This is a genomic window from Mycobacterium kyorinense (assembly GCF_002101735.1).
Lineage (GTDB): Bacteria > Actinomycetota > Actinomycetes > Mycobacteriales > Mycobacteriaceae > Mycobacterium > Mycobacterium kyorinense.
The window spans coordinates 1-56562 of sequence record NZ_LQPE01000057.1; the positions used below are offsets into that span (position 1 = coordinate 1).

General features: G+C 65.4%; 58 protein-coding genes (1 of these 58 only partly in view). 28 read left to right on the forward strand and 30 right to left on the reverse strand.

Annotated features, from left to right (window positions below):
• Positions 1-441 (reverse strand): DUF222 domain-containing protein (locus AWC14_RS08300; protein WP_142281623.1); only part of this gene is annotated, 441 nt, incomplete at its 3' end.
• A 149-nt stretch (positions 442-590) separates the two neighbouring features.
• Between AWC14_RS08300 and AWC14_RS08305 the strand changes: the two genes are divergently transcribed.
• The 7 genes from AWC14_RS08305 (at position 591) to AWC14_RS08335 (ending at position 5319) form a co-directional block, all read left to right on the forward strand.
• Positions 591-911, forward strand: coding sequence for a PE domain-containing protein (locus AWC14_RS08305; RefSeq protein WP_052425686.1), 321 nt, complete (start codon positions 591-593; stop codon positions 909-911).
• Between the two features lie 42 nt (positions 912-953).
• Positions 954-2696 (forward strand): alpha/beta hydrolase, encoded by a 1743-nt coding sequence (locus AWC14_RS08310; RefSeq protein WP_249026321.1) that lies wholly within the window; start codon positions 954-956, stop codon positions 2694-2696.
• Between the two features lie 94 nt (positions 2697-2790).
• Positions 2791-3231 carry a hypothetical protein gene (locus AWC14_RS08315; RefSeq protein ID WP_052425552.1) on the forward strand — a complete coding sequence of 147 codons (441 nt, stop codon included), beginning with the start codon at positions 2791-2793 and terminating at the stop codon, positions 3229-3231.
• A gap of 227 nt (positions 3232-3458) precedes the next feature.
• Complete coding sequence (locus AWC14_RS08320; RefSeq protein ID WP_235215867.1) at positions 3459-3965, forward strand: hypothetical protein; 507 nt, start codon at positions 3459-3461, stop codon at positions 3963-3965.
• 173 nt (positions 3966-4138) lie between these two features.
• The gene (locus AWC14_RS08325; RefSeq protein ID WP_052425551.1) at positions 4139-4396 is read left to right on the forward strand and encodes a hypothetical protein; all 258 of its coding nucleotides are present in this window, start codon (positions 4139-4141) and stop codon (positions 4394-4396) included.
• A 90-nt stretch (positions 4397-4486) separates the two neighbouring features.
• Positions 4487-4957 carry an LppA family lipoprotein gene (locus AWC14_RS08330; protein ID WP_052425550.1) on the forward strand — a complete coding sequence of 157 codons (471 nt, stop codon included), beginning with the start codon at positions 4487-4489 and terminating at the stop codon, positions 4955-4957.
• Entirely contained in the window at positions 4954-5319 is a 366-nt protein-coding gene (locus tag AWC14_RS08335) for a DUF6264 family protein (RefSeq protein WP_045377123.1), read from the forward strand. Before AWC14_RS08330 ends, AWC14_RS08335 begins: the two co-directional genes overlap by 4 nt.
• 107 nt (positions 5320-5426) lie before the next feature.
• Here the strand turns inward: AWC14_RS08335 and AWC14_RS08340 are convergent, their stop codons facing one another.
• The 13 genes from AWC14_RS08340 to AWC14_RS08395 form a co-directional block, all read right to left on the reverse strand.
• The gene (locus tag AWC14_RS08340) at positions 5427-6272 is read right to left on the reverse strand and encodes an SDR family oxidoreductase (protein WP_081968085.1); all 846 of its coding nucleotides are present in this window, start codon (positions 6270-6272) and stop codon (positions 5427-5429) included.
• Entirely contained in the window at positions 6272-6559 is a 288-nt protein-coding gene (locus tag AWC14_RS08345; RefSeq protein WP_045377117.1) for a DUF1330 domain-containing protein, read from the reverse strand. The genes AWC14_RS08340 and AWC14_RS08345 overlap by 1 nt, the downstream gene beginning before the upstream one ends.
• Positions 6560-6580: 21 nt before the next feature.
• On the reverse strand, positions 6581-6769 hold the full coding sequence (locus AWC14_RS08350) for a ferredoxin (protein ID WP_045377114.1): 189 nt from the start codon (positions 6767-6769) through the stop codon (positions 6581-6583).
• Positions 6766-8049 (reverse strand): cytochrome P450, encoded by a 1284-nt coding sequence (locus tag AWC14_RS08355; RefSeq protein ID WP_045377111.1) that lies wholly within the window; start codon positions 8047-8049, stop codon positions 6766-6768. The genes AWC14_RS08350 and AWC14_RS08355 overlap by 4 nt, the downstream gene beginning before the upstream one ends.
• Before the next feature lie 110 nt (positions 8050-8159).
• Positions 8160-8666 (reverse strand): hypothetical protein, encoded by a 507-nt coding sequence (locus AWC14_RS08360; protein ID WP_045377108.1) that lies wholly within the window; start codon positions 8664-8666, stop codon positions 8160-8162.
• Entirely contained in the window at positions 8663-9268 is a 606-nt protein-coding gene (locus tag AWC14_RS08365; RefSeq protein WP_045377105.1) for a TetR/AcrR family transcriptional regulator, read from the reverse strand. The genes AWC14_RS08360 and AWC14_RS08365 overlap by 4 nt, the downstream gene beginning before the upstream one ends.
• Positions 9269-9361: 93 nt before the next feature.
• Positions 9362-10510 (reverse strand): acyl-CoA dehydrogenase family protein, encoded by a 1149-nt coding sequence (locus AWC14_RS08370; RefSeq protein WP_045377102.1) that lies wholly within the window; start codon positions 10508-10510, stop codon positions 9362-9364.
• Between the two features lie 3 nt (positions 10511-10513).
• Positions 10514-11659 carry a thiolase family protein gene (locus AWC14_RS08375; protein WP_045377099.1) on the reverse strand — a complete coding sequence of 382 codons (1146 nt, stop codon included), beginning with the start codon at positions 11657-11659 and terminating at the stop codon, positions 10514-10516.
• The gene (locus AWC14_RS08380; RefSeq protein WP_045377137.1) at positions 11652-12455 is read right to left on the reverse strand and encodes an enoyl-CoA hydratase/isomerase family protein; all 804 of its coding nucleotides are present in this window, start codon (positions 12453-12455) and stop codon (positions 11652-11654) included. The genes AWC14_RS08375 and AWC14_RS08380 overlap by 8 nt, the downstream gene beginning before the upstream one ends.
• On the reverse strand, positions 12448-13644 hold the full coding sequence (locus AWC14_RS28090) for a CaiB/BaiF CoA transferase family protein (protein WP_045377096.1): 1197 nt from the start codon (positions 13642-13644) through the stop codon (positions 12448-12450). Before AWC14_RS28090 ends, AWC14_RS08380 begins: the two co-directional genes overlap by 8 nt.
• On the reverse strand, positions 13645-14403 hold the full coding sequence (locus AWC14_RS28095; protein WP_045377093.1) for an SDR family NAD(P)-dependent oxidoreductase: 759 nt from the start codon (positions 14401-14403) through the stop codon (positions 13645-13647). It abuts the gene before it with no gap.
• Positions 14403-15569, reverse strand: coding sequence for an acyl-CoA dehydrogenase family protein (locus tag AWC14_RS08390; protein WP_045377090.1), 1167 nt, complete (start codon positions 15567-15569; stop codon positions 14403-14405). Before AWC14_RS08390 ends, AWC14_RS28095 begins: the two co-directional genes overlap by 1 nt.
• Before the next feature lie 90 nt (positions 15570-15659).
• Positions 15660-16955 carry an amidohydrolase family protein gene (locus AWC14_RS08395; RefSeq protein WP_045377086.1) on the reverse strand — a complete coding sequence of 432 codons (1296 nt, stop codon included), beginning with the start codon at positions 16953-16955 and terminating at the stop codon, positions 15660-15662.
• 233 nt (positions 16956-17188) lie between these two features.
• Between AWC14_RS08395 and AWC14_RS08400 the strand changes: the two genes are divergently transcribed.
• Genes AWC14_RS08400 through AWC14_RS08430 form a run of 7 tightly spaced genes read left to right on the forward strand, consistent with a single transcriptional unit; the run spans position 17189 to position 22825 of the window.
• Positions 17189-17716 (forward strand): carboxymuconolactone decarboxylase family protein, encoded by a 528-nt coding sequence (locus tag AWC14_RS08400; RefSeq protein WP_045377135.1) that lies wholly within the window; start codon positions 17189-17191, stop codon positions 17714-17716.
• A 21-nt stretch (positions 17717-17737) separates the two neighbouring features.
• Complete coding sequence (locus tag AWC14_RS08405) at positions 17738-19015, forward strand: aromatic ring-hydroxylating oxygenase subunit alpha (protein ID WP_045377084.1); 1278 nt, start codon at positions 17738-17740, stop codon at positions 19013-19015.
• Positions 18999-19334 carry a hypothetical protein gene (locus AWC14_RS08410; RefSeq protein WP_045377081.1) on the forward strand — a complete coding sequence of 112 codons (336 nt, stop codon included), beginning with the start codon at positions 18999-19001 and terminating at the stop codon, positions 19332-19334. Before AWC14_RS08405 ends, AWC14_RS08410 begins: the two co-directional genes overlap by 17 nt.
• 3 nt (positions 19335-19337) lie before the next feature.
• Positions 19338-20552 carry a metal-dependent hydrolase family protein gene (locus AWC14_RS08415; RefSeq protein ID WP_045377078.1) on the forward strand — a complete coding sequence of 405 codons (1215 nt, stop codon included), beginning with the start codon at positions 19338-19340 and terminating at the stop codon, positions 20550-20552.
• Entirely contained in the window at positions 20536-20955 is a 420-nt protein-coding gene (locus AWC14_RS08420) for a nuclear transport factor 2 family protein (RefSeq protein WP_045377075.1), read from the forward strand. Before AWC14_RS08415 ends, AWC14_RS08420 begins: the two co-directional genes overlap by 17 nt.
• The gene (locus tag AWC14_RS08425; RefSeq protein WP_045377072.1) at positions 20952-22040 is read left to right on the forward strand and encodes an acyl-CoA dehydrogenase family protein; all 1089 of its coding nucleotides are present in this window, start codon (positions 20952-20954) and stop codon (positions 22038-22040) included. Before AWC14_RS08420 ends, AWC14_RS08425 begins: the two co-directional genes overlap by 4 nt.
• Before the next feature lie 50 nt (positions 22041-22090).
• Positions 22091-22825 (forward strand): acyl-CoA dehydrogenase family protein, encoded by a 735-nt coding sequence (locus AWC14_RS08430; protein ID WP_081968087.1) that lies wholly within the window; start codon positions 22091-22093, stop codon positions 22823-22825.
• 53 nt (positions 22826-22878) lie between these two features.
• Here the strand turns inward: AWC14_RS08430 and AWC14_RS08435 are convergent, their stop codons facing one another.
• Positions 22879-24051: an acyl-CoA dehydrogenase family protein gene (locus AWC14_RS08435; RefSeq protein ID WP_045377067.1), complete on the reverse strand. Its 1173-nt coding sequence runs from the start codon at positions 24049-24051 to the stop codon at positions 22879-22881.
• A 195-nt stretch (positions 24052-24246) separates the two neighbouring features.
• Here AWC14_RS08435 and AWC14_RS08440 point away from each other — a divergent pair, with 195 nt between their 5' ends.
• From AWC14_RS08440 to AWC14_RS08455, 4 genes are all read left to right on the forward strand, one after another.
• Positions 24247-24903, forward strand: coding sequence for a TetR/AcrR family transcriptional regulator (locus AWC14_RS08440; RefSeq protein WP_045377065.1), 657 nt, complete (start codon positions 24247-24249; stop codon positions 24901-24903).
• Positions 24904-25232: 329 nt separating this feature from the next.
• Positions 25233-26435, forward strand: a complete 1203-nt coding sequence (locus AWC14_RS08445) for a cytochrome P450 (protein WP_045377063.1) — start codon at positions 25233-25235, stop codon at positions 26433-26435.
• 44 nt (positions 26436-26479) lie between these two features.
• Positions 26480-27316: a mycofactocin-coupled SDR family oxidoreductase gene (locus tag AWC14_RS08450; RefSeq protein WP_045377061.1), complete on the forward strand. Its 837-nt coding sequence runs from the start codon at positions 26480-26482 to the stop codon at positions 27314-27316.
• Positions 27317-27330: 14 nt separating this feature from the next.
• Complete coding sequence (locus AWC14_RS08455) at positions 27331-28155, forward strand: SDR family NAD(P)-dependent oxidoreductase (RefSeq protein ID WP_045377058.1); 825 nt, start codon at positions 27331-27333, stop codon at positions 28153-28155.
• Here AWC14_RS08455 and AWC14_RS08460 read toward each other — a convergent pair whose 3' ends face one another.
• The 11 genes from AWC14_RS08460 to AWC14_RS08510 all read right to left on the reverse strand — a co-directional run bounded on the left by AWC14_RS08460 (position 28156) and on the right by AWC14_RS08510 (position 39714).
• A complete protein-coding gene (locus tag AWC14_RS08460; protein WP_045377055.1) occupies positions 28156-28956 on the reverse strand; it encodes an SDR family NAD(P)-dependent oxidoreductase in 801 nt (266 codons plus the stop codon).
• 5 nt (positions 28957-28961) lie between these two features.
• Positions 28962-29813 carry an LLM class F420-dependent oxidoreductase gene (locus AWC14_RS08465; protein ID WP_085241157.1) on the reverse strand — a complete coding sequence of 284 codons (852 nt, stop codon included), beginning with the start codon at positions 29811-29813 and terminating at the stop codon, positions 28962-28964.
• Positions 29810-32230: a CaiB/BaiF CoA-transferase family protein gene (locus AWC14_RS08470; protein WP_057003175.1), complete on the reverse strand. Its 2421-nt coding sequence runs from the start codon at positions 32228-32230 to the stop codon at positions 29810-29812. The genes AWC14_RS08465 and AWC14_RS08470 overlap by 4 nt, the downstream gene beginning before the upstream one ends.
• A 2-nt stretch (positions 32231-32232) precedes the next feature.
• Entirely contained in the window at positions 32233-33183 is a 951-nt protein-coding gene (locus AWC14_RS08475) for an enoyl-CoA hydratase/isomerase family protein (RefSeq protein ID WP_045377049.1), read from the reverse strand.
• Positions 33176-34306 (reverse strand): M24 family metallopeptidase, encoded by a 1131-nt coding sequence (locus tag AWC14_RS08480; RefSeq protein WP_045377046.1) that lies wholly within the window; start codon positions 34304-34306, stop codon positions 33176-33178. The genes AWC14_RS08475 and AWC14_RS08480 overlap by 8 nt, the downstream gene beginning before the upstream one ends.
• Positions 34296-35465 carry a M24 family metallopeptidase gene (locus tag AWC14_RS08485; protein ID WP_142281624.1) on the reverse strand — a complete coding sequence of 390 codons (1170 nt, stop codon included), beginning with the start codon at positions 35463-35465 and terminating at the stop codon, positions 34296-34298. The genes AWC14_RS08480 and AWC14_RS08485 overlap by 11 nt, the downstream gene beginning before the upstream one ends.
• 75 nt (positions 35466-35540) lie before the next feature.
• Positions 35541-36602: an amidohydrolase family protein gene (locus tag AWC14_RS08490; protein ID WP_235215868.1), complete on the reverse strand. Its 1062-nt coding sequence runs from the start codon at positions 36600-36602 to the stop codon at positions 35541-35543.
• Between the two features lie 147 nt (positions 36603-36749).
• Positions 36750-37991, reverse strand: coding sequence for a cytochrome P450 (locus AWC14_RS08495; RefSeq protein WP_045377037.1), 1242 nt, complete (start codon positions 37989-37991; stop codon positions 36750-36752).
• Between the two features lie 3 nt (positions 37992-37994).
• A complete protein-coding gene (locus AWC14_RS08500) occupies positions 37995-38189 on the reverse strand; it encodes a ferredoxin (protein WP_057003176.1) in 195 nt (64 codons plus the stop codon).
• The gene (locus AWC14_RS08505; protein WP_045377034.1) at positions 38186-38881 is read right to left on the reverse strand and encodes a TetR/AcrR family transcriptional regulator; all 696 of its coding nucleotides are present in this window, start codon (positions 38879-38881) and stop codon (positions 38186-38188) included. The genes AWC14_RS08500 and AWC14_RS08505 overlap by 4 nt, the downstream gene beginning before the upstream one ends.
• Before the next feature lie 17 nt (positions 38882-38898).
• On the reverse strand, positions 38899-39714 hold the full coding sequence (locus AWC14_RS08510) for an SDR family oxidoreductase (protein WP_045377032.1): 816 nt from the start codon (positions 39712-39714) through the stop codon (positions 38899-38901).
• A gap of 266 nt (positions 39715-39980) precedes the next feature.
• Between AWC14_RS08510 and pstS (AWC14_RS08515) the strand changes: the two genes are divergently transcribed.
• From pstS (AWC14_RS08515) to pstA (AWC14_RS08525), 3 genes are read left to right on the forward strand one after another with little or no spacing between them, the layout of a single operon-like run.
• Positions 39981-41105 carry a phosphate ABC transporter substrate-binding protein PstS gene (gene pstS / locus AWC14_RS08515; RefSeq protein WP_045377029.1) on the forward strand — a complete coding sequence of 375 codons (1125 nt, stop codon included), beginning with the start codon at positions 39981-39983 and terminating at the stop codon, positions 41103-41105.
• A gap of 10 nt (positions 41106-41115) precedes the next feature.
• Positions 41116-42099, forward strand: a complete 984-nt coding sequence (gene pstC / locus AWC14_RS08520) for a phosphate ABC transporter permease subunit PstC (protein WP_081968083.1) — start codon at positions 41116-41118, stop codon at positions 42097-42099.
• Positions 42100-42106: 7 nt separating this feature from the next.
• Positions 42107-43015: a phosphate ABC transporter permease PstA gene (pstA, locus tag AWC14_RS08525; RefSeq protein WP_045377023.1), complete on the forward strand. Its 909-nt coding sequence runs from the start codon at positions 42107-42109 to the stop codon at positions 43013-43015.
• 109 nt (positions 43016-43124) lie between these two features.
• On the opposite strand, the gene oxc is transcribed toward pstA (AWC14_RS08525), so the two are convergent.
• Positions 43125-44852, reverse strand: a complete 1728-nt coding sequence (gene oxc / locus AWC14_RS08530) for an oxalyl-CoA decarboxylase (protein WP_045377133.1) — start codon at positions 44850-44852, stop codon at positions 43125-43127.
• A gap of 130 nt (positions 44853-44982) precedes the next feature.
• Between oxc and AWC14_RS08535 the strand changes: the two genes are divergently transcribed.
• Complete coding sequence (locus tag AWC14_RS08535; RefSeq protein WP_045377020.1) at positions 44983-46542, forward strand: FadD7 family fatty acid--CoA ligase; 1560 nt, start codon at positions 44983-44985, stop codon at positions 46540-46542.
• A 31-nt stretch (positions 46543-46573) separates the two neighbouring features.
• Here AWC14_RS08535 and AWC14_RS08540 read toward each other — a convergent pair whose 3' ends face one another.
• The gene (locus tag AWC14_RS08540; RefSeq protein ID WP_045377017.1) at positions 46574-48541 is read right to left on the reverse strand and encodes a serine/threonine-protein kinase PknD; all 1968 of its coding nucleotides are present in this window, start codon (positions 48539-48541) and stop codon (positions 46574-46576) included.
• 21 nt (positions 48542-48562) lie between these two features.
• The gene (pstS, locus tag AWC14_RS08545) at positions 48563-49597 is read right to left on the reverse strand and encodes a phosphate ABC transporter substrate-binding protein PstS (protein WP_428838956.1); all 1035 of its coding nucleotides are present in this window, start codon (positions 49595-49597) and stop codon (positions 48563-48565) included.
• Positions 49598-50061: 464 nt separating this feature from the next.
• On the opposite strand from pstS (AWC14_RS08545), the gene pstS (AWC14_RS08550) reads away from it, so the two are divergent.
• Positions 50062-51171 carry a phosphate ABC transporter substrate-binding protein PstS gene (pstS, locus tag AWC14_RS08550; RefSeq protein ID WP_045377011.1) on the forward strand — a complete coding sequence of 370 codons (1110 nt, stop codon included), beginning with the start codon at positions 50062-50064 and terminating at the stop codon, positions 51169-51171.
• 17 nt (positions 51172-51188) lie between these two features.
• On the opposite strand, the gene pstS (AWC14_RS08555) is transcribed toward pstS (AWC14_RS08550), so the two are convergent.
• Positions 51189-52292, reverse strand: coding sequence for a phosphate ABC transporter substrate-binding protein PstS (gene pstS, locus AWC14_RS08555; protein ID WP_045377008.1), 1104 nt, complete (start codon positions 52290-52292; stop codon positions 51189-51191).
• Between the two features lie 188 nt (positions 52293-52480).
• On the opposite strand from pstS (AWC14_RS08555), the gene pstB reads away from it, so the two are divergent.
• From pstB to AWC14_RS08580, 5 genes are all read left to right on the forward strand, one after another.
• Positions 52481-53332, forward strand: a complete 852-nt coding sequence (gene pstB / locus AWC14_RS08560) for a phosphate ABC transporter ATP-binding protein PstB (RefSeq protein ID WP_045377005.1) — start codon at positions 52481-52483, stop codon at positions 53330-53332.
• Positions 53333-53346: 14 nt separating this feature from the next.
• A complete protein-coding gene (gene pstS / locus AWC14_RS08565) occupies positions 53347-54465 on the forward strand; it encodes a phosphate ABC transporter substrate-binding protein PstS (protein ID WP_045377003.1) in 1119 nt (372 codons plus the stop codon).
• Between the two features lie 58 nt (positions 54466-54523).
• Positions 54524-55540, forward strand: a complete 1017-nt coding sequence (gene pstC / locus AWC14_RS08570; RefSeq protein WP_057003177.1) for a phosphate ABC transporter permease subunit PstC — start codon at positions 54524-54526, stop codon at positions 55538-55540.
• 2 nt (positions 55541-55542) lie between these two features.
• The gene (gene pstA, locus AWC14_RS08575) at positions 55543-56451 is read left to right on the forward strand and encodes a phosphate ABC transporter permease PstA (protein WP_045377000.1); all 909 of its coding nucleotides are present in this window, start codon (positions 55543-55545) and stop codon (positions 56449-56451) included.
• A 66-nt stretch (positions 56452-56517) separates the two neighbouring features.
• A protein-coding gene (locus AWC14_RS08580) for a TetR/AcrR family transcriptional regulator (RefSeq protein WP_045377131.1) crosses the window boundary here: on the forward strand, positions 56518-56562 show its 5' end (the start). Its footprint extends 639 nt past the window's final position; the window shows 45 of its 684 coding nt (coding positions 1-45); the start codon lies at positions 56518-56520; its stop codon lies off the right edge, out of view.

Here is a 56562-nt window from a genome sequence, read left to right on the forward strand (position 1 = left end):
GGGTCGAGGATCTGGGTCGGGTCGCGGTTCGAGCTTGACCGCGGTGCGCAACTGATTGACCGTGGCCACCGCCGCCAACGCCGCGTAATGCTCATCGGAGCCCTGCCCGGCGCGCGCGGCGATCACCCCGACCTGATCGAGCGACAACCGCCCCTCGGCCATCCCCGCGGCGCAGCGCGGAAACTCCTCGAGCCGGCGCGCCACCGTGGCGATCGTGTGCGCAGTGCCCGACGAGGCGCCGAGTTTCCAGGCCATCAACGCCGCCAGTGACCGCACCCCGGTCATCCCCCATAGCTCGTCGCGCTCCATCTCGGCCGCGATCTGCACAAGGCGCGCATCGATCGCGTTGCGCTGACCGGCCAACTCCGCCAACTCCTCAAACAACACCTCCAGCCGCTCAACAGGCTTAAGCGCCACCGCAGACGCCGCGATCGACGACATAACCGCATCATCGCAGCCAGGTCCGACAACTTTTCGGTCAACGATCCGAGCCAGGTAAGAGAGCGTCCCACCTTGGGTTTGCCGACAATTGGCGCGTCGGAGGTGGCTGACGGTTGGGTATATTTGCCACACGAGGTATGCGAGGCAGGGTGCTGGTGGCGGTGCTGAGCTTGCGGGTCAAGACTGGGGCTCTTTCCGGCGTGGGGCAAGAGTTGCTGAGTGCTGCCAGCGCGATCCCCGACGCACCGCAGCCAGTGTCTCCCGCTGGTGGCGATCCGCTGTCGACGGCCATCGCGGCCCACGTGACTAACACGGTCGCTCCGCTGGTTGCGGATCGCCCGGCGGCCAAGGACGAAGCGAGCAGCTACGCGCAGGCTTTGGGCGCGGCCGCTCGTGCCTATGTCGGCACAGATGAGCCGCTGGGCGAGGAAATTGACTGCCAGATATCCGGCGTGCCCGCCTCGGGCTAGCCGATGGGCATCGACCGGCCCGGTGGCCCTTACGGCGCGGAAATGACCGCGCCGCCAGCCTGGCCCGAGGCCGACGAAACCACCCTGTTGGATACCGCCGACGCGTTCGAGGCCGACCGGAAGGCCGTCGACGAGCAGCTGTGGGTATTCCAGCGGGGCCGCACGAGGCTCTTTGAGGACGAGGTGTGGTCGGGTCAGGCCGCCAACGCCGCGAACGCCAAACACCAGCAGCAGATCAGCACGCTGCAAGCCCACGTGAACGGGTCGGCCGCGGCGGCCAAGCTGTATCGCGATTCGGCTGGCGTGGTGACCAGCACCAAGCAGCAGATCATCGAAAACGTTGAGAAGACCCAACAGCTGATCGAGAAAATCGCGAACGATCCGCAGGCAACACCCGAGCAAAAGGATTACTTCATCAAAGGCCTAGTCAGAGAGACGCACGCCGAAAACGTTCAACTGGTGCAAGCCGGCGCAACCAAGCTGAGCAAGCCGCCGGCAACTCCGCTGACCGTGCGCCCGGCCTCCAACGGACGTGAAGTTCCGCTCGCCCCGCCGCCCCAAGACACCGCCCCGCAGATCCCAAAAGCTGGCACCGACCCGAACGAAGTCAAACGCTGGTGGGACTCGCTGAGCCAACCGCAGAAAGATCAACTGCTGCGCGAGCATCCGGATATGTTGGGCAACCTCGACGGTATCTACGTTGCCGACCGCAGCACGGCCAATACGACCGTCATGCAGCAGGATCTGGACCGGGTTACTCACGCCGCGTCGGATCACCATGTCTCGATCGATGAGGTGACCGCCCATCCGCAAAATTACGGCCTCAGCCCGGCAGATGTCACCCGTTACACCAACGCGGTGCAAGTCAAGAAGGGGCTGGAGTACAACAGTGCGAAGACCCATGCTCCGACTTTCCTTCAGGTGTACGAACCTGACAAGTTCAACGGTCAGGGTCGCGCGGCGATCGCAATCGGGAACCCGGACACCGCAGCCAACACGGCCGTGGTGGTGCCCGGCACCAGTCACAGCGTCACCGAAGGCTGGCTTTCCAGCAATGACGCGGCGAATCTGTACAACGAGACCTGGGCCGCTAACCATGGCAAGGCCACCTCGGTTGTGGCGTGGATGGGCTACAACGCTCCCGACAGCCTTGGCGATCCCCAAGTGGGGCAGACCGGGCTCGCGCATCAAGGCGGTGCCTTGTTGGCGTCTGATGTCAACGCGCTCAATGTCACTCACCAGGGTGCCTCCGATGTCACGGTGATCGGGCACTCATACGGCTCAACGACGGTGGCCGACGCCGCGGCCGGTTACGGGATGCACGCCAACGACGTGGTTCTGATCGGATGCCCGGGAACCGACATGGCCCATAGCGCGGCCGACTTTCATCTAGCGCAAGGGGGCCACGTCTATGTCGGCTCCGCCTCGACCGACCCGATCACCCAGCTGGGCGGCATACCACAGGTGCACGCGCCGGGCACCGATGTCACCGTCGCCCTCGGTGCCGACCCCGCCGTCGACGGCTTCGGGTCCACCCGATTCAAAGCCGAGGTCCCCGGACTGACCTTCAACGACCACAGCCACTACTACGATCCCGGCAGCGAATCCCTGTACAGCATGGCCGACATCGCATCCGGCCACGGCGACGCATTAGAGCGTCACGGCATGACCGCCCCACACCGCGACACCGCCCTGGGTCAAATCCTCGAGGCTTCCGGCATTCCCGGCGCCAGCGACCCCGAACTGTACCGCCCGGGCACGTCCGGGCACTACCACCACCGATAGCAAGAGGTGCAACTTGCATACGCGAACAAAAAGCGGTCAGCTGCTCAGTACAGTCATAGTCGTTGCCGCAGTCGTAACGTCAGGATGCGGAGTCATGAACAATTTGCAAGCCGCCAGCGTGACGAATCCGATGACACCCGAGCAGTCCAAAGCTCAAGTCGTTGACGCCGCACGGGAAATAGTCCACGCCCTCGGTCTGCACGTCGTCAAAGCGTTCTTCTCGCACTCGTCGTGCAACGACGACGGCGACCGCCCTTTCCGCGGAGAAGTGAACATCGCCTACCCGCCAGCACCGAGCTTCGAAGCGTCAGAAGCCGAGATCGCCAAGATGGTGCAACGGCTCCAAAGTCTCGGCTGGACAGGCGACCCGGACTTCCATAGCCATGGCAGCGTGCTTAAGAAGAACAACGTGGTCGTCACGTTCTATCCGGGAACCGGTAGCCAGGACTCAGGCATCGATGTGCTCGGCGAGTGCCGAGATGTGACCACCCCGAAACAGGCCCAGGGGTCGACCGAAGAAATCAAGCTCGGCTAAAGCCGCGCTCGATCAAATTCGCGAGTCAGCCTGGGTGCGGACAATTGTCTCCGTGGAAGCGACACTTCGCCGCACCACAATGCCCCACTATGGCGTCTCACCGCCCGCGACACCGTCCCTGGTCAGGTCGAGGCTTTCGGCGCTCCGGAAACAGCGACTCGGAACTACACCCTCCAGGCACGAGGGAGCACCATCGCGTTAGTGGGAGGGTCGATTGGGACGAGCACATGCGTGACAAACTGCAGATGATAGTGGTAGTCATAGTCGCCGCCATAGTTTCAGGATGTGGCGCAATCAATTTCCAAGCCACCAACGTGCCGAATCCGATGACACCCGAGCAGTCCAAGGCACAGGTTGTAAACGCCGCCCAAGACATCGTCCATACCCTCCACCTGGACGTTACCCACGCGTATTTCTCGCGCTCCTCGTGCAATGACCAAGGCGAAGCACCGTTTCGGGGAGTGATCGACATCTACTACCCGCGTCCCGCCGACCTCGACGAAGCGGACGCTAAGCAAGCCAAGCTGGCGCAGGACCTGCGAAGCGATGGCTGGAGCGGCGACGCCGACTTCCACACCCACGGGACAGCATTAAAGAAAAATAATGTCGAGGCTGTGCTCTGGCCAGCCAACGAAGATGTCCCGCAAGGGCATATCGAACTTAACGGGGAATGTCGTGATGTGACGACCACGAAAGACACTCGCGGCGATTCGGAGGACATCAAGTTCAACTGAGGCGAAATGACCCCGCGCCGCAGGTGCGACTTCTGTCCTCCTACTTGCCGTTGCTGCCTTCTGAGGGCTGGGCGCAAATGCCCAGAACTATCGCGCCGGCGCGCGACGCGACACCCCATCGGCAGCAGGAGGCTCGACCGTGACACAGAAGGCGGTACGGCCACCTGCTGATAATGGCCGTAGTCGCTATCGTCGCCGTCATTTCAGGATGCGGGGTGATGGATAAATTGCAAGCCGCCAGCGTGACGAATCCGATAACGCCCGAGCAGTCCAGGGCTCAAGCCGTCGATGCCGCAAGCGAAATCGTCCACGCCCTCGAGCTACACCTCGTTAAAGCGGTCTTCTGGTACTCGTCCTGCGACGATGACGCCACCAGCGGCTACAACATCACCGCGGTCATCGCCGGACTCACTCCAATACCCGGAAATTGAACGCACCAGATGAAGAATTGCCTCCAGCACGGCCGCAGCAGACTTCTATCGACGACGATCGTCGTTGTCGCACTAGTATCAGGATGTCACATGAAAGAACCTTATAAGCCAACGGATCCCCGCGAAGCTACCAAAGCGGCAGCGACACTTAACACGCTGCCATCATTGGAAGCCACGCAAATACAACTCAAAACAACCATCGAACAGATCGCCACTGCAGCCACCGCAATTGTCCCCACCCTGGCGTGGCACTGGCTCGATGAGCCAAGCCGCGGGGGTTGTTCCCCCCCCTACGAGCAGTCTGACGGTGAACTGGTCCTCATGCCGAAATATGTGTCCGACACACCCATTCCCGAAGAGAATTGGAAACCGGTGTTTGAGATCGCGCGCGATGCTGCCGCCAAACTCGGCGCCACTACTATCGAAGTCTTTCGCGACGCCCCTGGCAATCACGATGTCGAATTCTTCAACGAGACCGGCACAAACATACGACTAGGATCGCAGAAGGCCGCGCTGATTTCGGGTAGCACCGGCTGCCGACTACCTCGCGAAAAGAAGTGACGCGTCCGCACCCTACGCAGGCTCCGCGAAAAACCGCTCGGGCCATCGACACCCTTCTCACCGTGGTGCTTATCCTCGTTCAAGGCGGCATCGGGGCGCTGACGTTCGTAAGCCTCATCGTTTTGCCGATGTCCATCGACGAGTGCGGTTACCAACCCTGCGGCGACGAGCAATGGATCACGAGGGCATGGTGGGCAGGAATAATCTCCGGCGTCGTCGGCATCTCCTTCGCCATCGGCGGCATGGTTCTCCTTGCCCGACGCAAGGTCTCGTTTTGGATGCCGCTACTTGGCTGCATTGCGCAGGTGTCCTTAATCGCAACCGCCTGGTTCATGGCAAGCAAAGCTGGCCCCATCACCTGAAACCGATGTCACACCATCGGCCTTACGGTGCCCACAGTGGCCACGTCGACGGCACGCATCGGCATACCGACGAAGAACCACCACCATTCTCATTGTGGCTCAACCGGTTACGACTTGCGCCCCACGGTCAGCTTGTCCCGCAAGGTCATCGAGGCCACCGTGCCACCGTCGCACAAGATGTCGGTACCGGTGAGGTAGCCGGCTTTGTCGCTCGCGCAGAACGCCAGCAGTTCCGCGATCTCCTCGGCCTTCCCGAATCGCTTCAACGCGGCGTACCGAATCATCGCGCCGGCCCCGCTTTGCTCTTCGAGCCGGCCCATCGCGGTGTCGATGGAGCCCGGCGAGACCGAGAGGATGCGTGCGCCGCGGCTACCGAATCGGGCGGCCTGCGACGTGCAATACCAACGCACGAAGCTCTTGCTGATGCTGTATGCCATGCCCGGGCGCGCCCTCTCCGGAACCAGGCCGCAGACCGCCATCATCTTCTTCATGAAGGCGTGCTCGTCGCGCAATGCGGAGCCGAATCGCTTTGTCGGAACGAACGATTCAGGGAGCATATGTGCAGCCATGGAGGCGACGTTGACAATCGCAGAGCCCTCACCGAGGACCTTGAAGAAACTCTCGTTGACGTTCACCGTACCCACCGCATTGATCCGCATGATCATCTCGGCGCCGCCCATGCTCGGGCTCACGCCGGCGGTGTGAATTACGGATGCGACGGTTCCCAGCGCGCTCGACGTCTCGACAAGTTCCGCGACGGACTCCCGGTCGGTGATGTCGCAGAGCACCGCCGTACACGCGATGCCCGCTTCCTTTAGCTCGGCCGCCGCGGCATCCAGCCGATCACGGTCGACGTCGCTGATGATGACGGAATACTCGCGGCCGACGATCTTCGCGGTCGCCAGCCCCATGCCGCCAGCCCCGCCGGTGATAACCGAAACCCGCTGACTCATCACGCAAAGCCGGAGAGGATCACCGCGTTGCAGTCGGCGGCCGCCTGCCGCAGCTTGGCCGCTTTCTGATAGCCCTCGGACTCATACCAGGCGCGAGCGGCATCGACCGACTCGAATTCCAGCACGACGGTCTGGTCCCCGTGCCAACTGCCTTCGAGAACTGTAGGGGCGGTATCGACCGCGAGGATGTTGACTCCGGCCATCGCTCCTCCGGCGGCCTTTGCGTAGGCCTTCATCCCCTCCGGATCTCTGATGGCCTCGGTGAGGATGACATATCCCTTTGGCACTGGGTCTCCTTGTGTTAGAGGCTAATTCGCCTCGATGGCCTGCTCGGGGCAATCCTTGACGGCGTCTCGGACCGCGTCCTCGAACTCGGCCGGAACCTCGGACACGGTGACGACCGAATAGCCGTCCTCGTTGATTTCGAATACCGACGGGCAGATGGTGGTGCAGATCCCGTGCCCGCGACAGCGCTCCTCGTCGACTCTGGCTTTCACCTACCACCCTCCAGGTCGAATTCCAGGTGCAGTTCGGTCAGGCCGCGCAGGATATACGTCGGCACATACTGATAACGCCGGTCGCCGGCCGGCCCGTGCTTGCTCTCCGAAATCCTGATGTCGGTCGTGCGGTCGAGCAACCGCTCGATCGCCACCCGCGTCTCCGCTCGGGCCAGCGGCGCGCCGGGGCAGCTGTGGATCCCCCGGCCGAACGCGATGTGCTGGCGCGCATTCTTGCGGGCCGGGTCGAAGGTGTCGGGGTTTTCAAACCGGCGCGGGTCACGATTGGCGGCCCCATTGACCACCATCACCGTTGTGCCGGCGGGGATTTCGACCCCACCCACGCTGGTCGGCACCCGGGACAGCCGAAAGTCGCCCTTGACCGGGCTTTCGATGCGCAATGCCTCCTCGATGAAGTTCGGGATCAGGCTGCGGTCGCCTCGCAGCCGCTCCTGAATGTCGGGGCGCTCACCGATGACTTGCAGTGCGGCACCGAGCAGCCGCACGGTGGTCTCTTGGCCCGCTGAGAACACGTTGGTCGCGACGCGGGCCACGTCGGTCACGTCCGGAACCGAGCCGTCGGGGAACGTCGCGTTCGCCAGCCCGGTCAGCACGTCGTCGCGGGGTGCGCGGCGCCGGTCGGAAATGTAGTCCGAGAACGTGCCGTACAGGAACTCAAGCGGACTGTGCGACAACGACTTTTCGCCGGTGCTGCCCACCCCGCCGCCAGCGTTGCGGTGAATTCCCTTGACGAACGCGTCGCGGTCCTCTTCTGGCACACCGAGCAGGTCGGCGATCACCAGCAGCGTGAACGGGCCCGCGAACCCCTTGATGAATTCGCCCTGCCCCGGCGCGAGGAAATCGTCAAGTACCCGGTCGGCAAGCACCCACATCGCGTCTTCGTTTTCCTTGAGACGCTTGGGTGTAATCAATCGCATCAGCAGCGCACGGTGATTGGTGTGCACCGGTGGGTCGAGCGTGGGCAGCTGGTCGCTGAACGGCAGTTCGTCGCGATGCTGCTCGATCAGCTCGGTCACGTCATCGCCCTCGAGCGGCACCGGGAAGCCCGGGAACGGACCTGTGACCGAGATGCACGACGAGAACGTCTCGGCGTTGTTGGCGACCTCGACGGCCTCCTCCCAACCGGTCACCATCGTCACCCCGTGATGCGGCTCGCGGGTGACCGGGCACTTGCGTCGCAGCGCGTCGAAGTAGGCGTAGGGGTTCTCGAGGAGCCGGTCGTCCCGGAAAAAATCCAACGCGGTCAGATCGTCCGCCATCTGCTGCTCCGTTCGCGCAATCTCGGCTAGTGAGAATGTCCCTCTCAGCTATGAGTATTACATTTCCATAGGGAGCGCTTCGACGTCAACGGAGCAGTGAAGGTACCTCTTTAGCTGGCCGGAATGAGGTCGGCCGCGACGGACGGGGACACCATCGCGCCGCTGCGAAAGGTCTCGGCATCCCCAACCGGGCATGCCGGCAGCCCGGCCGCGGCAAGGGCCTGGGCCTTGAACGCCTGCGCGGCGGCGCTGAGCCGGTGCTGGACGAGCCCGACATTGTCGTTCAGCTCCGGCGGCCAGGTCTCGCCCCACAGGGTTACTTCGGTGACGCCGTGGTCGAGGGCCTGCAGGACGCCCTGGCGAACCCGTGAATCGCATCCGATGAGGTCGGCGGCGGCGGCCAGGGTCTGCGGACGCGGGCGCTGCCCCACCGTCGCCAGCGCGTATTCGAGGTCGACGACCCGCGCGCCGAGGATCTGCAGCGGCCGCTCGTCGGGATGATCGGCGACCAGGACCGTCACGTCCCAGCCGGCCATCGCCCGGTCGAACAGCCAGCCGCCCGCGAACTTCACCACGTCGACGACGTCGGCGGCGACCACGTCGAGCTGGTACCTCACGTCGTCCCCGGCGGTGCCAAGTCCCGGGCCAGCGATTCCGCGTACTCCTTGAACGCTTCGGTCAGTGGTATCGAAGGGTCGAGCAACCATGTGGTCTCCATTCCGGTGATGAAGGCGAGAATCTGCACCGCCTTGACGGTGACGTCGATGTCCATGCGAAATTGGCCGGCCTCCTGACCGCGCCGGATGAGGCCGGTGATGATGCCGACCGCATCCTGATAGCGGGCAAGCAGGCGGTCGTGCAGCGGCGCGTCGGGGTCCATGTTCTCGGCCAGCAGCACGGTGTAGGTGCCGACCAATTCAGGCGAGCGGTGGAAGCGATCCGCGACCGCTGCGATTTCCGAAATCAAGTCGCCGGCCCGGTCCGCGTGGGCGTCGTCGTCGGCGTCGCGGGCGTCGACCACGGCGTGCAGCAGCTGTTCTTTGGACTCGAAATGGTGCAGTAGGCCGGCGGGGCTGACGCCAGCCTCGCCGGCAATCTGCGCCAACGTCGTGTTGCGCCACCCGTTGCGGGTCAGCAGCCGCTGCGCGACCTCGAGAATCCGCTGTTTGCGGTCCTCGCCCTTGGCCAGCAGCGTGTCGTAAGGCCGCGTTTCCGGCACCAGACTCCTTCGTCCAACCAACCTAGTGAACACACAGTAGGTTGGTTGGGGCCGTGTGACAAGGGTCTCAGGCCGCCCATTTTCTGCCGGCGATCACAAACCGAGCGACTTGGCGATGATCACCTTCATCACCTCGCTCGTCCCCGCATAAATGCGGGCCACCCGGGCATCGGTGTACAACCGGGCGATCGGATACTCCATCATGTAGCCGTAGCCGCCGAACAGCTGCAGGCAGCGGTCGACGACCCGGCCCTGCATCTCGGTGCAGAACAGCTTCACCCTGGCCGCATCCGCACCCGACAGCTCGCCGGCGACCAGTTCGGCGACGGCCCGGTCGACCATCGTCTGGGCGGCCTCGATCTCCGCGGACATCGCCGCCAGTTCGAACTTGGTGTTCTGAAACGACGCGACCGGCGTGCCAAAGGCCTTGCGCTCCTTGACATAGTCGATGGTCGCGGCGACGGCCGCCCGGGCTTGGGCCACCGACCCGACGGCGACGGTCATCCGCTCCTGGGGCAGGTTGTGACCCAGGTACCCGAAAGCCTCACCCTCCTCGCCGAGCCGATTCGCCACGGGGACACGGACATCCGTGAACGACAACTCGGCGGTGTCTTGCACCCTGCAGCCCATCTTGTCCAGCGCCCGGCCCTTGACGAAGCCGGGCATGCCGTCCTCGACCACGAGCAGCGTCAGCCCGCGCCGGCGGTTGTCAGGATCGGTCGACGTCCGCGCCACCACGATGACGAGGTCCGCCAGGAGGCCGCCGGTGATGAAGGTCTTGGCGCCGTTCAGCACATAGTGGTCGCCGTCACGCATCGCCGTGGTGCGGATGCCGGCCAGGTCTGAGCCGGTGCCGGGTTCGGTCATCGCGACCGCGGTCAGCAGTGTGCCGGCGGCCAGACCGGGAAACCAGCGCTGCCGTTGCTCGTCGTTGGCGTAGTGCAGGAAGTACGGCAGGATCACCTCGAGTTGCGTGCGGACGGTGCCCGTCGTGACCAGTGCCCGGGCGGCTTCCTCTTGCAGGATGACGTTGTAGCGGTAGTCGTTTAAGCCCGAGCCGCCGTATTCCTCCGGGATGGCCATGCCCAACATGCCCAGCGCGCCGAGCTTTTCGAAGATCTCCCGCGGCATCCGGCCGGCCTTCTCCCAGTCGGCGTAGTGCGGTTCGATCTCTTTCTCGACGAAGTCGCGGGCCAGTTGCCGGAACGCCTCGTGGTCTTCGGTGAACAAGTCTCGGCGCATGCGTCAGGCCACCAGTTCCACCAGGGTGGCGTTGGCGGTGCCGCCGCCCTCACACATGGTCTGCAGTCCGTAACGAATCCCGTTGTCCCGCATGTGATATGCCATCCGGGTCATCAGCACCGCGCCGGACGCGCCGAGCGGGTGGCCCAGCGCGATGGCGCCGCCGAGCGGGTTGAGCCGGTCGGGGTCCGCGCTGGTTTCGGCCAGCCAGGCCAGCGGCACCGGCGCGAACGCCTCGTTGACCTCGAACACGCCGACGGCGTCGATCGAGACGCCCGCCTTCTTCAGTACTTTCTCGGTGGCCGGAATCGGGCCGGTGAGCATCAGCACGGGGTCCGCTCCGGTCACCGCACCGGCCCGATACCGCACCAGCGGAGTCAGTCCGAGCTCGAGCGCCATCGCCGCCGTCGTCACCAGCAGAGCCGCCGCCCCGTCGGAGATCTGGGACGAGTTGCCGGCGTGGATCACTCCGTCCTCGGTGAACGCCGGCTTCAGCCCGGCCAGTTTCTCCACGCTGCTCCCCCGTCGCACACCCTCGTCGTGCTTGACCACCGCGTCCTCGACGAACACCGGGACGATCTGTGCGTCGAACGCGCCGTTGTCCTGGGCAGCGGCGGCCAGTTCGTGCGAGCGCACCGAATACTCGTCGAGTTGGGTGCGGGAAAAGCCCCACTTCTTCGCGATCATCTCCGCCGAGATGCCCTGGTTGAAGGAGAAATCGTGATAGCGCTCAAGGACTTTGGGCCCGTAGGGCATTCCAGTGGCCCGGGCGGCGCCCAGCGGCACCCGGCTCATCACCTCCACCCCGCCGGCCACCACGACGTCCTGCTGGCCCGACATGACCGCCTGTACCGCGAAGTCGAGCGCCTGTTGGCTTGAACCGCACGCCCGGTTGATCGTGGTGCCCGGAATGCTCTCCGGCCAGCCCGCCGCCAGCACCGCGTAGCGACCGATGTTGCTCGACTGGTCCCCGACCTGCGACACACAGCCCCACACCACGTCGTCGACGATCCCGGGATCGATCCCGGTGCGCTCCACCAATTCGCCCAGCACAATCGCCGACAGGTCGGCGGCGTGCATGGTCGACAGCCCGCCGTTGCGTTTGCCGACCGGGGTGCGCACCGCCTCGGCGATGACTACTTCACGCATCTGTCTGCTCCGATCTCGAAACCGCCCACCGACCAGTAAACGACGGCTCCCGCTTCTCGGCGAACGCGGCATAGGCTTCCGCCGCGTCGGCCGTGGCGAAGTTGACGGTCTGCGCGCGAGCCTCGTTGGCCAGCGCGTCGCGCAGCGTCCGGTCGGCGCCCTCGTTGAGCAGTGCCTTGGTTTGCGCCAGCGCGATCGGTGGCCCGGCCACCAGTTTGGCCGCGAGGTCGGTGACGAAGGCGTCGATCTCCTGGCCCGACACCACCCAGGTCACCAAATTCAGAGCCTGCGCCTCGTCGGCGTCGATCGTTTCGGCCAGCAGCGCGAGACGTTTGGCCTGTTGCAGCCCAACAATTTTCGGCAACAACCAGGACCCGCCCAGATCCAGCGACAGGCCACGCCTGGAAAAGATCTGGGAGAACCGCGATTCCGGGGTGGCCACCACGAAGTCGCAACCCAGCGCAAGGTTCCAGCCGGCACCGACGGCAACCCCGGTCACCTTGGCGATCGTCGGCACCGGTAATTCATGCAGGGCCAGAGCTACATCGGTCAGCATCCGCATCTTGTAGGTCGGGTGGGTGTCGTCGAGCGTGGAGATGTCGGCGCCGGAGCAAAACGCCCCGCCGGCTCCGGTGATCACGACCGCGCCCACGCCGCGGTCGTTGCCGGCGGCGGTGAGCGCCTCGGCCAGCGCGATCCACAGGTCTCGGTTGATCGCGTTCTTGCGCTGCGGGCGGTTCAGCGTCAGCGTCCGCACGCCGTTGTTGTCGCTGGACAGGAGTACGGGCTCAGGCATACGCCGGTCCGATGGCGCCTTGCGCACGCAGCGCCGTGATTTCGTGATCGGCGAGGCCGAGTTCGGCGAGCACTGAGCCGGTGTGCTGCCCGAGTCCGGGCACCGCACCCATCGGGGGCTGATAGCCGGCGATGACGGGCGGCGGCAGCAGAGCCGGGATCGGCCCGGCCGGGGTGTCGACCTGACGCCAACGGTCGCGGGCGCTCAACTGTGGGTGCACCAGCACCTCGCTGGGCACGTTGTAGCGCGCGTTGCCAATTCCGGCGGCGTCGGCGGTCTTCTGGACGTGTTCGAGGTCGTGCTCGGCGCACCAGGCGCCGATGGCCTGGTCGAGGATGTCGCGGTGCGCGACGCGGCCGGAGTTGGTGGCAAATCGGTGATCGTCGGCCAGGTCGTGACGCTGCAGGATCTCGCGGGAAAGTCGTTGCCATTCTTGGTCGTTGGTGGTGCCCAGCACGACGGTCTGACCGTCGGCGGTGCGGTACGCGCCGTAGGGGGCCACCGCCGGCGAGCTCATGCCCAGCGGCTGCTGGTCGACACCGGAGTGCTGGGTGTAGGTCAGCGGGTAGCCCATCAGGTCGGTCATGGTGTCGAACAGGCTCACGCTCACCGCACGACCGCCGCTTCGCGAATAGAGCAGCGCGAGAATCGACAACGCCGAATACAGCCCGGTGCTGATGTCGGCCACCGGCGGCCCGGGCTTGGCCGGGGCGCCCGGATGGCCGGTGACGGCGCATGCACCGGATTCGGCTTGGGCCAGCAGGTCGTAGGCGCGTTTGTGCGACAACGGGCCACCGGCGCCGTAGCCGTCGATCTCGACGGCGATCACGTCCGGGTGCCGCGCCGCCATGTCATCCGGCCCGATTCCGAGCCGCGCGGTGGATCCCGGCGCCAGGTTGGACACCAGCACGTCGGCCCGGTCGAGCAGCCGGTGCAGAAGATCCAGCCCGGCTTCGGTTTTCAGGTCGAGGGTGATCGACTCCTTGCCACGGTTGGCCCAGACGAAGTGCGCGGCAAGCCCGTTAACGACGTCGTCGTAATACCGGGCGAAGTCTCCCCCCTTGGGGTTTTCCACCTTGATGACCCGGGCCCCGAAATCAGCGAGCACCCGGGTGCACATCGGGGCCGACACGGCCTGTTCCAGCGCCACCACGGTGACCCCCGCGAGCGGCGCCTGCGGTTCGGGCATCTACATCACCATGCCGCCGTCCACCGGCAGCACCTGACCGGTGATGTAGGACGCCGCATCGGAGGCGAGGAACACGAACGCGCCGGCGACCTCGTCCGGCTCAGCCCAACGCTTCAAGGGAATGCGCTGCATCATGTTGGCCGCGAACTTCTCGTTGGTCCGGATGGTTTCGGTCATCGGCGTCGCGGCCAGCGGCGCGAGCGCGTTGACCAAGATGTTCTTTGTCGCGAACTCGCGCGCAAGGGATTTCGTGAAACCGATGATGCCGGCCTTGGCCGCGGAGTAGTTGACCTGCCCCAGCGTGCCGGTCAATCCGGCCGCCGACGTCACGTTGATGACGCGCCCGGTGCCGTCGGTGGGAATGTGGGGCAGCGCGGCCTGGGTGCAGTTGAACGCACCCATCACGTGGATGTCGAAGAGCAGCCGGAACGACTCTGGTGTGGTCTTCTCGAACATCGCCGGCCGCGTCACGCCCGCGTTGTTGACCAGGATGTGCAGCTTGCCGTCGGCGAGTGCGGCTGCCTGCGCGGCCGCGGCGTCGGCCGACTCGCGATCCGAGACGTCCAGCACGGCGGCCTCGGCGCGTCGTCCGGACGACGAAATGCGTTCTGCCACAGCTGCAGCTGCGTCCTTGTCCACGTCGGTGACCAGCACCGCCGCACCCGCGTCGGCCAAAGCCGCCGCGACCGCAGAACCGATGCCGCCTGCGGCGCCGGTGACCAGCGCCGCGCGGCCGGACAAGTCGAAATACCGGCTCATCAGTAGCTCCTCGGCAGTTTGAGCGTGTGCGATCCCAGGAAGTTCAGGATCATCTCCTGGCTGATCGGCGCGATCTTCATTAGGCGGGCCTCGCGGAAGTAGCGGGCGACGTTGTATTCCTCGGCGTAGCCCATGCCGCCGTGGGTTTGCAGCGCGCGGTCGGCGGCGGTGAACCCGGCGTCGGCGCACAGGTACTTGGCGGTATTGGCTTCGCGCCCACAGGGTTTGCCGTTGTCGTAGAGCCAGGTGGCCTTTCGCAGCATCAGCTCGGCGGCGTCCAACCGGGCCAGCGAGTCGGCCAGCGGGAACTGGATGCCCTGATTCATCCCGATCGGCCGGCCGAACACCTCGCGGTCGGTGGCGTACTTCACCGCCCGGTCCAGCGCGACCCGGCCGATGCCGAGCGCCTCGGCGGCGATCAGCATCCGCTCGGGGTTCAGCCCGTCGAGGATGTACTGAAAACCCTTGCCTTCCTCGCCGACCCGGTCTTCGACCGGCACCTCCAGGTTGTCGATGAACAATTCGTTGGAGGACACGGCGTTGCGGCCCATCTTGCGGATCGGCCGGACGTCGACCCGGCTGCGGTCGAGGTCGGTGAGGAAAAGGGTCATGCCGTCGGTCTTCTTGGTAACCTCGTCGTAGGTCTGGGTGCGGGTCAGCAGCAGGATCTTCTCCGACTCCATCGCCTTGGAGATCCACACTTTGCGGCCGTTGACCACATAGTGATCGCCCTGTCGTTTGGCGAACGTGGTGATGCGCGAAGTATCCAGGCCCGCACCGGGTTCGGTGACGCCGAAGCAGACGTGCAGATCACCGGTGGTCACCCTCGGCAGCGTGCGCGCCTTGAGCTCCTCAGAACCGTGCACCACCACCGGTTGCATCCCGAAGATCGACATGTGGATCGAGCTGGCGGCGTTCATCCCGCCGCCGGACTTGGCGACCTCCTCGGCCAGCAGGGTGGCCTCGGTGATGCCCAGCCCGTGACCGCCGTACTCGGTCGGGATCGTCATCCCCAGCCAGCCGCCGTCGGCGATGGCGCGGTAGAACTCGGTCGGGAACTCGTGCGCCTGGTCGCGCTCCATCCAATAGTGGTCGTCGAACTTCGCCGCCAGCTCTGCGACCGACCTTCGGATCAGCTCCTGATCATCGGTCAGCTCGAAATCCATGCTCTACTCCTTAGCGCGAGCAGACGCAGAATCGCACGATTGCCGCCCGAATGATGCGATTCTGCGTCTGCTCGCCAGCGGGTGCGTGCGTCAGTCGGTGTTGCCGGTCAACGACTTCGCGCTGGCGGCGAACTCCGCGAACGACGAGCCCGACCGCTCCTTGTGGTGGCTCAGCGCCCGGATCGAAACATCGTGTCCCTCAGCGGCTTTACGCAACGCGCCGACCGTCGCCTGTTCACGGGAGATGTGGCTGAACGGGTCGAACGAGTACCAGCGCATCGCGTTCTCGTGCGTCATCTTGTTGATCTCGTCGTCGGGCACGTTGTTGGCGGACAGCACCTCCCACAGCTCCTCGGGCGCACCCGGCCACATCGAGTCGCTGTGCGGGTAGTCGGCCTCCCAGCAGATGTTGTCGACGCCGATCATGTTGCGCAGCGTCACGCCCACCGGGTCGGAGATGAAGCAGGTCAGGAAGTGGTCGCGGAACACTTCGGACGGCAGCTTGCCGCCGAAGTTCTGGTGCGTCCACGTCGAATGCATCTCGTAGGTGCGGTCCACCCGCTCCAGGAAATAAGGAATCCAGCCGGTGCCGCCCTCCGAGAGCGCGATCTTGAGGTCCGGGTACTGCTTGATCGGCTTGGACCACAACAGGTCCGCGGCCGCCTGCACGATGTTCATCGGCTGCAGCGTGATCATCACGTCCATCGGCGCGTCCGGTGCGGTGATCGCCAGCCGGCCCGACGACCCGATGTGCACGTTGAGCACGGTGTTGGTGTCGCACAAGGCTTTCCACAGCGGAGTCCAGTAGTCGTCGTGGAAGCTGGGGTAACCCATCGCCGCGGGGTTCTCGGTGAATGTCAGCGCGTGCACGCCTTTCTTGGACACGCGTCGCACCTCGGCGGCGCACTTCTCGGCGTCCCAGATCACCGGCAGCGCCATCGGGATGAATCGGGCGGGGTACGCCCCGCACCACTCGTCGATGTGCCAGTCGTTGTAGGCCTGCACCAGCGCCAGCGAGAAGTCCTGGTCCTCGGTGGCGAACAGTCGCCCGGCGAAACCCGGGAACGACGGGAAGCAGATCGACCCGAGGATGCCGCCGGCGTTCATGTCCTTGACCCGCTCGTCGACGTTGTAGCAACCGGGCCGGATCTCGTCGAGACCCTGCGGTTCGAGCCCGTACTCCTCCTTGGGACGACCGGCCACCGCATTCAGCGCCACGTTGGGAATCACGGTGTCGCGGAACTGCCAGGTGTCGGAGCCGTCCGGGTTGTGCACCAGCCGCGGGGCGTCGTCGATGTACTTCTTGGGCAGGTGGTTCTTGAACATGTCGGGCGGTTCGACGATGTGGTCGTCGACGCTGATCAGGATCATGTCGTCTTTGTTCATTGGACGGTCCTTTCCCTCACTATGAAAATTAGCTTCTCAGATGGCGAGAATCAACATCTTGCAGCGGGCGGCAGGACGGTGACGCCGCAACGACGCTACCCGTGAGCCGGCCTCCGCCGTCGTCGTTTGCGCAGGTGGCCACCACCTTCTTGCCGGTATTGACCTATCGCCTCGATCGTGGAAATCTATTGGTCAAATATGAGAATATGATTCTCCAAACCGAGGAGGGCCCTATGCGTCTGTCCCCATTGCCGGCGGACGAGTGGGACGACGCTGTCCGGCATGCGGTGGCCGGGATGCTGCCCGAGGAGCGGCGGAATCCGGAGGATGCGGGCAACCTGCTGTCCACCCTGGTGCGCCATCCCGACCTGACCCGCGCGTTCCTGCGGTTCAGCTTCTACCTGCTGTCCGCCTCGACGCTGCCGCCGCGCATCCGCGAGCAGGCGATCCTGCGGGTCGCGCATCGGCGCGGCTGCGCCTACGAGTGGACACACCACGTGAAGCTGGGCAAGAAAGCCGGGCTGTCCGACGCCGACATCGCCGCAATCCAATCCGGCGACCCGGCAGACGATTTCGACCGCGCCGTGGTGGGCGCCGTCGACGAGCTCGACGAAAAATCCAACCTGTCGGATGCGACCTGGGCCACGCTGAGCGAACAGCTCGACGAAAAACAGCGGATGGACCTGGTCTTCACGATCGGCGGCTACACCGCTCTCGCGATGGCCCTGAACACCTTTGGCGTCGAAGTGGAACCAGGCTAGGAAGAACAGAAGGGTAGAACCGTGCCACATTTCACCAAGCCGGCCGCGGGAAGCTGGACGGAGAACTATCCGGAACTGGGCACCGGGCCGGTGGACTACACCGACTCGATCGACCCCGCGTTTTTCGAAGCCGAGCGCGAGGCGGTCTTCAAGCGGACGTGGCTCAATGTCGGCAGGGTGGAACGGCTGCCACGCACCGGCAGTTATTTCACCAAGGAGCTGCCGTCGGCCGGCCCCGGCATGTCGGTGATCGTGGTCAAAACCAAGGACGGGTCCGTCAAGGCCTACCACAACGTCTGCCGCCACCGCGGAAACAAGCTGGTATGGAACGACTTTCCGCACGAGGAGACGTCAGGTACCTGCCGGCAGTTCACCTGCAAGTACCACGCCTGGCGCTACAGCCTCGACGGCGAGCTGACCTTCATCCAGCAGGAGGACGAGTTCTTCAACGTCGACAAGAGCCAATACGGGCTCGTGCCGGTGCGCTGCGAGGTGTGGGAAGGATTCATCTTCATCAACTTCGATGACAACGCGGCGCCGCTGACCGATTATCTCGGGCCGCTGGCCAAGAGCATCGAAGGCTACCCGTTCGGCGAGATGACGGAGACCTACTCCTACCGCGCCGAGGTCGGCAGCAACTGGAAGCTGTTCATCGACGCGTTCGTCGAGTTCTACCACGCGCCGATCCTGCACCAGGGCCAGTACACCAAAGAAGAAGCAGCCAAGATCCAGAAGTTCGGCTACGAGGCGCTCCACTACGAACTGGCCGGCCCGCACAACCTGCAGTCGACGTGGGGCGGGCAGGCACCGCCCCCGGACATGTCCATGGTCAAACCGATGGACCAGGTGTTGCGCAGCGGGTTGTTCGGCCCGTGGGACAAGCCGGAGATCATCGAGAACCTGGAGCTGCCACCGGGTGTCAACGTCAAGAGGGCGCCGCAGTGGGGTATCGACTCGTGGCTGTTCTACCCCAACTTCATGCTGTTGATATGGGAGCCGGGCTGGTTTTTGACCTACCACTACTGGCCGACCGCGGTGGACAAGCACATCTTCGAGTGCACGCTGCATTTCGTTCCGCCGCGCAACGCGCGGGAACGTCTGGCCCAGGAGCTGGCCGCGGTGACATTCAAGGAGTACGCGCTGCAGGACGCCAATACGCTCGAAGCGACCCAGACCATGATCGGCACCCGGGCCGTCAAGGAGTTCCTGCTGTGCGACCAGGAGGTCTTGATTCGCCACCTCCACAAGACGACCGGTGACTACGTGAAGGAGTACCGCAACAATGGCCACCGCAAATAAGCTGCCGTCCGAGTTCGCCGATCTAGAGCCCTATTTGGATTGGGATCTGGCGACCGAACCCGAGCGCTACGCCAAGCGGCTCGCATCGACAATGACCGAGATGCAGGCGTTCTATGACGCCGCGTTTCCCCGCCTCAATGACGTCATCGCGTACTGCGACAAATACCCGCTGGACGAACTGCCTGAGGATGCAAGGACGCTCATGCACATGATGCAGTCGCTGGTCATGGTGTCGTTCCCCATCGAGGCCTGGAAGCAGCCGCGCGTCCCCGACAGCGGCGCCGCATGGGTGGAGCTGATCAAGGAACCGGTGATCTGAGCTGTGTTGACGCTCAAGGCAGCTGGGCTTCTCGACGTCGACGCCGGCGAAATTGTCCGGCCGGGCGTGTTGCGGATCGACGGCGAGCGCATCGTCGGGGTCGGCGGCGCACCGCAAGGTGACGTGATCGACCTCGGCGAGCAGATCCTGCTGCCCGGGCTGATGGACATGGAGGTCAACCTGTTGATGGGCGGCCGCGGGGAAAAGCCCGGACTGTCCCAGGTTCAGGACGACCCGCCGACCCGCGTCTTGCGCGCAGTCGGCAACGCGCGCCGCACGCTGCGGGCCGGGTTCACCACCGTGCGCAACCTCGGGCTGTTCGTGAAAACCGGCGGGTATCTGCTCGACGTCGCCCTCGGCAAGGCGATCGACGCCGGCTGGATCGACGGACCGCGGGTGGTGCCGGCCGGGCATGCGATCACCCCGACCGGCGGGCATCTGGATCCGACGATGTTCGCCGCGTTCGCACCGCATGTGCTGGACCTGACCGTCGAGGAAGGCATCGCCAACGGCATCGACGAGATCCGCCGCGCGGTGCGCTACCAGATCAAGCACGGCGCCCAGCTGATCAAGGTGTGCTGCTCGGGCGGCGTCATGTCGATGACGGGACCGCCTGGTGCCCAACACTATTCCGACGACGAGCTGCGCGCCATCGTCGACGAGGCGCATCGGCGCGGCCTGCGGGTCGCCGCGCACACGCACGGCGCCGACGCGGTCAAGCATGCCGTCGAAGCCGGTATTGACTGCATCGAGCACGGCTTTCTGGTCGACGACGACGCGATCGCGATGATGGTCGAGCACGGCACTTTCCTGGTCACCACAAGACGGCTGGCCGATGCGATGGATGTCGCGCATGCTCCACCCGAGTTGCAGGAGAAGGCCGCCGAGATGTTCCCCCGGGCACGCAAGTCGGTGCTGGCCGCGTACGAGGCCGGCGTCAAGATTGCGGTCGGTACCGACGCTCCGGCAATTCCGCACGGCCGCAACGCCGACGAGCTGGTCACGCTGGTGGAGCTGGGCTTGCCGCCGCTGGCGGTGCTGCGGGCGGCGACGGTCACGGCGGCCGAGCTGATCGACGTCACGGACCGGGGACGGCTGGCCGAGGGACTGCTCGCCGATGTCATCGGCGTGCCGGGAGACCCGTTGTCCGACATCAGCGTTACCCAGAATGTGCAGTTCGTCATGAAAGGCGGCAAGGTGTATGCCAACAAGAACTGACGACCTCGTCGAGATTCAGCAACTGCTCGCCCGCTACGCGGTCACGATCACCAAAGAAGACATCGACGGGCTGGTGCAGGTGTTCACACCCGACGGCACCTACAGCGCCTTCGGCGAAACCTATTCCCTGGACCGGTTTCCCGTGCTGGTCGACGCCGCGCCCAAGGGCTTGTTCCTAACGGCGACGCCGGTGATCGAGTTGGACGGCGACACCGCGACCGGAACTCAGCCGCTGTGCTTCATCGACCATGCTACCCACGACATGCGGATCGGCTACTACAACGACACCTATGTCCGCACGGCCGACGGCTGGCGGCTGAAAACCCGCGCGATGACGTTCATCCGGCGCAGCGGCGCGCACGACTCCGGCCGGCCGCACGCCGTCGGGCGTCCACCTGCATGAAAGTCGAGCAGTTCCGGGCGGATCTGCGGGCCTGGCTTGACGACAACGACCTGACCCCGGGGCCGGATCGCTCCCTGCAAGGCCACATGCGCCAGCTCGCCCGCGTGCACCGGGCGCTGTACGACGCCGACTGGATGCGATACGGCTGGCCCGTCGAGGTGGGCGGACTGGGCGGTCCCGCAATTCTGCGCGCGGTCGTCGGCGAGGAGGTCGTCGGCCGCGGCCTGGCCGAGCCCGGCCCGTACTCGATGCTCGAGGTTCTCGCCCCGACGATGATCGACTACGCGCCAAAAGAACTCGCCGCGGAAATGGTGCCGCGGCTGTTGTCCGGCCGAGAGCAATGGTGTCAGGGCTTCTCCGAACCGGGCTCGGGCAGCGATCTGGCGTCGCTGTCCACCCGCGCGGTGCCCGAGGGAGACGACTGGATTGTCAACGGGCAGAAGGTGTGGACGAGCTTCGCGCAGTACTCGACCCGCTGCATTCTGCTGACCCGGACCGCACCCGGCCATGCCGGCATCACGGCGTTCTTCGTCGACATGGACACTCCGGGCATCACCGTTCGGCCGCTGCGCACCATGCACGGCGTCGACGAGTTCTGCGAAGTGTACTTCGACGACGTGGTGATACCCGGCGACCGGATGCTCGGCCAGCCGGGAGACGGCTGGCGGCTCGCGATGGACCTGCTGCCGTACGAACGTTCCACCTGTTTCTGGCAGCGCATCGCCTACCTGTATGCGCGCTTCGACCGACTGATCGCAGAGGCGACAAACGCCGATGATTCCGCTTTGGGCGCAGCGTTTTTGGCGTTGCACACGCTGCGCTGCCGGTCCCGCGCCACGTTGCACCGGCTTGCCGACGGTGCGCGGCTGGGGCCGGAGACCTCGATCGACAAGGTCTTGCTGGCCGGCGCCGAGCAGCGGCTCTACGACACCGCCCGCGACCTGCTGCCCGGTGTCGTCGAGCTCGACAAGTGCCAGTGGCGCACCGAGTACCTGTATTCCCGCGCGGCGACCATCTACGGCGGCACCGCCGAGATCCAGCGCAACATCATCGCGCGCCGGCTGTTGGATCTGGGCAAGGAGTGAGTGTGGACACCGAATCCTTGCAGCTGCTCGAGGAGGGGTTGCGCAAGACCATGGCCGCGGCGTCGGGCGCAGAGCTCGACGCGGCGTTGAGCGAGCTCGGCTGGCTCGAGATGCTCGACGAAATGCCCGACGCCGCAATCCCATTGGTTTTCCGTTTGCTCGGCGAAACCGGTGCCCACGCCCCGGTGCTCAACGACGTCGTGCTGCGCGCCGCAGGACACGACGAGGGCGCAACCGTGCCACTGCCGTACGCGGGCGGTGCTTGGGTCGTCTGGGAGCGCACCGGGCCGCCGGGTTCGGCGCTCGGCGATGACCTGCCGATACAGCGAGTAACGGACGGCACGCCGGTGCCGCTGGCCGAGGGCCGGCGCGCGCTGGGGTGGTGGCTGGTCGGCGCCGGCCGGGCAATGCTGGCGTTGGCCCGCCAACACGCCTTGGATCGTGTGCAGTTCGGCCGCCCGGTCGCGTCGTTTCAGGCGATCCGGCATCGGCTCGCGGAAACCCTCGTCGCGATCGAAGGTGCCGAAGCGACCTTGGTTGCCGCATCCGATGAGCTGGGTTGTCTACTGGCCAAAGCCGCGGCCGGCCAGGCCGCATTGACCGCCGCCCGGCACTGCCAGCAGGTGCTCGGCGGGATCGGCTTCACCGCCGAGCATGAGCTGCATCGCCACGTGAAGCGCGCCCTGGTGCTCGAGGGATTGCTCGGCAGCGCACGCGAACTCACCAAGGAAGCCGGAGCCATCGTGCGGGCCCAGGGATCTGTGCCGCGACTGGTCCAGCTTTGAGCGATTTCGGCGCGATAATCGTCGCTGAGCGCACACAACCGCGCCGAATTCACCTAGCGCGGCAGGCCCAGGACCCGCTGGGCGATGATGTTGCGCTGGATCTCCGACGTGCCGCCGGCGATGGTGCCGGCGAAGCTGCGGAAGTAGCGGTCGAACCAACTGCCGTAGTGGGCGTCGAGGTTCAGCGGTGCGTACGGACCGGTGACGTCGGGGTGAACCAGTCCGTCGGCACCTGCGGCATTCAGCGCATGCTCGGAAGCAATCTGCACGGCCTCCGATCCCAGCAGTTTGAGCAGCGACAGGCCGGCCACATCCTCCTCGCCGCGGTCGGCGCGGGCAAGCGCCGCGGACCCGAGCAGACTCAGCGCCTCGAAATCCATTGCCAGCGTGGCGTATTTGTCGCGTTGCAGCACGCCCGACGGTCGGAAATCGACGATCAGCTCGCGCAGCCGGTCGGCGTAACTCAGCCACAGCATCGTGCGCTCGTGCCCGAGCGAGCCGTTGGCCACCTGCCACCCGTCGCCCAGAGGCCCGACCAAATTCTCGACGGGCACCCGTGCATCGGTGAAGAAGACCTCGTTGAAATCGACGTCGTCGCGCTCCGACGCCGACGCGAATGGCCGGCGCGTCACGCCGGGAGTATCGGTCGGGATCAGCAATACGCTGATGCCCTTGTGTTTTGGCGCGTCGGGATCAGTGCGCACGAACGTCAGCAGCACGTCGGCATCGTGGGCGCCCGACGTCCAGACCTTCTGCCCGTTGACCACGAAGTGATCTCCGTCCAGCACCGCCCGCGTGCGCAACGAGGCCAGATCCGAGCCCGCGCCGGGTTCGCTCATGCCCAGTGCGGCGGTCATCTCGGCGCGCAGAATCGGCACCGCCCACCGCTGCTTTTGCTCGTCGGTCCCGAACGAGAGCACCGACGCCGCGATGATGCCGATGCCCTGCGGATTGAAGCTCTGGTAAACCCGTCGCCGCGACAGCTCCGCTAAGTGCACGTACTGCTGCAGCACGGTGGCGTTGCGACCGCCGAACTCCGGTGGGTTTCCCGGCAGCAACCAGCCGTGGTCGAACAACAGCCTCTGCCACCGCCGCGCCCACTCCGGAATGTGCGATGTCGAGCGGGGGCGTTCGGCCGCGGATGCCTCGTCGGGCAAATTCTCGTCGAGAAATGCCACGAATTCGGACCGGAACGCTTCGACATCGGCGCCAAACGTCAGCTGCACGGGTACTCCTCTGCGATTGCACCCGCAGTTGCGCATTTCTCTTCCGCGGGCACGGTGAAGAGAATACTATTCTCATGATGAGAAAGTTACAATCTCGGACACGTCGTCCGTGAGGGGGTCTAGACACCAATGGCACGACGTTCTCCGGTACAGTCCAATCATGTTCTCCCCTCACGGCAATCGTCCGGGCCGCCGGTGACAAGCCCGAGCGAAGAGCCTGCCTGGAAGCAGCGCGCGGTCGAGCGGTCGATCAAGACGGCGAAGCTGCGGGCGGCGCAGCGCGTTCAACGGTTTCTGGACGCCGCCCAGGCCATCATCATCGAAAAGGGCAGCACGGACTTTACCGTTCAGGAGGTCGTGGACCGCTCCCGGCAGTCGCTGCGGAGCTTCTACCTGCAGTTCGACGGCAAGCACGAGCTGTTGTTGGCACTGTTCGAAGACGCGCTGAGCCGGTCCGCCGACCAGATCCGCGCGGCGACCGCCAGCCACGCCGACCCGCTCGAGCGGCTCAAGGTGGCCGTGGAGTTGCTGTTCGAGGCGTCGCGCCCCGACCCGACGGCCAAGCGGCCGCTGTTCACCGACTTCGCACCACGGTTGCTGGTTTCCCACCCCGCCGAGGTCAAGGTGGCCCACGCGCCGCTGCTCGCGTTGCTGACCGAGCTGATGGAAGAGGCCGGCGCGGCCGGGCAGCTGCGCGCCGGCATCAATCCCAAGCGCATGGCCGCGATGACCATGCAGACCGTCATGTTCATCGCCCAGTCCAGCGGCGGCACCGACGACGCGACCGTCCACCCCATCACCGCCGACGAGGTGTGGGACTTCTGCTCGCGCGGATTCGTGGGCGAGAAGTAGGTTACCAGCCGCCGAGAATTAGGTTTACACGCGGGGAGTGCCCGCCGGGGCCGCCGCGGCTCGAGATGTGGATACGCACACCGCCGGTCGCCCCCACGCGCTACCAGTGGCGGCCGGGCGCAGGGGAATTCGCCGTCTCGACACCTCCAGAATTGTTCACATATCGCACAATCGTCGCGGTTGGAGAAGCAAATTCTCTGATAATGAGAGCATGAGATGACAGAAACGGATTCGACGTTGACACTTCCCTGTGACGGGTGACAGAGTTCAGGGGCAACAGGGACGCAGATCCCGCGAGAACGTGGTTCCGGTGAGAGGCAGCAACACCCGTGACAGTCAGCGCCACCAGCGAGGCCTATTACGACCCGTACAACCCCGAACTCAACGCCGACCCGTATCCCATGTTTCGACGGCTTCGTGAAGAAACGCCGCTGTACTACAACGAACAGCACGACTTCTACGCGCTGAGCCGGTTCGCCGACGTCGACGACGCACTGGTCGACCACGAGACGTTCAGCTCGGCGCGCGGCGCGATCCTCGAGCTGATCAAGGCCAACATCGAAGTCCCTTCCGGCGTCTTGATTTTCGAGGATCCCCCGGTCCACGACATCCACCGCAAGCTGCTCGCCCGGATGTTCACGCCGCGCAAGATCAACGAGCTGGAAAGCAAGATCCGCGAATACTGTGTGCGCTGTCTGGATCCGTTGATCGGCGCCGACCGGTTCGACTTCGTCGCCGATCTCGGCGCGCAAATGCCGATGCGGGTGATCGGCATGCTGCTGGGCATCCCGGAAACCGACCAGGAAGCCATCCGGGATCGCTCGAACGCCACGATGCGCACCGAAGAAGGCAAGCCGATGGATATCGCGCAGCACGGCTTCGACACCGGTGAGGCCTTCGCCCAGTACATCGACTGGCGCGCCGAGCACCCGTCCGACGACATCATGACCGAGTTGCTCAACGTCGAATTCGAGGACGAGACGGGCACCACCCGCCGGCTGACTCGCGATGAACTGCTGATCTACGTCAACGTGGTGGCCGGCGCGGGCAACGAGACCACCACCCGCCTGATCGGCTGGACGGGCAAGGTGCTGGCCGAGCACCCGGACCAGCGGCGCCAACTGGTCGAGGACATGTCGTTGATTCCGCGGGCCATCGAGGAGTTGCTGCGCTTCGAGCCGCCCGCTCCGCACGTAGCCCGCTACGTCACCCGGGACGTCGAATACTACGGCCAGAGCGTGCCCGCGGGCAGCGTGATGATGATGCTGATCGGCGCCGCGAATCGCGACCACCGCCAGTTCCCGCCCGACGGCGACGTTTTCGATATTCACCGCGAGCTCCGGCAGCACCTGTCGTTCAGCGTCGGCACGCACTACTGCCTCGGATCGGCGCTGGCCCGACTGGAAGGGCGGATCGCATTGGAGGAGGTCTTGAAGCGCTTCCCCGACTGGGACGTCGACCTCAGCGGCGCCAAGCTGTCTCCGACTTCCACGGTGCGGGGCTGGGAATCAATGCCGGCTGTGATCCGCTGAGCCGCGGCAAGTTTGAGACCAACGTCAACGGAAACGAGGTAACAATGGCGGGACGAGTCGAAGGCAAAGTCGCCTTCATCACCGGCGCGGCGCGTGGTCAGGGCCGCAGCCATGCGGTGCGGTTGGCCCAGGAAGGCGCCGACATCATCGCGGTCGACATCTGTAAACAGATCGACAGCGTGCAGATTCCGCTTTCCACACCGGAGGATCTGGCCGAGACCGCCGATCTGGTCAAGGGGCTCAACCGCCGCATCTACACCGCCGAAGTCGACGTGCGGGACTACGACGCGCTGAAGGCTGCGGTCGACGCGGGCGTGGACCAGTTCGGCAGGCTCGACATCATCGTCGCCAACGCGGGCATCGGCAACGGCGGGGCGACACTGGACAAGACCAGCGAACGCGACTGGACCGACATGATCGACGTCAACCTGTCCGGGGTGTGGAAGACCGTGAAAGCCGGTGTGCCGCACATACTTGCGGGCGGGCGCGGCGGCTCGATCATCCTGACCAGCTCCGTCGGCGGGCTGAAGGCCTACCCGCACACCGGACACTACGTCGCCGCCAAACATGGCGTGGTGGGGCTGATGCGGACGTTCGCAGTTGAGCTGGGGCAGCACATGATTCGGGTCAACTCGGTGCACCCCACCAACGTGAACACGCCGTTGTTCCTCAACGAGGGGACGATGAAGCTGTTCCGGCCGGACCTGGAGAACCCCGGCCCCGACGACATGAAGGTCGTTGCGCAGATGATGCACACGCTGCCGATCGGATGGGTGGAACCCGAGGACATCAGCAACGCGGTGCTGTTCCTGGCCTCAGACGAGTCGCGCTACATCACCGGTGTCACCCTTCCGGTCGATGCGGGTAGCTGCCTGAAGTAGCTAAAGTCCCGTCTATGGACGGGTTCGAGGGACGCGGCGCAGTCATCACCGGCGGGGCGAGTGGCATTGGTTTGGCCACTGCCCGCGAGCTGGCCGGCCGCGGTGCCGCAGTAGTGCTCGGAGACATCGAGCAGGGTGCGCTCGACACGGCTGTGAGCGGTCTGCGCGACGAAGGATTCGACGCGCACGGCGTGGTCTGCGATGTCCGCAACCGCGACGACGTCGGCCGGCTCGCCGAGGAAGCGTTCCGATTGCTCGGCGGGGTCCACGTGGTCTTCAACAATGCCGGCGTCGCGGTGGCCGGGCCGATCGCGCAGATGACGCACGACGACTGGCGCTGGGTGATCGACGTCGACCTGTGGGGCGCGATTCACGGCGTCGAGGTCTTCTTGCCCCGGCTCCTCGAGCAAGGCGAGGGCGGCCATCTGCTGTTCACCTCGTCGTTCGCGGGGCTGGTCTCCAATGTCGGGCTCGGGCCGTATTCCGTTGCCAAGTACGGTGTTGTCGCGCTCGCCGAGGCGTTGGCCCGCGAGGTCAAACCGGACGGCATCGGGGTGTCGGTACTGTGCCCGATGCTCGTCGCCACCAACATCGGCAGCTGCGAGCGCAACCGCGGCGCCGACTACGGAATGCCGGCGACGCAACCGGTTTCGGAACCGGTCAGCGTCGGCCAAGACGATGTCCTGGCCGCCGACGACGTCGCTCGGCTGACCGTCGAGGCGATACTCGCCAACCGGCTCTACATCCTGCCGCACGCGGCCTCGCGCGGCCTGATCCGCCGCAGGTTCGAGCGCATCGACCGCACCTTCGACGATCAGGCCGCCGACGGGTGGATTTGATTAGCCAGGCCCGAGCGTCGGCGTGCCCGTGTGCGGATGGCGGTACCAGCCGCCGGCGGCGTGCGTTCCGCCGTCGACGTGGATGGTCTCGCCGGTGATGTAGCTTGCCATGTCGGATGCGAGAAATACTGCCGCACTGGCAATCTCGTCCACATCGCCTGGCCGGCCCAGCGGGACGACGTTGCCGATGTCCAGGCTGATAGCGCCGAGGTTCATCAGCCCCTCGGTTAGCGTGATGTCGGGCGCCAGCGCGTTGACACGAATGCCGTGCGGCGCCAATTCGAATGCCGCGGTCTTGGTGTAGTTGATGACGCCTGCCTTGGCCGCCGCGTACGCGGCGTAACCCGGCGCGGCCCGCACCCCTTCGATCGAGGTCAAGTTGATCATGCTGCCCGGCATGCCCGCGGCGACCAGCTGGCGCGCTACCCGCTGGGTGCACAGCAGCACGTGGCGCAGATTGGCCTTATACAGTGCTTCCCAACCGTTTTCGCTGGTGTCGAGCAGCGGCGACGAGAATGTGCCGCCGGCATTGTTCACCAGGATGCTCACCGGCCCGAGCTCGTCGGTGGTGCGCTGCAGCGCGGCGTCGACCTGCCCGGTGTCGCGAACGTCGGTCACGATACCCAGCGCTCCGATGCTGTCGGCGGCTGCTGCACAGCTGTCGGCGTCGCGCTCCCAGATCGCCACCGATGCGCCGAACGCCGCCAGGCCGGCCGCGATCCCGCGCCCGATGCCCGCTCCCCCGCCGGTCACCACTGCGACCCGGCCAGTCAGCTGTATGTCGGACGGGCTGATCGCCACAGCCGTTAACCCGCCACGGTTTTCACGATGTACCCGTCGGCGAACCTGGCGATGCCGTCGAGCGCTTCACGGGTGCGCTGCCAGGGTGCCACGATGAGCCGGTCGATGCCCGCGTCGGCGGCGCGCTGCACGTCATCGGCTGACGAGATCGGCACCGAGGTGGTGACTTGTGGTCTGCCGCTGCGGCCGTGATCAGCCCACAGCTGCGTGAGCGTGTGCACTGAGCCGGGGATGCGGTCGAGTGTGTGGTTCATCGGCAGCCAGCCATCGCCGAATCGGGCCACCCGGCGCAGCGCCGCCTTGCCGTCGCCACCGATATGCAGCGGCGGTCCACCGTCCTGGACGGGTTTGGGTTCGAACATGACTTCGCCGAAATCGAAGAAACGTCCGTGGTATTCGACGGCCGGTTGGCTCCATAATGCTCGGCACACCTGCAGGGCCTCGTCGACGCGGGCACCGCGAGTGTCGAAGTCAAGCCCGACCGCGTCCCATTCCTCACGCAGCCAGCTCGCCCCGACCCCGAAGTCGAACCGGCCGCCGGACACGATGTCGAGGGTGGCGGCGGCGCGGGCGCTGACGAACGGGTGGCGCAGGCCGATGTTGTAGACGTAGGTGCCCAGCCGAATGGTGCTGGTCTGTGCGGCAAGAAAGGACAGGTAGTTGAGCGCATCGAAGATCGGCGTCTGCGCCGGGATGGGCGGGTGGGTGTCGCCCTCGTGGGGGCTGCCGCTCATCGCGGCGGGCAGCACCAGATGCTCGGGCAGCCACACCGACTCGAACCCCAACTCCTCGGCCCGCCGGGTCAACTCGGGCCACAGCCCGGGATGCGCGCGGGCCAGCGGGATGCCGAACTTCATTGTGCTTTGGCCTTTCTCGCGGCCCCCGGTGCTCCTCCGATGATGCCATCGGCTTCCAGTTCGGCGATCTCGGGGTCGGTCAGCCCGAGTTCGGTGAGCAGCTCATGGTTGTGCTGGCCGAGCAGCGGCGCCGGCTGGCGGTGCAAGCGCTGTGGTCCGCGGGAGAACCGCATCGGCACGGTGCTGTGCGGAACCGCGGGGTTCACCGGGTGCTCGACGTGTTCGAAGAAGCCGCGAAAAGCCAGCTGCGCCAGCTCGGTCTGGCGGTGCGGCTGCATCACTTTCGCCACCGGAACCCCGGCTTCCCACAGACAACGGACGATCTCGTCGCCGCTGCGGCGCTCACACCAGGCGCCCAGGTGCTCGTCGATCAGATCATGTTGCGCTCGACGGCCGGCCGCGGTGGCCAGCGCGGGATCGGTCGCCCAGGCTGGTCTGTCCAGCGCCTCGCACATGGCTGCCCATTGCTCGTCGGTGGCCACCGCGACCGCGATCCAGCTGTCCAGCCGGCCGAATTCGTCGACGTCGGCGGTGCGATACAGATTCTGCGGCGCGGCTGTCGGTCCGCGATTGCCTGCCCGCTCCAACAGCGCCCCGTAGGCCGAGTACTCGATGACCTGCTCAGCGGCGACGTTGACTGCGGCGTCGACCATGGCGGCTTCCACCAAGACGCCTTGGCCGGTGCGGCGCCGGTGTTCGAGTGCGAGCAGCAGCGCATTGAGGGCATGCACCCCGGCGTTTGGGTCGCCGACCGAGTAAGGCTCATACGGGTTGCGGTCGGGATAGCCGGTCAGCCAGCTCAATCCGGATGCGGCTTCGATCACGTAGGCGAACGCGGGATTGTCGCGCCACGGGCCGTCGAGCCCGAACCCCGGCATGCGCAGCAGGATCGCGTCGGACCGCAACTCCTGGACGGTCGCAAAGTCCACCCCGATCTGGTCGAGTACCCGTGGGGTGAAGTTCTCGACGATCACGTCGGACGTTGCGATCAACCGGCGCAACAGATCCCGGCCTGCAGAGGTCTGCAGGTCCAGTGTCACGCCTTTCTTGTTGGTGTTCAGCGCCGAGAAGATCGGCGAGCGTTCCCACCACTGCTCCTCGGTGATCGGGATGCCGGCGATCAGCCGGGTGCCGTCGGGCTTGCCGGTGGACTCCACGTGGATGACGTCGGCGCCGAGCATCGCCAGGTAGTGCGTGCAACACGGACCCGCCCAGAAGGTGGTCATGTCGAGCACGCGCAAACCGGCGAACGGCAAGCGTTCTGCCGTGATTTCGGCGCGGTTGTCGTCGCTGAGCGCACAGGACCGCGCCGAAATCGCGGACCGGTGCTGCGCGGTGTGCTCGCCGAGCCGCGGCGCCGGCTGCGGTGCTCGTAGGAACGTCGGGGTCGTCCGGTAGGGGTGGTCGGGCTGACAGAACCCGTCGCGGGGATTCGTGGTGAACGTGTGCCGGTGCTGGAAGTGGTCGAGCCCGGTGATGTTGGCGCCGTTGGCCACGGGCGCGTTGGGGATCCGGAACGCGGTGGCCAGCTCGCGGATCTCGTCGACGGTGTGGCTCGACACCCATTCATAGATTTCGCCGGCCTTCTCGTTGGCCTGCTCGGTGATCGACAACGGCGAGTCCTCGTCGATCCACTCCTGGTGGCCGGTCATCGCGCACAGGTCGAACCACTGCTGAGCGGTTCCGCACCCGACGTCGACCAGGCCGTCTTTGGCGCGTGCGACCCCGGGGACGGTGAGCTTGCGGGCGTCCCGCCACGGCCGGCCCAGCATCTCGAAGTAGGTGACCGGGTAATAGGTGAGACCCAGGATCGCCGTCTCCAGCATCGACAGGTCGACGAGTTCGCCTGCGCCGCCGTCGATCTGGCGCAGCCGGGCGGTCAGCGTCGCGGCGCTGGCGTAGGCCCCGGCGAAGTACTCCCCGACCTGGCCGCCGACGTACACCGGCGCGCGGTCCGGGGATCCACGTCCAAGCCCGACGATGCCCCCGGACCACGCCTGCAGGGTGAATTCGGTGGCCGGCCGGTCCCGCCATGGGCCGGTCAGCCCGAACGGGGTGATCGCGGTGACGACGAGATGTGGGTGTCTGCGGTGCATCTCGAGAGGCGAGAAGACGTCTGCGAGTGCCGAGCCGCACGACCACACCACGGCGTCCGCCGACGCCAGCAGTCCGTTCACGAAGTCCATGTCGGTCGCTGGGTCGGCGACCACGCTGTGCTTGGAGCACGCCAGGAAGCTGAACAGCGCGCCGTCGGTTTCGGTGGGGGCCCCGGACGCCGACCACCGCCGCAGCGGATCTCCTTGTGGCGATTCGACTTTGACGACGCGGGCGCCGCCGTCGGCCAGTAGTTTGGTGCAGTAGGCGCCGGCGATCCCGCTGGACAGGTCGATGACCGTGTAGCCGTGCAGCGGCGCCACGGCTACTCCTTCTTCTTGCGGCTGGACTTGCTCAACCGGAACTCGGGCGGGAACTTGCTGTCGTTGTCCTTGACCGCGTCGGTGAGCCCGGCGTCGATCGCGTCGTCGAGCATCAGGTCGTCGCCGTCGGAGGTCACGCCGCTGCCCATCGACTCGAAGAAGGCGCTGAGCAGGCTGCCCATGTATTCGCCCTGGTGCTGCTTGTACACCTCGAAGAACATCTTCTGCATGAAGACGGTGTCGGTGGGCCGATTACGGGCGCAGGCCAGCGCGTACTTGTCGACCTCGGCCTCGAGCTGATCCCGCGGCACGACCTTGTTCAAGAAGTTGCACTGGAACATCTCGTCGGCGGTGAAAGGCCTTCCGGTGAAGACCATTTCGGAAAATTTGCGCAACCCCATCGTCTGGACCCAGGTCCACATCCGCGGGCCCCAGCCGTAGTACCGGAACGACGGGTGGCCGAACAGCGCGTCGTCGGACGAGATCACCAGGTCGGCGTCGGCGGCCTGGTAGAAGTGCCAGCCGTAGCAGTAGCCCTTCGCCTCGACGATGCTGATCTTCTTCAACTCCTGCAGTGGGCGGTTGCCGGCCTGCGAATTGGCATACCAGGCGCTGATCGTCGCGCCGTGCCGGAACGATCCCTTCGGCGGGTATTGCACGCCGTCATCCTCGAGCCGCAGCTCGGCGAGCCGGAAGGCGGGCGAGTCCTGGCCCTCCATGAACTCGGGAAGGTCGGCGCCGCTGCCGAAATCGTCGCCGACACCGCGGATCACGACCACCTTGACGTCGTTGTCGACGGTGGCGCCGCGCAGCAGGTCGGCGTAGCGCAGCCGCGCCGCGGCCGTCGGCGCATTGAGGAATTCCGGGCGGTTGAACGTGATCGTCGCGATCTTGGTCTTGGGGTCTTTCGCGTAGAGGATGATCTCCTCCGGCGAGGGGCGGCTGTCAGGCATGGACCACGCCCTGCCAGGACGGGCTGGTGGTGAGCACCTCGGGGCCGTCCGCGGTGACGAGCACCGCCTCGCGGCCGAACACCGCGCCGACCCCGCGTTCCCAGACGTAGCCGGTCACCGCAAGCACCATGCCCGGCTCCAGCTGGTCCTCTGCGGCGGTCGCGGGCAGGTGCGCCGACACCACCGGCGGGTCGAAGCCCATCCCCAACCCGCGTGCCAAGGGCATCGGCGGCAGCGGCTCCCCTGCGGCGTGATACGCCGACAGCAGCTCTGCGGCCGGTGCACCCGGCTGACATGCGTCATACAGCCTGTCCCACAACAACTCCCACCGCCGATACAGGTCGCCAGCGCCGTCTGCTTCGCCGACGGGCCAGGTGCGGCCAACCTCCCCGGTGTAGCCGCCGCCGAGCACGCCCGCGGAGAACGCCACCAGGTCACCGGCGTGTACCGTGCCGTCGTCGCTGCCTCGTCGCCATGGGTGGTCCCGCGACGTCACCCACGCGGCGTCCTGCGTGGACGGGGTGCTCACCCCGCCGGCCGTCATGGCCTCCAACAGAACGCCGGCCAAGGTCTTTTCGGCGATCCCGGGGCGCAGCTCGACCACCGCCGCGGCCAGCGCGTGCTCGGCGACCGCGATGGCCTCGCGCAGGGCGACCACCTCCTCGGCGGTCTTGATGCGCCGGGCGGCACGCATGGCCGGCTCGCCGTCGACCAACTCGGCGTTGGGGAAAGCCACCGGCAGCAACTGGGCGAAGCCCGGGGAAAGCGCATCGGTGCCAACACGTTTCGCGTCGGCGGCACCATTGATGCCCTGTAACACCGAGATCGTGTTCATCGGGTTCCAGGCGATGCCGTAGAGGTTCTCGTGCGGAATGTCGTCGGGCACGCCCTCGTCCCAGGTGGACAGCAGATGGATGGCGCCGGTCTGCCGGACGACGACGCACGTCGGTCCGAACGGACGGGTGCCGGCCACCCACAATTGCGGCGCGCCCGCGACATAACGCACGTTGGCCTGGCGCCCCAGCACCAGCACGTCGAGGTCGTGCGCTTCCATCTGGGCCAGGGCGCGTTCGCGACGTCCGGAGCGCAATGCCCGGTCGTCGGGCAGGACTTCAGTTCCCATAAGGGTCATAGGGGTAGTCGGTCAACCGGATCCAGCCTTCCTCGGTGATGACAATGATCTCTTCGCTGCGGTAGCCGCCGGTGCCGTCCTCCCACACCACCGGTTCGAGCACCAGTACCATTCCCGGCTCGAACACGAAATTCTCGTCGAACTCGTCGCCGAGATCCGTTCCGATCATGGGTGTTTCGGCGGCGTTGACGCCGATCCCGTGCCCCAGGTAGAAGTGCGGCAGCCACGGCCGACTGCCGCCGTTGGCCTTCGTGGCCGCGCGGCCCAACTCGGCCGCAGTGGCGCCGGGCCGGGTCACCTCGAGTACCGCGGTCATGATCTCCTGCCACCGGTGGAACTGGGCCTGTTGGCGCGGTGTGGGATGTTGACCCACCACCCAGGTGCGGCCGAAGTCCGAGCAGTAGCCGGCGTAGGTGATCGACACATCGGTCCACAGCACGTCGCCGGCGCTCAGCTCGCGCTCAGTTGTCAACAGCGGCAACGCCAGATCGCCGTGGGTGGTCCACACGCCGTCGGCCTTGCTCGGGGGCATCACCTGCCAGATCGGTTCGAGCATGCTGGCCATCGCGCCCAGCTCGAAGGCCCGGCGCATGAAGCTTGCCGACAGGTCGATCTGGCGGATGCCGGGCGCGAGCGCGGCCTGCACGTCGACCATCGCTTGGTCGGTGATCCGGCACGCGGTGCGAATGCAGGACAGCTCGTCGGGGGTTTTGACGAGCTTGGCCGCGCCGATCACCTGAGCGGCGTCGACTGGCCGGCCCGCGCGGAACAGTTGCTGCTGCGCGCGCCGCATCGCCCCGGTCAATTCGTCGACCGCCACGACCGCATCCGTGGGAAGCAGTTCGGCGACCACCCTGGCGAAGTTATCGACGCCTTCGTCGAACTCCAGGTAGACAGGGCCGTGCAGATGGTCGGCGGGCAGGCCCGATTCCGACGACGCCCCCTCGCGGAACGGCAGGAACAGATGCGGCCACGGATCGTCGGCCCGCACCACCGCGACCGGGCGTTCGACATAGGACAATCCGGCGTCGCCAAGCGGCCAGCTGACCCCCGTCGCGTAGACGACGTTGTTGTTGCCCAACAGGATCAATGCGTCTACCCCGCGGTCGGTCATGGCCGACCGCAGCCGCGCGCCGGTCTGCGAGCGCATCCGGTCGAGGTCCGGAGTCTCGGGAATGACCAGGGCAGACGGCGGTGCCTGAATGAATGTCGTCACGAAATCGCCTCAGACACCTAAGAATTCGCTGATATTGCCGCTCACGATCTTTACGGCATCCTGCGGCCCGACGGCCTCTACGACCGCGGCCAGCGACTTTTCCGAATAGCCGTAGGTGCTTTCGTTGTGCGGATAGTCGCTGGACCACATCACCTTGTCGACGCCGATCTTGTCGATGAGCTGCAGGCCCAGCGGGTCCACCATGAACGACGCGCTCATGTGCTTGTTCCAGTAGTAGCGCACGTCGTGCTCGACCGGTCGGTTGAACATGTGCTGATACGACGCGACCAAGTGCTCGGCGTCCTGCAGAGCCCATGGCACCCAGGCGATCCCGCCTTCGAACCAGCCGATGCGCAGCTTGGGGTGGCGGTCGAGGATGCCGGCGAAAATATACTTGGAGAACGCTTCCCGGAACCCGTCGATGTTGATCATCATGCCGACCACCACGCTGTTGAACGCGCACGGCGTTTTCGGCGGGGTTTCGCCGATGTGGTGGGTGACCGGCAGCCCGGACTCCTCGATTTCGTCCCACACCGGGCTCATCGCATCGCTCGCGTAGTCGATGATGTTGCCGTCGTCGTCCTTGCCCGGGTTCAGCGGCAGCAGGAATGTCTTGAGGCCCAAGGATTTCAGCTCGGCGAGCGTCCGCCGGGTTCCCGCTGGATCCCACCAGTTGATCAGCCCGGCGCCGTAGAAGTGGCCGCCCGAGCGCTCCTGCAGCTCGGCGATGTACTCGTTGTAGATGCGGAACGCGAGCTCGCGAAGCTCCTTGTCCGGGTAGTGGAACAGCGCCAGGATCGCGTTGGGGAACGCCAGCTCCTTCTCGACGCCGTCGTCGTGCAACTCCTGGATGCGGGCCTCGATGTTGGTGCTGCCGGCGCCCGGCAGGTCGTCGTATTGCATCAGCACCGCGCTGAAATCGCCCGGCAGGAACGACTGCCCCTTGCGGCCGACCTGATAGGCGCCGTCCTCGTACCAGATCCGCGGCGCCTTGTCCTTGAGGTTCTCCGGGAAGCGCTCGTAGAAGATGTCCTCGGCCAGCGAAATGTGGTTGTCGGCAGAGAAAACCACCGTGCCTTCCGGCAGGCCGACGTTGCCGAGGTCGGCGTGTCCGCGCCGATCCTTCGGGGCGCCGTAACCTCCGGGCGGATAGAGCGAGACAGTGCTCGTCATGATTGATCCTCCAATCGGATCGGCTGGTTTTTGAGGGTAGTCATCTCACCAGGCCACCGGAAGCTCGTAGACGCCGTAGGCGAGCCGGTCGTGTTTGAACGGAATCTGCTCGATCGGCACGGCGAGCCGCAACGTCGGGATGCGGCGCAGCAGGGTGGAAAAGACGATCTGCAGCTCGGCGCGGGCCAGCTGCTGGCCTACACATTGATGCCTGCCGTAGCCGAACGCGACGTGCTGGCCTGCGTCCGCGCGGGTCAGGTCGAGCTCGCCCGGCTCGGGGTACACCTTGGCATCCCAGTTCGCCGGCGCCAGGTCGATGATGATGCCCTCGCCGGCACGGATTGTCTCGCCGGCGATTTCGATGTCCTCGATTGCGACGCGGCGCTGGCCGTTCTGGATGATCGACAGGTAGCGCAGCAGCTCTTCAACTGCGTTGGCAATGACTTTCGGGTCGTCGGTGTCGCGAAGGATCGCCAACTGACCGGGGTTTTCCAGCAGCGCCAACACCCCGAGCCCAATCATGTTGGCGGTGGTCTCGTGCCCGGCGATCAGCAGACCGGTGCCCAGCTGGGCGGCCTCGCGGACGCTGAGCTCGCCGGCCTTGACGCGCTCGGCAAGATCCGACACGGCGTCTTCGGCCGGGTTGTCCATCTTGGTCTGGACCAGGTTGGCCAGGTACTTGGCCAGCCCCGCAGCGCCCTTGGCGGTGTCTTCGCCCGTGGCATAACGGGCCAGCCCGATGTTGGCGTGCCGCTGGAAGAACTCGGCGTCCTCATACGGCACGCCCAGCAGTTGGCTGATCACCAGCGACGGCACCGGCAGGGCCAGCGCGGTGACGATGTCGGCGGGTTGCGGCCCGGCCAGGATCGCGTCGATGTGCTCGTCGGTGATCTGCTGGATCACCGGCCGCAGGCCCTCAACCCGCTTGAACGTGAACGGTTTCGACAGCATTCGCCGGAATCGGGTGTGCTCTTCGGCGTCCGAGGTGAACACCGACCGGGGGCGTTTGTGCACGGTCGAGAGCATGCCCTGGTTCCAGTGCGGAAAGCCGGGCCGCCGGTCGTCGACGCTGACCCGTGAGTCGGCGAACAGCGCCCGCACTTCCTCGTAGCCGGTGATCAGCCACGGTGTGCTGCCGTCCCAAATCCGCACCCTCGACAGCGGTTTGGCTTCCGCGAGCGCCATCACGTTCGGTGGCGGCGCGAACGGGCAGCCGCCGTCGCGGGCCATCGGGTATTCCGGGAGGCCCGAGGCGGTTTCGGTTGTGCCGGTGAGGGTGTCGGACACGTCTCACTCCTCGACGTAGATGGCGGATGCGGGACAGCCCGCGGCAGCGTTGCGGGCGCCCTCGGCCTGCTCGGGCGGTGGGTTCTCGTTGAGCAGCACGACGACGCCGTCCTCGTCGCGCTGGTCGAAGATCTCGGGGGCGCGCATCACGCAATTGCCCGACGATGCGCACTTGTCTTGGTCGACAATGACTTTCATGGCTTTCCCTGGCTGCCTCTTTCACTGACCCCTGCCAGCCACAACCCCACGATCGCGTCGATGAGGCCGGATCCGGCGGCTTGCCAGGACGAGCGGGATGCCGATGTACCGCGGGCCATTGCCCGTTCCCGGTCCGCGCAGGTGTGCATCAACAGATTGCGAGCCATCACATTTCGCTCCACCCGGACCTCGTGGGGCAGCTCGGGAAGGCAACGGTTGATGCCGTCGATCACCTGAACCAGCGACGGCGACGTGAGCGCGTCTTTGACGATGATGTCGTGGTAGGCCGGGTCGGTCATCACCTGGGCCGCGAAGCGCGCATACCAGGTGGGATTGCCCAGCTCGGCAAGGTGGTCGGTGAGCGGCCGCACCAAGCAAGCTACCCAGTCCCGCATCTCGGTGGAGTCGCCGATTTCGGCGACCATCTGCTCCCGCAGCCGCTCGATGGGCACCCGGTGCTTGTGCTCGATCGCCCGCACGAGATCGGTTTTGGTGCCGAAGTGATAGCCGACGGCGGCGTTGTTGCCCTGCCCGGCAGCCTCGCTGACCTGCCGGTTGGACACCGCGAACACGCCGTGCTCGGCGAAGAGCCGCTCGGCCGCAGTCAGGATCGCCTCCTGCGTGGTGCTGGCTCGGTCGCTGCGCGCGGTCCTCGCGGTGGTCACGCAGGTAGTCAACTCCCCTGCGTGCATTAAGTCAAGCGATTGATTTAATCCTTCGGAGTACTGCGCCGGCGGATCGGTTTGCCGATCGAGGTGCCGCCGTCGACCGGCAGGACGGCTCCGGTGACGTAGCGGGCGCGATCGGCGGCGAAGTACAGCGCGGCCTCCGCGACGTCGTCGGGTGTGCCCTCCCGCTGAAGCGGACGGTCGGCGCGCATCTGCTCGCGGGTGATCCGTTCGAAACGTTCGAGTTGCTCCCCCGACATGCCGCTCGCCGAGGAGGCCAGCAGGGGCGTGGGGATGCTGCCCGGGGCGATGCAATTGACCCGAATATCGTAGTGCGCCAATTCGATTGCGGCGGATTTGGTGAACTGGATGACCGCGGCCTTGGAGGCCCGATATGTCATCACCCCGCCGCCGGCCTGGATCCCGCCGATCGACGACACGTTGATGATCGAACCGCCGCCGGCAGAGGCCATCTGGCGGGCGGCGTCGCGCGTGCCCGCCATGACACCGAGCACGTTGACCGCCATGACGCGGTGGAAGTCGGCGAGGTCGTCCTCGAGGAAACTGCGGTGCATCCGGCTGGAAATGCCGGCGTTGTTCACCATGACATCGAGGCCGCCGAACAACTCGACCGCGAAGAAAACCAGGGCGCTGACCTCGTCCGGCTCGCCAGTGTCGGCGCGCCGGAACGCGGCCTGCCCACTATGTGCGTCGGCGAGCGCGTTGCCGCGGTCGGCGTCGATATCGCCGACGACCACCCGGGCGCCCTCCGCCAGGAACCTCTCGACGATGCCGGCGCCGATACCCGATGCTCCGCCGGTGACAATCGCGACCTTGCCGGCTAACTCGTTGACCACACCGAAGAGTAAATCGGCGGCCTCTCGGTTAAGTCAAGTGACTGATTTAGTGCCGGCGCCGGCCCGCCCCCGCCGTTCGCTGAAAAACCATCTGGAGTTCTCGACTGGGACGTCGTGGTGCTGATACGTTCGCCTCGGTGGGGCCCTTGATCAACTATGCGTCTATGCGGTGCCGGCCCGGGGGCGGCTGCGGACCCACCGACGCCGGGGTTCGCCGGCCCCGCAGGCGCGGGTGAAAGTTGTCGTCATCGTTCGAAGGAGCTGATTTGAAACTCAACGGAGTTGGCACCGCACTGGGTGTCATGGCCACCGGTGCGCTGGTGTTGTCGGGATGCGGCAGCGACAACAGCGCCAATCAGGGCGCGCCGACCTCCGGTTCGTCGTCCGCCGCGTCGTCGGCGAACGTGACTTGCGGCGGGACCAAGACGCTCAAGGCCAGCGGTTCCACCGCCCAGGCCAACGCGATGGCCCGCTTTGTCAACGCGTTCGAAACTGCGTGTCCCGGCCAAACCCTGAACTACACCGCCAACGGTTCGGGCGCCGGGGTGACCGAGTTCACCGGCAAGCAAACCGATTTCGGCGGCTCTGACGTGCCGCTGAGCACCGACGAAGCCAGCAAAGCGCAGGAGCGTTGCGGCTCTCCGGCGTGGAACCTGCCGACGGTGTTCGGGCCGATCGCGGTCACCTACAACGTCAAGGGCATCGACAAGCTGGTTCTCGACGGGCCGACGGCCGCCAAGATCTTCAACGGCACCATCAAGACGTGGGACGACCCGGCGCTCAAAGGGCTCAACGGCGGCGCCAACCTGCCCGCCGAACCGATTCACGTCGTATTCCGCAGCGACGAGTCCGGGACCACCGCAAATTTCCAGGAGTACCTCGGCGCTGCTTCCGACGGCGCCTGGGGTAAGGGCGGTGGAAAGACCTTCAACGGCGGTGTCGGTGAGGGCGCCAAGGGCAACGACGGCACGTCGGCGGCGGTGAAGAGCACCGATGGGTCGATCACCTACAACGAGTGGTCGTTCGCTCAGGCGCAGAAGCTGAACATGGCGCAGATCGTCACCTCCGCCGGGCCTGAACCGGTGTCGATCAGCGCCGACTCGGTCGGCAAGACGATCTCCGGCGCAACGATCAAGGGCCAGGGTCACGACCTGGTGCTCGACACGAACTCGTTCTACAAGCCGACGCAGGCTGGCTCCTACCCGATCGTGCTGGCCACCTACGAGATCGTCTGCTCGAAGTACCCCGACCCCCAGGTCGGTACGGCGGTGAAGGCGTTCCTGCAAGCCGCCATCGGCCCGGGCCAGAATGGCCTGGCGGACAACGGGTACATCCCGATCCCCGACAAGTTCAAGTCGAAGTTGTCGGACTCGGTCAACGCCATCTCCTGATCCAGGCTTGATGGCTCGACGATCACCGCCGCGTCCCGGCACGCCGGAGTTGACGGTGACCAGTGTGGAGGCTGCGCGGCGCGGCGACCGGCTGTTCAAGTCGGTCGCCGTCGCCGCCGGTCTGACGATCGTGACCGCCATCGTGCTGATCGCGATATTCCTACTGATCCACGCTGTGCCGTCGCTGCGCGCGAACCACGCGAATTTCTTTACCAGCGCCCAATTCGACACCACCGACGCGGAGAATCTGGCGTTCGGCATCCGTGACCTGTTCATGGTCACCGTGCTCAGTTCGTTGTTCGCTCTGGTGCTGGCGGTGCCGGTGGCGGTCGGGATTGCGGTATTCCTCACCCAGTACGCACCGGCACAGCTGTCGCGCCCGTTCGGCGCGATGGTCGACCTGCTGGCCGCGGTGCCCTCGATCATCTTCGGGCTGTGGGGGATTTTCGTGCTGGCGCCGCAGCTCCAGCCGTTCGAGCTGCTGCTCAACCGGGACCTCGGTTGGCTGTTCCTGTTCAAGAAGGGCAACGTGTCGCTGGTCGGCGGCGGCACCGTCTTCACCGCGGGCGTGGTACTCGCCGTGATGATCCTGCCGATCGTCTCGTCGGTGTCGCGAGAGGTGTTCCGGCAGACCCCGCATCCGCAAATCGAGGCGGCGCAGGCGCTCGGCGCCACGAAGTGGGAAGTGATCCGCATGACCGTCTTCCCGTTCGGTCGCAGCGGCGTGATCGCCGCGTCGATGCTGGGCTTGGGCCGCGCGCTGGGCGAAACCGTGGCGGTGCTGATCATCCTGCGCGCGGCCGCCCAGCCGGGAAATTGGTCGCTGTTCGACGGCGGCTACACGTTTGCCTCCAAGATTGCCTCGGCCGCAACCGAATTCAGCGAACCGCTGCCCACCGGGGCCTACATCGCTGCCGGATTCGTGCTGTTCGTCCTGACCTTCTTGGTCAACGCCGCCGCGCGCGCGATCGCCGGCGGAAAGGTCAACGGGTGATCGCCTTATGAGCGCCGACACGCTCAGCCGGCCCGTCAAGCAGGTGGCGTTTCGCCACATCAGCATCGGGCGGCAGATCAAAAACCACGTCGCGACAACGCTTTTCCTCACATCGTTCGTCGTTGCGCTGGTCCCGCTGGTCTGGGTGCTGTGGGTCGTGATCGCCCGAGGCTGGTACGCGGTCACAAGGTCCGGCTGGTGGACCCACTCGCTGCGCGGCGTGATGCCGGAACAATTCGCCGGCGGCGTCTATCACGCGCTGTACGGGACGCTCGCCCAGGCCGCGGTGGCCGCCGTCCTCGCCGTGCCGCTGGGGCTGATGGTCGCGGTGTACCTGGCCGAATACGGACCCGATCGGCTGACCCGGTTGACCACGTTCATGGTCGACGTCCTTGCCGGCGTGCCCTCGATTGTGGCGGCGCTGTTCATCTTCGCGCTGTGGATCGCCACCCTGGGATTCCAGCAGTGCGGCTTCGCCGTGTCGCTGGCCCTGGTCCTGCTGATGTTGCCGATCGTGGTGCGCTCCACCGAGGAGATGCTCAAGCTGGTACCCGACGAATTGCGAGAAGCCAGCTACGCGTTGGGCATTGCGAAATGGAAGACGATCGTGCGGATCGTTTTCCCCGTCGCGCTGCCGGGCATCATCTCCGGGATCCTGCTGTCGATCGCACGTATCATCGGCGAAACCGCGCCCGTGCTGGTGCTGGTCGGCTACAGCCGCTCGATCAACTACGACATGTTCAACGGCAACATGGCGTCGCTGCCGTTGTTGATCTACACCGAGCTCGACAATCCCGAACACGCCGGCTTCCTGCGGGTTTGGGGTGCCGCGCTGACCTTGATCATCGTGGTGGTCGTCGTCAACCTGGTCCCCGCGGCGGCCACCCGCCTGCTGGGATCCCGCCGGCGTGGGTAACCCGGCTGAAGCCGCCCGTCGTACTCGGCCAGCCTCACCACCAAATCGCCTCTGATCCTTGGTCTTCCCGGCTTGCTTCAGGGCGTTCGGATGTGGCACCCAGGCCGACTCAGGCGGAAGGCGTGGCCGCGCTTTTGGGGTTGAGGTGCGTCAAGTGCCCGCTCTCCACTCCGGAGGCGGGGTCGAGCTCACAGTCGACGATCGCAGGTTCATTCGATGCCAGCGCTTCCGTAAGTGCCGTTTGCAGCTCGCTCGGAGTAGTGGCGTGGAATCCCTTTCCGCCGAATGCTTCTGCAATTAGCTCGTGGCGTGCATGTGCGTTCAGGACGGTCGGCGCTGGGTCTGCTCCGGAAGCGACCTCGTCGCCGCGATAGACACCGCCGTTGTTAAGAATGACCACAGTGATGGGCAGTCGGTGGCGGCATATGGTCTCGACTTCCATGCCACTGAAGCCAAATGCGCTGTCGCCCTCGATCGCGACGACCGATTGTCCGGTTTCGATCGCCGCCGCGATGGCATAACCCATGCCGATACCCATCGCACCCCAGGTTCCGCTGTCGAGCCGATGGCGCGGCAGTTGCATGTCGATCACGTTGCGGGCGATGTCCAGCGCGTTGGCGCCCTCGTTGACCAGGTACGTGTCCGGATGTCGGTCCAGCACTGCGCGTATCGCGCGCAGCGCGTTGTAGAAGCGCATCGGGTGCGGGTCGTCAGCAAGGCGCCGGTGCATCGCGGTGTCGTTGTGGGCCTTGCGTTCGGCGAGCTCGCTGGTCCATTGTCTCGGCACAGTGATCGGGTGCTGCGGGAGCCGATCGAGTAGCGCCGACATCACCGAGCCGATGTCGCCGGCCAGCGGTGCTGCAATCGGTCGGTTGCTGTCGAATTCCGATGCCGCGATATCGACCTGGACGAACTGCGCGTCGGCCGACCATTGCGGTGATTCCCCGTGGCCCAACAACCAGTTGAGCCGGGCGCCGACCAGCATGATCACATCGCCGCGGGCCAACGCCAACGAACGCGTTGCGGCGACCGATTGCGGGTGCGAATCCGGCAGCAGTCCCTTGGCCATCGACATCGGCAGAAACGGGATGCCGGTGGTTTCGACGAACTGCCGGATCAGGGCGTCGGCCTGTGCGTAGGCCGCACCCTTGCCGAGCACAACCAGTGGTCGCTGCGCCTGCGCCAGCAGGTTCAATGCGCGGTCGACTGCGGCCACCCCGGGCGATTGCCGCGGAGCAGGATCGACGACCCGCCAGATCGTGTCTGCCGCGGCGTCGGCACCGATGGCTTGTCCGAGCACAGCGGCCGGGATGTCCAGGTAGACACCGCCGGGTCGGCCCGAGACCGCGGTGCGGATGGCGCGCGCGACGCCGAGGCCGATGTCTTCGACACGCCCGATGCGGTACGCCCCCTTCGCGAACGGTCGAGCCGCGGCCAGCTGGTCGAGCTCCTCATAACCGCCGCGCTGCAGATCTGCCATCGCCCGCGGCCCCGATCCCGAGATCTGGATCATCGGAAAGCAGTTCGTGGTGGCGTTCGCCAGCGCGGTCAGACCGTTGAGGAAGCCGACGCCGGACGCGGTCAGGCAGACACCGGGCAGCTGGGTCAGGAAGCCGGCCGCAGCCGCTGCGTGGCCAGCGGAGGCCTCGTGCCGGAAGCCGATGTAACGGATACCAGATGTCTGCGCGACACGGGCAAGGTCGGTGATCGGGATGCCGACCAGCCCGTAAATGGTGGTTATCCCGTTGAGCTTGAGGGCATCCGCAACGAGGTGGAAGCCATCGGTCAGCCGACCGGATTGCGGCGTTTCGTCTGGAGGTGTCGATCCTGCGGACATGCGCGACTCCTGGTATCCGTGGGCGGATCCGCCTGTGGTCACCACTTTGGTCTACTAGGGCGCCGACGTCCAAACCGAGCCGCTGTGCAGCCCATAGGATTCTGGTGCGGCCCAGGAAGGAGAACGGCCAATGACGCCTGATCGGATCAGCACTGGTGCGACCGGCCCGACCATGGCAGATCTACTGGAAGCGACGGCAAGCCGACATCCCGAGGCACCCGCACTCGTCGCCGGCGCCGACCGTATCCCGATTAGCTACCGCGACCTCGTTGGACTGGTCGACGAGCTGGCCGGGAGATTGGCGCAGGGCGGCATGCTGCCCGGCGATCGGGCAGCGCTTCGCGCATGCAGCAGCGCTGAGTTCGTCGTGGGGTTGTTGGCGGCTTCCCGTGCCGGGCTGATCGTAGTGCCGCTGGATCCGGCCTTGCCGGTCAGCGAGCAACGCGCGAGGGTCACGGCGGCCGGAGCGCGGGCTGTCCTCGTTGACGACGCCGGCGCGGATGGACCGCAGGTGCCGTGCTGGCCGATCTCGGTTGCGGTCAGCCGACGTAACGGAGCGTCGGTCGAGCTGGACTACACCGCGGAAACGCACCCGAGGACCGCGACGCCCGACGGACTGCGGCCCGACGACGCGATGATCATGTTCACCGGTGGTACGACCGGTTCGCCGAAAATGGTTCCCTGGACCCGCAATAACATCGCCGCCTCGATTAGCAGCGTCATCGCTACGTACCAACTCGGGCCGCGAGATGCGACCGTCGCCGTGATGCCGCTATTCCACGGCCACGGCTTGATTGCCGCGCTCCTGTCAACCCTGGCGTCCGGGGGAAGCGTGCTCCTTCCAACCCATGGGCGGTTTTCCGCGCACACATTCTGGGACGACGCACACGCCGTCGGCGCCACCTGGTTCACAGCGGTACCGACGATTCACCGAATTTTGCTGCAGCGCACGGGGACCGACTATCCGGGCCCCGCGCGGGTGCCGCTGCGCTTCATCCGCAGCTGTAGCGCCGCGCTGGACCCGGAGACAGCCGTCGCACTCCGGACGGAGTTCGCGGCACCGGTGCTGTGTGCCTACGGTATGACCGAGGCCACTCATCAGGTGACGAGCATGGGCTTAGCCGCGGACGACCAACGCACTGTCACGCCGGGCCTGGTCGGTCGTTCGACGGGAGCCGACGTTCGAATCGTCGGCGACGACGGTCAAGCGTGCCCGCCGGATGCCGTCGGGGAGGTCTGGTTACGCGGCCGGAACATCGTGCGCGGTTACCTTGACCCCTCCGCAACCGCCCGAAGTTTCACGGACGGATGGCTGCACACCGGCGACCTGGGGTCGCTGTCGGCGACGGGCGAGCTGAGGCTGCGCGGCCGCATCAAGGAAATGATCAACCGCGGCGGCGAGAAGGTATCGCCGGAGCACGTCGAGGGTGTGTTGGCCAGCCATCCCGATATAGTCGAGGCCGCCGTGTTCGCCGTTCCCGACCCGATGTACGGGGAGGCGGTCGCAGCGGTGATTGTGCCGCAGCAGTCCCGTCCACCAGATTTCACGGAACTGGCCGAGTTTTGCCGAAAGCGGCTGGCCCCCTTCGAAATTCCGGCGCGTTTCCAGGAGACGAGCGCGCTGCCGCATACCCCCAAGGGCTCGCTCGACCGCCGTGCGGTGGCGCAGCGATTCGCCCGCGAAACCTGAGCGGTCGGACACCGTATCGCCGCGCCGCACATCAGCCCGCGGCCAGCTGCACCACCCTGTCGTTCCCGCGGTCGGCGACATATACGTTCCCCTTGGGATCCACAGCCACCGCCAATGGCGTGTTTAGGCCGTCGAACGGCAGCACGGTTGATGTGTTCGCCCCGGCGGCCAACTTCAGCACCTTGCTGGTGTCGTGGTCGGTGACGTAGACGCCGCCTGCGGAGTCGACCCCTATGCCCCAGGGCACTGTGAGACCGCTGAACGGCAAAACCGTCTGGGCGTTCGATCCGGCCTCCAACTTCAACACCCTGTTGTTGTCGGAGTCGGTGACGTAGACGTTGCCGGCGGTGTCCACCGCCACGCCATCGGGGTCGTTTAGTCCGTTGAACGGCAAGTCGGTCGGGTCGCTCGATCCGGCCGGCAACTTGACGACCCTATTGTTACCGCGGTCTGCGACGTAGACTGCGCCAGCGGCGTCCACTGCCACGCCCTCGGGGTAATTGAGACCGCTGAACGGCAAAACCGTCTGGTCGTTCGACCCGGCCGGCAACTTCACCACCCTGTTGTTGAAGTCGGTGACGTAAACGCTGCCGGCGGAATCCACCGCAAGGTCCTGTGGCTGGTAGAGACCGGTGAATGGCAAGACGGCGGGGGTGCTAGACCCGTGCGCCAGCTTCAGGACCCGACCGTACATGCTTTCACTGGTGACGTACACATTCCCGTCCGTGTCTAGCGCCACCCCGCTCGGCGAGAGCCGGAAGTCGAGGCCGTTGAACGGTAGCACGCTTTGCCCAGATGCCGACGTCGATGAAGACGACGGCCGGAAAACCAGGATTGCGACGGCGACAACAACACCAATGGTCACCAAGGCGATAGCTCCGATAATGGCCCACCGCTTGCGGTGGTCCTCGTATTCGGGTGCTTTGCTGAAATCCGGTGCCTTTGCGGAACCGCCGGAGGACGGGATACCTGGGCGCGACCAGCTGCCACCGCCGGTGTCGGCGGACGGTGCCCACGCCGGCTGGGTCCACGTATCGGCGCGGGGATCCGATCTGGCGGAGTGATTCCGGAAACCGGTCACCGCCGCACCGGCGGCGCCGCCCAGCAGAGTGGCATTTTCTCCTTGTTTCAGAATTGTGGTGGCCTGCTGTTGGTCCGATGCGGTCAGCGCGTCGTGGGCGGCCGCAGCCAGCTCACCGGCGCTGCGATAGCGCTCTTCCGGGATTTTCGCCATGCCCTTGGCGATCACCTGGTCTATAGCCGGCGGCACCTCTCCAGGTCGCACCTGGCTGGGCCGTGGGGCGGGCTGCATCAGGTGCGCGGCGATCAACTGCTCGATGCTGTCCACCCGGTAAGGAGGTGCCCCTGTCAAACACTCAGCGAGCACACAAGCTAGCGCATAGATATCGGAGCGATAAGTGACTTCATTGCCTGAAAACCGCTCCGGGGCCATGTAATTGTAGGTTCCGATTGCGGTCCCGGTCTGGGTCAGCCCCGGATCGGTGGCGGCGCGCGCTATACCGAAATCCACCAGATAAGCAAAGTCGTTACCAGTGATCAGGATGTTCTCCGGTTTGACATCGCGGTGCGTCACGCCGGCGGCGTGCGCGGCGTCCAGGGCGGCGGCGATCTGGCGCACAATGGCCACACTCCGTGCCGGGCTCAGCGGACCATTGCGGGCCAAGATGTCGCGCAGCGATTTGCCCTCGATCAGCCGCATGTCCACATAGAACTTGCCGTTGATCTCGCCGTAGTCGTGGATCGGCACCACATGTGGCTCGGTCAGCCGTCCGGCGGTATCGGCCTCGCGTTGCATCCGGGCGCGGAATTCCGGGTTGCCGGAGAACTGCGCGGAGATCAGCTTCAATGCCACTACCCGATGTTTGCGGGTGTCCTCAGCCTCGTAGACCTCACCCATTCCGCCGCGGCCTAACAGCCGCAGCAGCCGATAGGGTCCAAACCACGACCCCACCCGCGAACCTGGCTCAGTGTTGCTCACCGTCGAGCTCCCTCCGTCTAATCAAGAGATAGCATTCACCGCTTTGGCCAGTTTGGATTGGAACGAGCTCGGCAGCGGAATGGATCCGTACTGGTCCAAACCGTCTTGGCCAGGGCCGATTGCTGCCTGCATGAACGCTTTGACCGCGGTGCCGGTCGCCGAATCGGGATATTTCGAGCAGACGATCTCGTAGGTCGCCAGCACAATCGGATACGACCCGGGCTGGGTCGGCTTGTAGAACGAGGATGTGTCCAACACCAGGTCATTGCCCTGTCCCACGATCTTGGCCCCAGCGATCGTCTTGCCGACCGACTCGGTAGTGATCGAGACCGGGTCCGGCCCCGCCGAAGTGATGATCTGGGCCATGTGCAACTGCTTGCCCACCGCAAACGACCACTCGTTGTAGGTGATGGACCCCTCGGTGCTTTGCAGCGCCGCTGAGGTGCCGTTGTTGCCCGCTGCGCCGTCACCGACACCCCCGAGGAACGTCTCGCTAACCCCCTTGCCCCACGCACCGTCGGAGGCGCCATCGAGGTATTTCTGGAAGTTATCCGAAGTCCCGGACTTGTCGCTGCGGTAGATCACGTGAATCGGCGTGTCGGGCAGCGCGGTGCCCTTGTTGAGCGCGGCGATCGCCGGATCATTCCACGAAGTGATGGTGCCGTTGAAAATCTTGGCGGTGGTCGGCCCGTCCAGAATGAGCGGGTTCACGCCACCGACGTTGTAGGTGACCGCAATCGGGCCAAACACCGTCGGTAAATCCCACGCCGGCGACCCACACCGCCCCGCCGCCGCGTCGGGCTGACCCGTCGACGGATCCAACGGGACGTCAGAGCCGGCCAGGTCAGTTTGGTTGCTGATGAATGCCTTTACCCCCGCGCCCGAGCCGTTGGCGTTGTAGTCCAGCGTGTGACCCGGACACGCCCGGATATAGGCATACACGAATTGCTCGATCGCGTTCTCCTGCGCCGTCGACCCGGCGTCGCGGAGTTCCCGTTTGCCGCCGCAGTCCACATGCGCAGAGTCCTTGCTGTGGCCACCGCAGGCCGAGATCATCACTGCGCCGGTGACCAGCAGGCTCAGCGCGCCGCCAGCTCGCTTCAACCTCACGGGACTCCTCTCTGAAGAGTAAAGGTGACTACCACATCACTCTGCCACCGAGCCGAGCCGAGCCGCGGAATCGCGCTCGTTCGCACAGCGGCGTCGTCGCCGCCAACTGCCGTGTGAACCCACGGTGAATATACAAATCTTTGAAGGCGGACGGAGGATTACAGAGGCTGCCCGCAGAGGGGCGTAACGCAGTAGCATCAGGCGTTGATGGTCTGTGAACAGCTCGACTCCGAGAACCGCGATGTCGTGCGCACGACCATAAGTGTTGCCGCGCAGGCAATTCCACCGGTTAGCCGAGAGGCTACTGACCCAGGTGAGCCGCTGCGTCTCCGGTCTATTCGGCGACCGCAGGCTCGTTGGTGTCATTGCCGGGTCCATAGCGGTTGAGTAGTCGAAAGAAGGTAAGGAACGTGAAAATTCATCTGCCTACGGGGCTGGCCGCGGCGTTGGTCCTGGTCGCAGCATGCGGTTCGAACTCCACAAGTGGTTCGTCGAACCCCGGGGCCACCGGCGGCCCGGTCGCCACCGCACCAGCGACGTCGCAGGTGACGTTGTCGGAGACTGGGAGCACGCTGCTCTACCCGCTGTTTAATCTGTGGGGTCCCGCCTATCACGAGAAGTACCCGAACATCACGATCACTGCCCAGGGCACCGGTTCGGGTACTGGAATTTCCCAGGCCGCCACCGGAGCGATCAACATCGGCGCCTCCGACGCGTACCTCTCCGAGGGCGACATGGCCGCCCACAAGGGCCTGATGAACATCGCGTTGGCAATTTCCGCTCAGCAGATCAACTACAACCTGCCCGGTCTCACAGAGCACCTCAAGCTGAATGGCAAAGTGCTGGCGGCGATGTACCAGGGCACAATCAAGACCTGGAACGATCCGCAGATCGCCGCCCTCAACCCCGGCGTGAAGCTGCCGAATACCACGGTGGTCCCGCTGCACCGCTCCGACGGGTCGGGTGACACTTTCATGTTCACCCAATATCTGTCCAAGCAAGACCCCGACGGCTGGGGCAAGTCGCCGGGCTTCGGCACCACCGTCGACTTCCCCGCGGTCCCGGGTGCGCTGGGCGAGGACGGCAACGGCGGTATGGTAACCGGCTGCGCAAACACACCCGGATGTGTCGCCTACATCGGCATCAGCTATCTCGACCAGACCAACCAGAAGGGCCTCGGCGAGGCCCAGTTGGGCAATGCCGCCGGGAAATACCTGCTGCCCGACCCCCACAGCATCCAGGCCGGGGCCGCCGGCTTCGTCTCGAAAACCCCGGAGAACCAAGCGATCTCGCTGATCGATGGCCCGTCTGCCGCCGGGTACCCGATCATCAACTACGAGTACGCCATCGTCAACAGCAATCAAAAGGACGCCGCCACCGCACAGACGATGCAGGCGTTTCTGCACTGGGCGATCACCGACGGAAACGCTCCCTCGTTCCTGGACAAGGTGCACTTTCAGCCACTGCCGCCCCAGGTGGTGAAGTTGTCCGACGCCCAGATCGCCAAGATCGCCGGGTAAGGAACGCCCGAACCCCGCTACGAGATTGCATTCACAGCGCTGGCCAGTCTTGATTGGAACGAAGCCGGCAGCGGGATTGATCCGTACTGATCCAGGCCGTCCTGGCCAGGACCGATTGTGGCCTGCATAAACGCCTTCACGGCGGCGCCGGTCGCGGAATCCGGATACTTCGAGCACACGATCTCGTACGTCGGTTCCACGATCGGGTAAGCGCCGGCCTGCGTCGGCTTGTAGAACGACGACGTATCCAGCACCAAGTCATTACCCTGGCCGACGATCTTGGCCCCGGCGATCGTCTTTTTCACCGAATCGGTGGTGATCGACACCGGATCCGGACCCGCCGGCGTGACGATCTGGGCCATGCTCAACTGTTTGCCCACCGCAAACGACCACTGGTTATAACTGATCGACCCGTCGGTGCTCTGCACAATTGCGGAGGTGCCGTTATCCCCCGCCGCACCGTCGCCGACCCCTCCTTTGAATGTTTCCCCGTCGCCTTTGCCCCACGCCCCGTTGGACGCGGCGTCGAGGTATTCCTGAAAGTTGGCCGAGTTGGCGGATTTGTCGCTGCGGAAGATGACTCGAATGGGCGCCGAGGGCAGGGTGGTTCCTGGATTGAGAGCTACGATCGCCGGGTCATTCCAGCTGGTGATGCCGCCGTTGAAGATCCTTGCCAACGTGGGCGCGTCCAGGTTCAGCACATCCACCCCGTTGATGTTGTAGGTGACCGCGATCGGTTGAAACACCGCCGGCAGGTCCCAGGCCGGTGAACCGCACCGCGCTGCTGCACGCTCGGGCTCACCCTTCGACGGGGTCAATGGAACCCCAGAGCCCGCCAGATCTGTTCTGGCACTGATAAAGTCCTTCACCCCAGCGCCGGAGCCGTTGGCGTTGTAGTCCAGCGTGTAGCCTGGGCACGCGCGAATATAGGCATAGACGAATTGTTCAATCGCGTTTTCTTGTGCAGTCGCGCCGCTGGCCTTGAGTTTCTTCTTACCACCGCACTGCACCTGCGCCGTGTTGGAGTCAGACGAGGATTTTGAGTGGCTACCGCACGCCGGCATCACTAGTGCGCAGGCGGCCAGCAGGCTCAGCGCGGCCCCAGCTCGCTCGAACCTCACGGGACTCCTCTCCGAAGAGTCAAGGGTGACGACACCTCACTCTGCCACCGATTCGATCCGAGCAGCGAAGGAAAATTTCGCACAGCTCGTGTCACCACCGGCAACAGCAGGCGTGAACTCACGGTGAATATACGAGCCATTCCCGACAAAGGAGGACTGAACAGCCGCGCGACGTAACATGTGCGGTGATGAATCGTGAACAGCACGACACGCGCTCCTTTGCAGCCGCTGATCCGGCCTTGGGCGTTATCGATCTCAGCTTGGGTTTCGGCGCGAAAACAGTGCTCGACCGGGTGAGCCTGCAGTTCCCCGCGAATGCGGTTACGGCGCTGCTGGGTCCCACCGGCTCGGGCAAGACGACGTTTTTGCGGTCACTGAACCGGATGAACGACAAGGTATCCGGATACCGCTACAGCGGCGACGTGCTGTTGGGCGGCCGCAGCATCTTCAGCGACCACGACCTGATGGAGTTGCGGCGCCGAGTCGGCATGTTGTTCCAGCGTCCCAATCCATTCCCGATGTCGATCCTGGACAACGTGGTCGCCGGTGTACGTGCCCATAAGATGGCTCCCCGCAAAGAGTTCAACAACATCGCAGAGAAGCTGCTGACCGAGGTCGGCCTGTGGGGTGCGGTCAAGGATCGCCTCGACGATTCCCCGTTCCGGCTTTCCGGGGGCCAGCAACAGTTGCTGTGCCTGGCTCGTGCCCTTGCGGTCGATCCGGAGGTGCTGCTGCTCGACGAGCCCACCTCCTCGCTGGACCCGACAACGACTGAGAAGATAGAGGCCCTGATTCGGTCGCTCACCGACCGGCTCACCGTGATCATGGTGACCCATGACCTCGCCCAGGCCGCGCGGACTGGCGACCGGACGGCACTCTTCTACGACGGCAGGCTGGTCGAGGAGGGACCGACCGAGCAGCTGTTCACGTCGCCGAAGCAGGAAGAAACCGTTCGGTACATCTCGGGTCTGTTCGGCAATCACAAACTCCTCGGCGCCCTTGCCGAGGCTGAACACGTCAGTGGCGAAACAGAGAGGTAGTGACTATGGGGCACATGGAAATTCGTCTGCGTACGCTGTTGGCCCTGACGGCCGCTTCCACGCTGATTCTGGCCATGGCAGGCTGCGGGTCGAACAAGTCGACCGGTCCTTCGAAACCGGGGGCCGGGGGTGCGGTCGCCACAGCTCCGGCGACGTCAGCGGTGACGTTGTCGGAGAGCGGCGCCACCGAGTTGTATCCGCTGATGAACCTGTGGGGTCCGGCCTATCACGGGAAGTATCCGAACGTCACGATCACTACCCAGAGCACTGGGTCGGGCGCCGGGATTTCGCAGGCCGCCGCCGGGACGGTCAATATCGGCGCCTCCGGCGCGTACCTGTCCGAGGGCGACATGCGCAAGGGGTTGATGAACATCGCGTTGGCCATCGACTCTTTGCAGGTCAACTACAACCTGCCTGGTGTCAGCGAGCACCTCAATCTGAACGGCAAAGTGCTGGCCGCCATTTACCAGGGCAAGGTCAAAAGCTGGAACGACCCGCAGATCACGGCGCTCAACCCGGGGGTGAACCTGCCCGACACTCCGGTGGTTACGCTGCACCGCTCCGACGGGTCGGGCGCCACGTTCTTGTTCACCCAATATCTGTCCATGCAGGACCCCGACGGCTGGGGCAGGTCGCCCGGCTTCGGGACCACCGTCGACTTCCCAGCGGTGCCGGGCGCACTCGCGGAGCACGGCAACGGCGGTATGGTAACCGGCTGCGCCGGCACTCCGGGCTGTGTGGCGTATATCGGCATCAGCTACCTCGACGAGACCAATCAAAAGGGATTAGGCGAAGCCCAATTGGGCAATGCCGCAGGGAAGTTCCTGTTGCCCGACGCCCCTAGCATCCGGGCCGGGGCCGCTGGCTTCGTCTCGAAAACCCCGGACAACGAAGCGATCTCGATGGTCAACGGCTCAGCCGCCGACGGGTATCCGATCGTCAACTACGAGTACGCCATCGTCCAGCAGCACCAGACGGATGCCGCCGTCGCGCAGACAATGCAGGCATTCCTGCACTGGGTGATCACCGACGGCAACAACCCCTCGTTCCTGAACAAGGTGCACTTTGAGCCACTGCCGGATTCGGTGGTGAAGTTGTCCGATGCCCAGATCGCCAAGATCACGGCCAAATAACTTCACCGAGCCATTGACGGCCTCCACGACAGCGCACACGCCAAGCACCTTCCGGCGCATGATGGGCCACGTCCGTGACCTGAGCTGCCAGGGTCTCGGCGTTCAGTGGGCCGGCGGTGTGGGCGCGGTAATCCCGCTGCTGGCGCTGGTGTTCGTGCTGGCGACGCTGATCATCGAGGCGCTGCCCGCGATCAGGGTCAATGGACTGCACTTCTTCACCGGCACCGATTGGAACCCTGGCAATATCTACGGCGTCACCGAAGTCAGCCACGGCGTCGCGCATCCGGTCGGCGTGTACTACGGGGCGTTGCCGCTGATCGTCGGCACGCTGGCCACCTCGGCTATCGCGCTGATCATCGCAGTGCCGGTATCCATAGGCGCGGCGTTGGTGATCGCAGAACGGTTACCGAAGCGCCTCGGCTCGGCCGTCGGCATGACACTCGAACTGCTCGCCGGCATTCCGAGCGTCATCGTCGGGCTATGGGGCGCCATGACGTTCGGGCCGTTCATCGCCCGGAACATCGCTCCGGTAATAGCTCGCAACGCTCCCGATGTGCCGGTGCTCGACTATTTCCGCGGCGATCCCGGTCATGGCGAGGGCATGCTGGTCTCCGGCCTGGTGCTGGCAGTGATGGTTATTCCGATCATCGCCAGCACCACCCGGGATCTGATACGGCAGGTGCCGCCGCTGCCCCGCGAGGGCGCAATCGCGCTGGGGATGTCCGATTGGGAGTGCACTCGCCGAGTCACGCTGCCGTGGATATCGCGCGGCATCGTCGGCGCCGTGGTACTGGGGCTTGGCCGTGCGCTCGGCGAGACGATGGCCGTCGCCATGGTGTCCGGTGCGGTGTTGGGCGCAATGCCAGCCAACATCTACGCGACCATGACGACTATCGCCGCCACCGTGGTGTCGCAACTGGATTCGGCGATGACGGACTCCACCGACTTTGCGGTCAAAACTCTCGCCGAGGTGAGTCTGGTGCTGATGGTGATCACCTTGCTGACGAATGTGGTCGCCCGCGTATTGGTGCATCGGACAGCTGGCACTGCGCTGCCGGTCGGGCGAGGAGTCTGAGGATGAGCGGGTCCGCTGCGACAGCTACTCCACACTCCGCGCACGCGCTGTCCGGTCGACGGCGTTGGGTCGCCGCCCGGCGCAAGGCCGTCAACACCCTTTTCCTGGCCACCTGTTTCGGCTGCTTGGCAGTGGTGATCGGCCCGACGTTGTGGATGCTGATCGGGGTCGTCAGCCGCGCCCTGCCGGTGTTCCACTGGAGCGTCGTGGTGCAGAACACCCAGGGCAACGGGGGCGGCCTGCGCAACGCAATCATCGGCACAGCCGTCCTGGGTTTGGGGGTCATGCTGGTCGGTGGCACCGTGAGTGTATTGACGGGGATCTATTTGTCCGAGTTCGCAACCGGACGCACGCAATCGATTCTGCGCGGCGCCTACGAGGTGCTGGCCGGCATCCCGTCGATCGTCCTCGGCTACGTCGGCTATGTGGCGCTCGTGGTGTACTTCCACTGGGGGTTCTCGCTTGCGGCCGGGGTGCTGGTGCTGTCGGTTCTCAGCATTCCGTACATCACCAAAGCCACCGAGTCGGCGCTGCATCAAGTGCCGACGTCGTATCGGGAAGGAGCGGAGGCACTGGGGCTTCCGGTTGGTTGGACGCTCCGCCGGATTGTGCTGAAGTCGGCAATGCCCGGCATCGTCACCGGCCTGCTCGTCGCGCTGGCGCTGGCCTTCGGGGAAACTGCTCCTTTGCTGTACACGGCCGGCTGGTCGCAATCTCCGCCGACGGGGCAACTCTTCGGCGAGCCCGTCGGGTACCTGACCTACCCGATTTGGACGTTCTACGATCTGCCGTCCAAGACGGCTCAAGACCTGTCGTATGACGCTGCCTTCTTGCTGATCATCTTCGTGCTGCTGCTGATCATCCTTGGGCGGCTGGTTACTTGGTTCTCGCGGCGGCATGCTGAAACTTAAGTTGTTGGCGGTCGTCACCCGACCGAGTACGTGCTGTTCAGCGCGGCCTGCGGATACCATTGGCTGGTGTCCACGGAGGCTCTTGGCGGGCGGTTGCCCGAACTGACCGGC

Bases quoted from the DNA above. Each gene is read 5' to 3' on its own strand.
- AWC14_RS08310 (WP_249026321.1), top strand. From the start codon at position 954: ATGACCGCGCCGCCAGCCTGGCCCGAGGCCGACGAAACCACCCTGTTG.
- AWC14_RS08315 (WP_052425552.1), top strand. From the start codon at position 2,791: ATGAACAATTTGCAAGCCGCCAGCGTGACGAATCCGATGACACCCGAG.
- AWC14_RS08320 (WP_235215867.1), top strand. From the start codon at position 3,459: ATGCGTGACAAACTGCAGATGATAGTGGTAGTCATAGTCGCCGCCATA.
- AWC14_RS08325 (WP_052425551.1), top strand. From the start codon at position 4,139: ATGGCCGTAGTCGCTATCGTCGCCGTCATTTCAGGATGCGGGGTGATG.
- AWC14_RS08330 (WP_052425550.1), top strand. From the start codon at position 4,487: ATGAAAGAACCTTATAAGCCAACGGATCCCCGCGAAGCTACCAAAGCG.
- AWC14_RS08340 (WP_081968085.1), bottom strand. From the start codon at position 6,272: ATGAGTCAGCGGGTTTCGGTTATCACCGGCGGGGCTGGCGGCATGGGG.
- AWC14_RS08355 (WP_045377111.1), bottom strand. From the start codon at position 8,049: ATGGCGGACGATCTGACCGCGTTGGATTTTTTCCGGGACGACCGGCTC.
- AWC14_RS08370 (WP_045377102.1), bottom strand. From the start codon at position 10,510: ATGCGCCGAGACTTGTTCACCGAAGACCACGAGGCGTTCCGGCAACTG.
- AWC14_RS08375 (WP_045377099.1), bottom strand. From the start codon at position 11,659: ATGCGTGAAGTAGTCATCGCCGAGGCGGTGCGCACCCCGGTCGGCAAA.
- AWC14_RS08380 (WP_045377137.1), bottom strand. From the start codon at position 12,455: ATGCCTGAGCCCGTACTCCTGTCCAGCGACAACAACGGCGTGCGGACG.
- AWC14_RS28090 (WP_045377096.1), bottom strand. From the start codon at position 13,644: ATGCCCGAACCGCAGGCGCCGCTCGCGGGGGTCACCGTGGTGGCGCTG.
- AWC14_RS28095 (WP_045377093.1), bottom strand. From the start codon at position 14,403: ATGAGCCGGTATTTCGACTTGTCCGGCCGCGCGGCGCTGGTCACCGGC.
- AWC14_RS08390 (WP_045377090.1), bottom strand. From the start codon at position 15,569: ATGGATTTCGAGCTGACCGATGATCAGGAGCTGATCCGAAGGTCGGTC.
- AWC14_RS08395 (WP_045377086.1), bottom strand. From the start codon at position 16,955: ATGAACAAAGACGACATGATCCTGATCAGCGTCGACGACCACATCGTC.
- AWC14_RS08400 (WP_045377135.1), top strand. From the start codon at position 17,189: ATGCGTCTGTCCCCATTGCCGGCGGACGAGTGGGACGACGCTGTCCGG.
- AWC14_RS08410 (WP_045377081.1), top strand. From the start codon at position 18,999: ATGGCCACCGCAAATAAGCTGCCGTCCGAGTTCGCCGATCTAGAGCCC.
- AWC14_RS08420 (WP_045377075.1), top strand. From the start codon at position 20,536: ATGCCAACAAGAACTGACGACCTCGTCGAGATTCAGCAACTGCTCGCC.
- AWC14_RS08425 (WP_045377072.1), top strand. From the start codon at position 20,952: ATGAAAGTCGAGCAGTTCCGGGCGGATCTGCGGGCCTGGCTTGACGAC.
- AWC14_RS08430 (WP_081968087.1), top strand. From the start codon at position 22,091: ATGGCCGCGGCGTCGGGCGCAGAGCTCGACGCGGCGTTGAGCGAGCTC.
- AWC14_RS08450 (WP_045377061.1), top strand. From the start codon at position 26,480: ATGGCGGGACGAGTCGAAGGCAAAGTCGCCTTCATCACCGGCGCGGCG.
- AWC14_RS08455 (WP_045377058.1), top strand. From the start codon at position 27,331: ATGGACGGGTTCGAGGGACGCGGCGCAGTCATCACCGGCGGGGCGAGT.
- AWC14_RS08465 (WP_085241157.1), bottom strand. From the start codon at position 29,813: ATGAAGTTCGGCATCCCGCTGGCCCGCGCGCATCCCGGGCTGTGGCCC.
- AWC14_RS08475 (WP_045377049.1), bottom strand. From the start codon at position 33,183: ATGCCTGACAGCCGCCCCTCGCCGGAGGAGATCATCCTCTACGCGAAA.
- AWC14_RS08480 (WP_045377046.1), bottom strand. From the start codon at position 34,306: ATGGGAACTGAAGTCCTGCCCGACGACCGGGCATTGCGCTCCGGACGT.
- AWC14_RS08485 (WP_142281624.1), bottom strand. From the start codon at position 35,465: ATGCGCTCGCAGACCGGCGCGCGGCTGCGGTCGGCCATGACCGACCGC.
- AWC14_RS08500 (WP_057003176.1), bottom strand. From the start codon at position 38,189: ATGAAAGTCATTGTCGACCAAGACAAGTGCGCATCGTCGGGCAATTGC.
- AWC14_RS08505 (WP_045377034.1), bottom strand. From the start codon at position 38,881: ATGCACGCAGGGGAGTTGACTACCTGCGTGACCACCGCGAGGACCGCG.
- pstC (WP_081968083.1), top strand. From the start codon at position 41,116: ATGGCTCGACGATCACCGCCGCGTCCCGGCACGCCGGAGTTGACGGTG.
- pstA (WP_045377023.1), top strand. From the start codon at position 42,107: ATGAGCGCCGACACGCTCAGCCGGCCCGTCAAGCAGGTGGCGTTTCGC.
- oxc (WP_045377133.1), bottom strand. From the start codon at position 44,852: ATGTCCGCAGGATCGACACCTCCAGACGAAACGCCGCAATCCGGTCGG.
- AWC14_RS08535 (WP_045377020.1), top strand. From the start codon at position 44,983: ATGACGCCTGATCGGATCAGCACTGGTGCGACCGGCCCGACCATGGCA.
- pstS (WP_428838956.1), bottom strand. From the start codon at position 49,597: ATGATCTCGGCCTGCGGTGGCCACAGCAAGGACTCTGCGCATGTGGAC.
- pstB (WP_045377005.1), top strand. From the start codon at position 52,481: ATGAATCGTGAACAGCACGACACGCGCTCCTTTGCAGCCGCTGATCCG.
- pstS (WP_045377003.1), top strand. From the start codon at position 53,347: ATGGAAATTCGTCTGCGTACGCTGTTGGCCCTGACGGCCGCTTCCACG.
- pstC (WP_057003177.1), top strand. From the start codon at position 54,524: ATGATGGGCCACGTCCGTGACCTGAGCTGCCAGGGTCTCGGCGTTCAG.
- pstA (WP_045377000.1), top strand. From the start codon at position 55,543: ATGAGCGGGTCCGCTGCGACAGCTACTCCACACTCCGCGCACGCGCTG.